Source organism: Allosphingosinicella sp., from assembly GCF_036403745.1.
Lineage (GTDB): Bacteria > Pseudomonadota > Alphaproteobacteria > Sphingomonadales > Sphingomonadaceae > Allosphingosinicella.
This window is the reverse complement of sequence record NZ_DASWQI010000088.1, coordinates 1-56,152: the sequence shown is the minus strand read 5'-3', so window position 1 is coordinate 56,152 and position 56,152 is coordinate 1. Positions and strand designations below refer to the sequence as shown.

Annotated in this window: 54 protein-coding genes and 1 pseudogene (1 of these 55 cut by a window edge); 14 read left to right on the top strand and 41 right to left on the bottom strand. The window is 68.1% G+C overall.

What is annotated here, in order from left to right:
- On the bottom strand, positions 1–1,753 hold the 5' portion of the coding sequence (locus VGC56_RS17165) for a ComEC/Rec2 family competence protein (protein ID WP_464126841.1). 344 nt of this gene lie to the left of the window's left edge; 1,753 of the gene's 2,097 nt are visible here — the first part of the coding sequence; the start codon lies at positions 1,751–1,753; the stop codon falls past the left edge of the window.
- Between the two features lie 128 nt (positions 1,754–1,881).
- On the opposite strand from VGC56_RS17165, the gene gltX reads away from it, so the two are divergent.
- The 5 genes from gltX to VGC56_RS17140 all read left to right on the top strand — a co-directional run bounded on the left by gltX (position 1,882) and on the right by VGC56_RS17140 (position 6,908).
- Positions 1,882–3,318, top strand: a complete 1,437-nt coding sequence (gene gltX, locus VGC56_RS17160; protein ID WP_464126840.1) for a glutamate--tRNA ligase — start codon at positions 1,882–1,884, stop codon at positions 3,316–3,318.
- Positions 3,319–3,322: 4 nt separating this feature from the next.
- Entirely contained in the window at positions 3,323–4,612 is a 1,290-nt protein-coding gene (locus VGC56_RS17155; protein WP_464126838.1) for a citrate synthase, read from the top strand.
- Between the two features lie 45 nt (positions 4,613–4,657).
- Entirely contained in the window at positions 4,658–5,344 is a 687-nt protein-coding gene (locus VGC56_RS17150; protein WP_464126836.1) for a hypothetical protein, read from the top strand.
- Positions 5,345–5,461: 117 nt separating this feature from the next.
- A complete protein-coding gene (locus VGC56_RS17145; RefSeq protein WP_464126834.1) occupies positions 5,462–5,815 on the top strand; it encodes a hypothetical protein in 354 nt (117 codons plus the stop codon).
- 52 nt (positions 5,816–5,867) lie between these two features.
- The gene (locus VGC56_RS17140) at positions 5,868–6,908 is read left to right on the top strand and encodes a S66 peptidase family protein (RefSeq protein WP_464126832.1); all 1,041 of its coding nucleotides are present in this window, start codon (positions 5,868–5,870) and stop codon (positions 6,906–6,908) included.
- Between the two features lie 15 nt (positions 6,909–6,923).
- Here VGC56_RS17140 and VGC56_RS17135 read toward each other — a convergent pair whose 3' ends face one another.
- The 4 genes from VGC56_RS17135 to VGC56_RS17120 form a co-directional block, all read right to left on the bottom strand.
- Positions 6,924–8,291 (bottom strand): sensor histidine kinase, encoded by a 1,368-nt coding sequence (locus VGC56_RS17135; protein WP_464126830.1) that lies wholly within the window; start codon positions 8,289–8,291, stop codon positions 6,924–6,926.
- Complete coding sequence (locus VGC56_RS17130; protein WP_464126829.1) at positions 8,288–9,328, bottom strand: DUF2336 domain-containing protein; 1,041 nt, start codon at positions 9,326–9,328, stop codon at positions 8,288–8,290. Before VGC56_RS17130 ends, VGC56_RS17135 begins: the two co-directional genes overlap by 4 nt.
- Positions 9,329–9,363: 35 nt before the next feature.
- Positions 9,364–10,515, bottom strand: a complete 1,152-nt coding sequence (locus tag VGC56_RS17125) for a hypothetical protein (RefSeq protein ID WP_464126827.1) — start codon at positions 10,513–10,515, stop codon at positions 9,364–9,366.
- Positions 10,516–10,623: 108 nt separating this feature from the next.
- Positions 10,624–10,926, bottom strand: a complete 303-nt coding sequence (locus VGC56_RS17120; protein ID WP_464126825.1) for an Hpt domain-containing protein — start codon at positions 10,924–10,926, stop codon at positions 10,624–10,626.
- An 84-nt stretch (positions 10,927–11,010) separates the two neighbouring features.
- Between VGC56_RS17120 and VGC56_RS17115 the strand changes: the two genes are divergently transcribed.
- On the top strand, positions 11,011–13,737 hold the full coding sequence (locus VGC56_RS17115) for a hypothetical protein (protein WP_464126824.1): 2,727 nt from the start codon (positions 11,011–11,013) through the stop codon (positions 13,735–13,737).
- A 33-nt stretch (positions 13,738–13,770) separates the two neighbouring features.
- Here the strand turns inward: VGC56_RS17115 and VGC56_RS17110 are convergent, their stop codons facing one another.
- From VGC56_RS17110 to VGC56_RS16980, 27 genes and pseudogenes are all read right to left on the bottom strand, one after another.
- Entirely contained in the window at positions 13,771–14,031 is a 261-nt protein-coding gene (locus tag VGC56_RS17110; protein ID WP_464126822.1) for a DUF1467 family protein, read from the bottom strand.
- Between the two features lie 3 nt (positions 14,032–14,034).
- On the bottom strand, positions 14,035–15,672 hold the full coding sequence (locus tag VGC56_RS17105; protein WP_464126821.1) for a ribonuclease J: 1,638 nt from the start codon (positions 15,670–15,672) through the stop codon (positions 14,035–14,037).
- A 131-nt stretch (positions 15,673–15,803) separates the two neighbouring features.
- On the bottom strand, positions 15,804–16,592 hold the full coding sequence (locus tag VGC56_RS17100; RefSeq protein ID WP_464126819.1) for a type III pantothenate kinase: 789 nt from the start codon (positions 16,590–16,592) through the stop codon (positions 15,804–15,806).
- Between the two features lie 50 nt (positions 16,593–16,642).
- On the bottom strand, positions 16,643–16,927 hold the full coding sequence (locus VGC56_RS17095; protein ID WP_464126817.1) for a YciI family protein: 285 nt from the start codon (positions 16,925–16,927) through the stop codon (positions 16,643–16,645).
- Between the two features lie 52 nt (positions 16,928–16,979).
- Entirely contained in the window at positions 16,980–17,684 is a 705-nt protein-coding gene (locus tag VGC56_RS17090; protein WP_464126860.1) for a biotin--[acetyl-CoA-carboxylase] ligase, read from the bottom strand.
- Positions 17,681–19,132, bottom strand: coding sequence for an NADH-quinone oxidoreductase subunit NuoN (gene nuoN / locus VGC56_RS17085; RefSeq protein WP_464126815.1), 1,452 nt, complete (start codon positions 19,130–19,132; stop codon positions 17,681–17,683). Before nuoN ends, VGC56_RS17090 begins: the two co-directional genes overlap by 4 nt.
- On the bottom strand, positions 19,132–20,670 hold the full coding sequence (locus VGC56_RS17080) for an NADH-quinone oxidoreductase subunit M (RefSeq protein WP_464126813.1): 1,539 nt from the start codon (positions 20,668–20,670) through the stop codon (positions 19,132–19,134). The genes nuoN and VGC56_RS17080 overlap by 1 nt, the downstream gene beginning before the upstream one ends.
- Positions 20,667–22,748 (bottom strand): NADH-quinone oxidoreductase subunit L, encoded by a 2,082-nt coding sequence (nuoL, locus tag VGC56_RS17075; RefSeq protein ID WP_464126811.1) that lies wholly within the window; start codon positions 22,746–22,748, stop codon positions 20,667–20,669. Before nuoL ends, VGC56_RS17080 begins: the two co-directional genes overlap by 4 nt.
- A 9-nt stretch (positions 22,749–22,757) precedes the next feature.
- A complete protein-coding gene (gene nuoK, locus VGC56_RS17070; protein WP_464126809.1) occupies positions 22,758–23,063 on the bottom strand; it encodes an NADH-quinone oxidoreductase subunit NuoK in 306 nt (101 codons plus the stop codon).
- 28 nt (positions 23,064–23,091) lie between these two features.
- Complete coding sequence (locus VGC56_RS17065; RefSeq protein ID WP_464126807.1) at positions 23,092–23,700, bottom strand: NADH-quinone oxidoreductase subunit J; 609 nt, start codon at positions 23,698–23,700, stop codon at positions 23,092–23,094.
- 33 nt (positions 23,701–23,733) lie between these two features.
- A complete protein-coding gene (nuoI, locus tag VGC56_RS17060) occupies positions 23,734–24,216 on the bottom strand; it encodes an NADH-quinone oxidoreductase subunit NuoI (protein ID WP_464126805.1) in 483 nt (160 codons plus the stop codon).
- Positions 24,217–24,221: 5 nt separating this feature from the next.
- Positions 24,222–24,683, bottom strand: coding sequence for a hypothetical protein (locus VGC56_RS17055; protein ID WP_464126804.1), 462 nt, complete (start codon positions 24,681–24,683; stop codon positions 24,222–24,224).
- The gene (gene nuoH, locus VGC56_RS17050) at positions 24,680–25,720 is read right to left on the bottom strand and encodes an NADH-quinone oxidoreductase subunit NuoH (protein WP_464126859.1); all 1,041 of its coding nucleotides are present in this window, start codon (positions 25,718–25,720) and stop codon (positions 24,680–24,682) included. The genes VGC56_RS17055 and nuoH overlap by 4 nt, the downstream gene beginning before the upstream one ends.
- A gap of 8 nt (positions 25,721–25,728) precedes the next feature.
- A complete protein-coding gene (gene nuoG, locus VGC56_RS17045) occupies positions 25,729–27,738 on the bottom strand; it encodes an NADH-quinone oxidoreductase subunit NuoG (protein WP_464126802.1) in 2,010 nt (669 codons plus the stop codon).
- On the bottom strand, positions 27,731–28,327 hold the full coding sequence (locus tag VGC56_RS17040; protein WP_464126800.1) for a hypothetical protein: 597 nt from the start codon (positions 28,325–28,327) through the stop codon (positions 27,731–27,733). Before VGC56_RS17040 ends, nuoG begins: the two co-directional genes overlap by 8 nt.
- A gap of 71 nt (positions 28,328–28,398) precedes the next feature.
- Positions 28,399–29,691, bottom strand: coding sequence for an NADH-quinone oxidoreductase subunit NuoF (nuoF, locus tag VGC56_RS17035; RefSeq protein WP_464126798.1), 1,293 nt, complete (start codon positions 29,689–29,691; stop codon positions 28,399–28,401).
- On the bottom strand, positions 29,684–29,860 hold the full coding sequence (locus VGC56_RS17030) for a hypothetical protein (protein WP_464126797.1): 177 nt from the start codon (positions 29,858–29,860) through the stop codon (positions 29,684–29,686). Before VGC56_RS17030 ends, nuoF begins: the two co-directional genes overlap by 8 nt.
- Positions 29,857–30,561 (bottom strand): complex I 24 kDa subunit family protein, encoded by a 705-nt coding sequence (locus tag VGC56_RS17025; RefSeq protein ID WP_464126795.1) that lies wholly within the window; start codon positions 30,559–30,561, stop codon positions 29,857–29,859. The genes VGC56_RS17030 and VGC56_RS17025 overlap by 4 nt, the downstream gene beginning before the upstream one ends.
- A complete protein-coding gene (locus tag VGC56_RS17020) occupies positions 30,554–30,775 on the bottom strand; it encodes a hypothetical protein (RefSeq protein WP_464126793.1) in 222 nt (73 codons plus the stop codon). The genes VGC56_RS17025 and VGC56_RS17020 overlap by 8 nt, the downstream gene beginning before the upstream one ends.
- Positions 30,772–31,986: an NADH-quinone oxidoreductase subunit D gene (locus VGC56_RS17015; RefSeq protein ID WP_464126858.1), complete on the bottom strand. Its 1,215-nt coding sequence runs from the start codon at positions 31,984–31,986 to the stop codon at positions 30,772–30,774. Before VGC56_RS17015 ends, VGC56_RS17020 begins: the two co-directional genes overlap by 4 nt.
- Positions 31,987–32,021: 35 nt before the next feature.
- Positions 32,022–32,669: pseudogene (locus tag VGC56_RS17010) on the bottom strand (NADH-quinone oxidoreductase subunit C); the annotation flags it as partial.
- A 2-nt stretch (positions 32,670–32,671) separates the two neighbouring features.
- On the bottom strand, positions 32,672–33,226 hold the full coding sequence (locus VGC56_RS17005) for a NuoB/complex I 20 kDa subunit family protein (protein WP_464126791.1): 555 nt from the start codon (positions 33,224–33,226) through the stop codon (positions 32,672–32,674).
- The gene (ndhC, locus tag VGC56_RS17000; protein ID WP_464126789.1) at positions 33,217–33,594 is read right to left on the bottom strand and encodes an NADH-quinone oxidoreductase subunit A; all 378 of its coding nucleotides are present in this window, start codon (positions 33,592–33,594) and stop codon (positions 33,217–33,219) included. The genes VGC56_RS17005 and ndhC overlap by 10 nt, the downstream gene beginning before the upstream one ends.
- 260 nt (positions 33,595–33,854) lie before the next feature.
- Positions 33,855–34,883, bottom strand: a complete 1,029-nt coding sequence (locus VGC56_RS16995) for an aspartate-semialdehyde dehydrogenase (protein ID WP_464126856.1) — start codon at positions 34,881–34,883, stop codon at positions 33,855–33,857.
- Between the two features lie 52 nt (positions 34,884–34,935).
- Complete coding sequence (locus tag VGC56_RS16990; protein ID WP_464126787.1) at positions 34,936–35,133, bottom strand: hypothetical protein; 198 nt, start codon at positions 35,131–35,133, stop codon at positions 34,936–34,938.
- A gap of 10 nt (positions 35,134–35,143) precedes the next feature.
- Positions 35,144–35,269, bottom strand: a complete 126-nt coding sequence (locus tag VGC56_RS16985) for a hypothetical protein (protein ID WP_464126785.1) — start codon at positions 35,267–35,269, stop codon at positions 35,144–35,146.
- Entirely contained in the window at positions 35,238–35,477 is a 240-nt protein-coding gene (locus tag VGC56_RS16980; protein ID WP_464126783.1) for a hypothetical protein, read from the bottom strand. The genes VGC56_RS16985 and VGC56_RS16980 overlap by 32 nt, the downstream gene beginning before the upstream one ends.
- 210 nt (positions 35,478–35,687) lie before the next feature.
- On the opposite strand from VGC56_RS16980, the gene VGC56_RS16975 reads away from it, so the two are divergent.
- Positions 35,688–37,334: a glycoside hydrolase family 43 protein gene (locus VGC56_RS16975; RefSeq protein ID WP_464126781.1), complete on the top strand. Its 1,647-nt coding sequence runs from the start codon at positions 35,688–35,690 to the stop codon at positions 37,332–37,334.
- 255 nt (positions 37,335–37,589) lie between these two features.
- Here VGC56_RS16975 and VGC56_RS16970 read toward each other — a convergent pair whose 3' ends face one another.
- The 3 genes from VGC56_RS16970 to VGC56_RS16960 form a co-directional block, all read right to left on the bottom strand.
- A complete protein-coding gene (locus VGC56_RS16970) occupies positions 37,590–39,200 on the bottom strand; it encodes a DUF5597 domain-containing protein (protein ID WP_464126779.1) in 1,611 nt (536 codons plus the stop codon).
- Entirely contained in the window at positions 39,197–41,482 is a 2,286-nt protein-coding gene (locus tag VGC56_RS16965) for a glycoside hydrolase family 31 protein (RefSeq protein ID WP_464126855.1), read from the bottom strand. The genes VGC56_RS16970 and VGC56_RS16965 overlap by 4 nt, the downstream gene beginning before the upstream one ends.
- Positions 41,483–41,697: 215 nt before the next feature.
- Entirely contained in the window at positions 41,698–42,633 is a 936-nt protein-coding gene (locus VGC56_RS16960; protein ID WP_464126777.1) for a hypothetical protein, read from the bottom strand.
- Between the two features lie 397 nt (positions 42,634–43,030).
- On the opposite strand from VGC56_RS16960, the gene VGC56_RS16955 reads away from it, so the two are divergent.
- Complete coding sequence (locus tag VGC56_RS16955) at positions 43,031–43,474, top strand: hypothetical protein (RefSeq protein ID WP_464126775.1); 444 nt, start codon at positions 43,031–43,033, stop codon at positions 43,472–43,474.
- On the opposite strand, the gene VGC56_RS16950 is transcribed toward VGC56_RS16955, so the two are convergent.
- The 3 genes from VGC56_RS16950 to VGC56_RS16940 all read right to left on the bottom strand — a co-directional run bounded on the left by VGC56_RS16950 (position 43,401) and on the right by VGC56_RS16940 (position 47,141).
- A complete protein-coding gene (locus VGC56_RS16950; protein WP_464126853.1) occupies positions 43,401–43,598 on the bottom strand; it encodes a helix-turn-helix domain-containing protein in 198 nt (65 codons plus the stop codon). The two genes, VGC56_RS16955 and VGC56_RS16950, sit on opposite strands and share 74 nt — an antisense overlap.
- Before the next feature lie 185 nt (positions 43,599–43,783).
- On the bottom strand, positions 43,784–44,110 hold the full coding sequence (locus VGC56_RS16945) for a hypothetical protein (protein WP_464126773.1): 327 nt from the start codon (positions 44,108–44,110) through the stop codon (positions 43,784–43,786).
- Positions 44,111–44,153: 43 nt separating this feature from the next.
- Positions 44,154–47,141: an N-6 DNA methylase gene (locus tag VGC56_RS16940; protein WP_464126771.1), complete on the bottom strand. Its 2,988-nt coding sequence runs from the start codon at positions 47,139–47,141 to the stop codon at positions 44,154–44,156.
- 303 nt (positions 47,142–47,444) lie between these two features.
- On the opposite strand from VGC56_RS16940, the gene VGC56_RS16935 reads away from it, so the two are divergent.
- From VGC56_RS16935 to VGC56_RS16915, 5 genes are all read left to right on the top strand, one after another.
- A complete protein-coding gene (locus VGC56_RS16935) occupies positions 47,445–48,323 on the top strand; it encodes a restriction endonuclease (RefSeq protein WP_464126769.1) in 879 nt (292 codons plus the stop codon).
- Between the two features lie 608 nt (positions 48,324–48,931).
- Positions 48,932–49,363 (top strand): 50S ribosomal protein L11, encoded by a 432-nt coding sequence (gene rplK / locus VGC56_RS16930; RefSeq protein WP_464126767.1) that lies wholly within the window; start codon positions 48,932–48,934, stop codon positions 49,361–49,363.
- A 4-nt stretch (positions 49,364–49,367) separates the two neighbouring features.
- The gene (rplA, locus tag VGC56_RS16925) at positions 49,368–50,066 is read left to right on the top strand and encodes a 50S ribosomal protein L1 (RefSeq protein WP_464126765.1); all 699 of its coding nucleotides are present in this window, start codon (positions 49,368–49,370) and stop codon (positions 50,064–50,066) included.
- Positions 50,067–50,153: 87 nt separating this feature from the next.
- Positions 50,154–51,080, top strand: coding sequence for a hypothetical protein (locus VGC56_RS16920; protein ID WP_464126763.1), 927 nt, complete (start codon positions 50,154–50,156; stop codon positions 51,078–51,080).
- Positions 51,081–51,218: 138 nt separating this feature from the next.
- Positions 51,219–51,437 carry a hypothetical protein gene (locus tag VGC56_RS16915; RefSeq protein WP_464126761.1) on the top strand — a complete coding sequence of 73 codons (219 nt, stop codon included), beginning with the start codon at positions 51,219–51,221 and terminating at the stop codon, positions 51,435–51,437.
- Positions 51,438–51,503: 66 nt separating this feature from the next.
- On the opposite strand, the gene VGC56_RS16910 is transcribed toward VGC56_RS16915, so the two are convergent.
- The 3 genes from VGC56_RS16910 to VGC56_RS16900 are packed head-to-tail and all read right to left on the bottom strand — an operon-like array spanning position 51,504 to position 55,298.
- Positions 51,504–51,899: a YdbL family probable chaperone protein gene (locus tag VGC56_RS16910; protein ID WP_464126759.1), complete on the bottom strand. Its 396-nt coding sequence runs from the start codon at positions 51,897–51,899 to the stop codon at positions 51,504–51,506.
- A gap of 1 nt (position 51,900) precedes the next feature.
- Positions 51,901–52,077: a YnbE family lipoprotein gene (locus tag VGC56_RS16905; protein ID WP_464126851.1), complete on the bottom strand. Its 177-nt coding sequence runs from the start codon at positions 52,075–52,077 to the stop codon at positions 51,901–51,903.
- 47 nt (positions 52,078–52,124) lie between these two features.
- Entirely contained in the window at positions 52,125–55,298 is a 3,174-nt protein-coding gene (locus VGC56_RS16900; RefSeq protein WP_464126758.1) for an intermembrane phospholipid transport protein YdbH family protein, read from the bottom strand.
- Between the two features lie 103 nt (positions 55,299–55,401).
- On the opposite strand from VGC56_RS16900, the gene radC reads away from it, so the two are divergent.
- Positions 55,402–56,085, top strand: coding sequence for a RadC family protein (radC, locus tag VGC56_RS16895; protein ID WP_464126756.1), 684 nt, complete (start codon positions 55,402–55,404; stop codon positions 56,083–56,085).
- Positions 56,086–56,152 lie beyond the last annotated feature (67 nt).

Sequence of the window (56,152 nt, the reverse complement as noted above, 5' to 3'; positions counted from 1 at the left end):
CGCCCTCGACGTCGTCGAGGTCCGGCACGAAGCCTTCGAGGCCCGAGGATTCGGCCATGGTGGAGCGCACGTAATCCCCGGCCCGCTCGCGCAGCACGCCGATGTCGCCGCCGGCGCTGATCACGGCCATGTGCCGGCCGTCGCCCGTGAACAGCAGGTCGGGTGCCGGCGTGACCAGCGCCCACAGCGCCCCCATGACGAACGGCACGGTGCCCCACCAGCGCCACCGCGTCCGCCACAGGCACACCCACAGCCCGCCGGCGAGCATCAGCGCATAGGCGCCGTCTGGGATGGTCGGCAGCATCGCGACCGCGCCGGGAGCGGCGGCGGTCTTGCGGGCGATGACGAGGAGGAGGTGAAGCCCCTGCCCCGCCACCCACCAGGCGGGGGCCCCGAGCCCGACCATGTCGAGGAGCAACGCCAGGGCCTCAGCGGGCATGATCACGAAGGTGGTAAGCGGGATGGCGACGATGTTGGCCGCCGCGCCGTAGAGGCCGGACTTGTGGAAATAATAGAGGCCGATGGGGGCGAGGGCGAGCTCGACCGCCAGTCCGGTGAGGACGAGGCCGGTGATCGCCCGGCCCACCTTGAGCGGCAGCGTCTCGTCGCGCGCCGCCAGGAAGGCGCGCACCTTCGGATGGTCGTGGAAGGCGACCAAGGCCGTGATGGCGGCGAAACTGAGCTGGAAGCTCGGCCCGACCAGCGAGTCCGGCCACAGCAGGAGGACGATCAGCGCCCCCGTCGCGACGATCCTCAGGGTCAGCGCCTCCCGCCCCAAGGCAATGCCGCCGAGGACGAGCAGCGAGGCAATGCACGAGCGCACTGTCGGCACCTCGGCGCCGGTCAGGATGGTATAGGCGATGCCCGCGAGCGCCCCCGCCCCGGCGGCGATGAGGATGAGGCGGAAGCGCAGCGCCAGCCATGGGCTCAGCGCGAGCAACTTCAACGTCAGCAACATCACGGCCCCGACCAGTGCCGTCAGATGCAGCCCGCTCACGGACAGCAGGTGGGCCAGCCCTGAGCGGCGCATGGCGTCATTGTCCGCCTGCGGAATCCCCGCCTGATCGCCGTTGGCCAGCGCCACGGCGATTGCCCCTTCGCTACCGCCCAGATGCGCGAGGATATGCTGGCCGAGACCCTGCCGCGCCCGCGCGACGAAGGCGCTCCAGCCGCCCTGCGCCTTGCCGGGCAGCACCGTGATCTCCAGCGCGCGCCCGGTCGCGCCAATCTGCTGGAAGTAAGCGGCGCGGGAGAAATCGTACGCGCCGGGAACGGCAGGCGGCGCCGGCGGCATCAGCCAGGCCCGCACCCGCACCCGCGCACCCGGCGCGAGCTTGGGCGCTTTCTCCACCGGGACGTTGACCCTGAGGCGCGGCGGCAGGTTCGGCGAATCGCTCGGCCGCAGCACCAGCCGCACCGCGTCGTTGGCGGCGATCGCCTGGACCGATTCGACGTCCGCGGAGAAGGTCGCCGCCTGCTCCTTCGCCAGCCGCGGCGCCGCAACCCGCTCCGCCTCCCACCAGATGTTCGCGCAGCCGAGCAGGGCCGCGAGCGCGAACAGCGCCCCCGCCCGCGCCCAGCGGGTGCCCGGCGCCAGCGCCAGGGGCAGCAATCCGAGCCCCGCAGCGGCCAGCAGGAACGCCGTCCAGTTCCGCCCGTCCGGCAGGATGAACCAGGCGGCGATGCCGATCCCGAGTCCCACCGGGATCCACAAGGGAAGCTGGTCCCGCTCCGCATCGAGCCGGGTTTCCACCCATGCATTCGCACCTGCACAAATTTGACGCAGCCAAGCCCCCGGCCGCGTTTGAAGCGGCTCATCCCCTATGCTAGGGGCGCTGGCGTCCAGGGCCGTCATGGCCGCTATCCTTGGAGAAAGCGCGCGTGAGCGCAACTGCCCAGCCGACCGGGCCCTTGAACGGGGTCGTGACCCGCTTCGCGCCCTCCCCGACCGGCTTCCTGCACATCGGCGGCGCCCGCACCGCCTTGTTCAACTGGCTGTTCGCGCGCCATCATGGCGGCAAGTTCCTGCTCCGCATCGAGGATACCGACCGCGCCCGCTCGACCAAACCGGCGATCGACGCCATCCTCGAAGGCATGCGCTGGCTCGACCTCGATTGGGACGGCCCGGAATATTACCAGTCGCACTTCGCCGCCCGCCATGCCGAAGTGGCGCACGAAATGCTGGCGCGCGGCCACGCCTATCGCTGCTACATGACCAGCGAGGAACTCGCCGCCGGCCGCGATAAGGCGCAGGCCGAGCGCCGGCCGTACCGGGTCGAGAGCCCGTGGCGCGACTGCGGCGATCCGGCGCCGGACAAGCCCTTCGTCGTCCGCCTGAAGGCGCCGCGCGAGGGCGAAACGGTGATCGACGACAAGGTCCAGGGCCGCGTCACCGTCCAGAATGCCGAGCTGGACGACATGGTCCTGCTCCGCTCCGACGGCACGCCGACCTACATGCTGGCGGTGGTGGTCGACGATCACGACATGGGGGTGACCCACGTCATCCGCGGCGACGACCATCTGAACAACGCCTTCCGGCAATTGGGCATCATCAAGGCGATGGGCTGGCCGGAGCCGGTCTACGCCCACGTGCCGCTGATCCACGGCCAGGACGGCGCCAAGATGTCGAAGCGCCACGGCGCCACCGGCGTCATGGACTATCATGAAATGGGCTTCCTGCCCGAGGCCGTCGCCAATTACCTGCTGCGCCTCGGCTGGGGCCATGGCGACGAGGAGATCATCTCGCGCGACGACGCCGTCCGCTGGTTCGACCTGGAGCATGTCGGCCGCTCCCCCTCGCGCTTCGACACGAAGAAGCTCGAGAATCTGAACGGCCATTATATCCGCGAGGCCGATGACGGCCGCCTTGCCGGGCTGGTGGCGCCGCGGGTGGAGCCGATTCTCGGCCGGGCGCTCACCAACGACGAGATCGCCCTCCTCGCCGGGGCGATGCCGGAGCTGAAGCCGCGTGCGAAACAACTCAATGAACTCGCTGAAAACGCTGTGTTTCTGTTCAAGGCGCGGCCGCTCGATTTCGACGAAAAGGCCGAGGCGCTCCTCGCCGGCGACGCGCCGCGGCTCCTCACCCGCATCTACGCCGTTCTGACGGCGCTTGACGAATGGAGCGCGGCGGCGACAGAGGCGGCGGTGCGCGGCGTCGCCGAGACCGTGGGCGTCAAGCTGGGCCAGGTCGCCCAGCCGCTCCGCGCGGCGCTGACCGGACGGGGGACCTCGCCCGGCATTTTCGACGTTCTGGTCCTGCTCGGGCGCGAGGAAAGCCTCGCCCGGATCGCGGACCGGATGGAAGCTGAAGGATAAGAATATGGCGGACGATCAAGCCACACTCGCAATGGGCGGAAAAGACACCGCTTTCCCCGTCCGCCACGGCTCGGTCGGCCCGGACGTCATCGACATCCGCAAGCTCTACGGCCAGACCGGCGCCTTCACCTACGATCCCGGCTTCACCTCGACCGCCGCATGCGAGAGCGCGATCACCTATATCGACGGCGACCAGGGCATCCTCCTCCACCGCGGCTATCCGATCGACCAGCTCGCCGAGCATTCGACCTTCATGGAGGTCGCCTATCTGCTGCTGAACGGCGAGCTTCCGCAGAAGGCGGAGCTCGAGGGCTTCACCCACACCATCACCCGCCACACCATGGTGCACGAGCAGCTCGCGACCTTCCTGCGCGGCTTCCGGCGTGATGCGCACCCGATGGCGGTGATGTGCGGCGTCGTCGGCGCCCTCTCGGCCTTCTACCACGATTCGACGGACATCACCGATCCGCAGCAGCGGATGATCGCATCGCACCGGCTGATCGCCAAGATGCCGACCATCGCCGCGATGGCGTACAAGTACACGATCGGGCAGCCGTTCCTCTATCCGCAGAACGACCTCTCCTACACGGGCAATTTCCTGCGCATGACCTTCGGCGTCCCGGCCGAGCCGTATCACGTCAATCCGATCGTCGAGCGGGCGATGCGGCGGATCTTCATCCTCCACGCCGACCATGAGCAGAACGCCTCGACCTCGACCGTGCGCCTCGCCGGCTCGTCGGGCGCCAACCCGTTCGCATGCATTGCGGCCGGCATCGCCTGCCTGTGGGGCCCGGCCCATGGCGGCGCCAACGAGGCGGCCCTGAACATGCTGCGCGAGATCGGGCGGCCCGAGCGGATCCCCGAGTACATCGCCCGCGCCAAGGACAAGGACGACCCGTTCCGGCTGATGGGCTTCGGCCACCGCGTCTACAAAAATTACGATCCCCGCGCGAAGGTGATGCAGGCCACTGCCGCCGAGGTCCTGAAGGAGATGGGCGTCACCGATCCCGTCTTCGACGTCGCCCGCGAGCTCGAGCAGATTGCGCTGCACGACGAATATTTCATCGAGAAGAAGCTCTATCCGAACGTCGATTTCTACTCCGGCGTCGTCCTTTCCGCGATCGGCTTCCCGACCTCGATGTTCACCGCCCTCTTCGCTTTGGCGCGGACGGTGGGCTGGGTCGCCCAGTGGAACGAGATGATCTCCGACCCCGAGCAGAAGATCGGCCGCCCCCGCCAGCTCTACACCGGCGCCACCCAGCGCGACTACGTCCCCGTCAGCGACCGCCGCTAGCGTTCCCGACTTTGCTCGGCACCGCCGGCATGATATAGTGTATCAATGTCGGTCGCCGTCCTGCCTTTGCTCGCCCTGCTCGCCGCGCCCGGACCTGGGCCGCGACCCGTGCAGGCGTGCGTGTCCGGCACACCGGAACCATCGGACAGCCCGTCGTTGCGACCGACGCCGACGGCCCTCTGCGCCTATGGAGCGGCCGATCTCAACCGCCGCATCCTCTCGCTGTTGCGGCAATCCGAGCGCACCCTTGAGATCGAGACGGTCGAGCGCATCTTTGGCCTGCCGAGGCTGTATACCGCGTACGACGCGCCCCGCAGCGCCGACTATTTCGTGATCCTGTCGCGGCAGCCGGGTGGCGAGCGCTGGCGGGCGATGCTGAGTTTCGACGAGAGCTTCTTCCCTACGGACCGGGCGCGCCAGCCGCGCTTTCGGGGCACGATGAGGCCGCGACGCATCGCTCCGGCGAGGCGCGGGTGGCTGCAGCTGCGCGTGACGTGGCTCGAACCGCGGGAGATCAGGCCCGGCACCGGCGCATGCCTGGCCCCCGACGCGCTGGCACGCGGGGCGCGGTTGCGGGGATGGCGGGTCGAGCCTGTAATGCCGCTGGTGATGGACGCAGCGCCGCGCCCGCGGCTGGAGATCACGCGCGGCCGCGGGACCATCTCCGTGCCCCTTGCCGACGAGAATCCCTGCGTCACCGATTTCGACTTGTCGATCGAAGAGGCGAGGTGATCCGGACCGGCTGGCGAGCCCCCGTCGCCAACTACCGGCCGAGGCCTGCTGGGGCCGCTCAAGCCCCTGCTCAGGCGGTGGGCCGCCGAGGCGGCGGGACCGGGCGCGGCGAGCGTCATGCGCTGCGAGCGGCGCTTCGAACCGGTGCTCGGCGGCAAGTGGGTGCAGCTGAGCGCGCTGTGGCAGACCGGCCCCGGCTCCGCCTACGAGGAGACGGCGCTGTTCGGACGGACCGCCGAGGGGACGCTCGGCTTCTCCTCGTTCACCTCGGACGGCAAGTGCTCGCTGGGCCGCCTCGCCGACGGCACCGATGTCGACCCGCTGGCGGTGGCGTTCGAGGCGCAGATGTCCGCCGGCCTGGCGCGGATGGTCTATTGGCCCGCCGAGGGAGAGGGCTTCTACTTCGCCGTCGAGAGCCGCACCGGCGCCGGCTGGAACCGCTTCATGCGCCACCATTACCGCCCGGCCTGAACGCGCGAACCCGGGTGTCGCCGTGCGCGGCACCGGCTGCTATCACCCGGCGATGCAAGACAGACGAACGCTTCTGAAAGGTGCCGCCGGCCTGACCGCGGCGCTCGCCCTTCCCGCCCGCACCGCCGCCGCGGCTCTGCCGGGCCCGCGCAAGCCGCCCCGCCTGCGCCCGGGCGACACGGTGGGCCTGATCGAGCCCGCCGGCTTCACCCACGACGCCTTCGACCTCGCCGCCGTCAAGGCGACGGTCGCCGGGATGGGCCTGGTTCCCAAGGTCGCGCCGCACGTGGCCGCGCGCTACGGCTATCTCGCCGGCTCGGACGCCGAGCGGGCGGCGGACGTCAACGCGATGTTCGCGGACGATTCGGTGCGAGCCATTTTCGCGATCCGCGGCGGCTGGGGCTGCGCGCGCATCCTGCCGCTGCTTGATTACGCGCTCATCCGCGCGCATCCCAAGCTGCTGGTGGGGTTCAGCGACATCACCGCGCTCCACATGGCGCTGGCCGCCCGCGCCGGCTTCACGACCATCCACGGGCCGGTCGCCGCCTCCTCATGGGGCAAGCTCTCCTGGGATTCCTTCCGAAGCCTCGCCTTCGAGGGCGCGATGCCCCTCTACCAGCCGCCGGAGACCGTCGAGGACCGGCTCGCCCCACGCGGGGGCCGGGTCCGTACCTTTCGCTCCGGCAAGGCGACGGGACGGCTGCTCGGCGGCAACCTCACCGTCCTCTCCGCCCTCGTCGGCACGCCCTACCTCCCGGACTTTGCGGGCGCGATCCTGTTTATCGAGGACACCAACGAGGCCGAATATAGGATCGACCGGATGCTGACCCAGCTCACCCTCGCCGGAATCCTCGGCAAGGTCGCCGGCGTCGTCTTCGGACAGTGCACCGATTGCGTTTCGGACGGCCCCTCCTACGGCGGCTTCACTTTGTCGGAAGTGCTCCAGCAGCACCTCGGTGCGCTCGGAGTCCCCGCGTTCCAGGGCGCGCTCTTCGGCCACGTGCCGAACCAGTACAGCCTGCCCGAAGGCTGCCGCGCGGAGATCGACGCCGACGCCGGGACGATCCGCATCCTCGAGCCGGCGGTTGCCTGACCGGCCGGACGCGGATCAGCGCACCGGCAGGGTGAAGGTGAAGCGCGCGCCTTGGCCCGGCGCGCTGTCGACGCTGATGTCGCCGCCCATCGCCCGCGCCAGCCGCCGTGCGATGTAGAGCCCCAGCCCGGTGCCGCCCGGCTCATTGGGGTCGACCCGCTCGAACTTCTCGAAGATCCGCGCCTGGTCTTCCTCGGCGATCCCCTTGCCCTGGTCGGCGATGATCAGAGCGACGAGATCGCCCTCGCGGTCGGTGCGGACCCAGACCATGCCGCCGTCGGGCGAATAGCGGATCGCGTTGGCGAGGAGGTTGACGACGATCTGCAGCGCGCGGCGGAACGCGCCCGCCGCCGGGAGAGCCTCGCCGCTGGCCGGGGCGTCGATGCGGACGCTTCGGTCCGCCGCCCGTACCGACAGCAGGCCGGCGGCGCGGCGGGCGACGTCGGCGAGGTCGATCTCCTCCTTCTCCGGCGCGAAGTCCGGCCGCTCGATCGCCTGCAGGTCGACGAGGTCGTCGACAAGCGCGAGGAGATGACGTCCGGCGGTAGCGATGTCGTCGGCATAGCCCGCATAATCCCGCCGCAGCGCGCCCTCGTCGCGGTTGCCGATCGCCTCCGCGCTGGAGACGATGCGGGCGAGCGGCGCGCGAAGCGCCTTGTCGAGACGCTCTCCGAACGCGGAGGTGTCGGGTACCGGCGCGGCGGCGGGAGCGGAGGGCGCGGTCGGTGCCTCGGCCATCGCCGTGGCCGAGCCGCGGAAGCCGGCGAAACGGCCGTCGGCGGCGACCAAGGGGATGCCCGCGAGCATGTAGCGCCCGCCGCGCCCGCCGCGCAGCTCCGCGGGCTGGCCGTCGAAGCGGCGCTGCTCGGCCAGCGCGCTCAGCAGAGGCAATTCCCCCTCGCCTGCTTCGGCGAGGCGAAACAGCTGGGTGAGCGGGTTGCCGAGGAGCGCCTGGGGCGCCTGGCCCGCGGCCGCGGCGGCGGCGGGCGACAGCGCGGTGATGCGCAGCGACCCGTCCGTCTCCCACATCCAGTCCGCCGACGCGCGGAGGAAGTCCGCCTCCCGCGCGGCTTCCGGAGCGGTGGCGGGACCGCGCGCCGGGCGGCGGCGCCAGCCGGAGACGGTGAGCGTCACGCCCGCCGGATCGGGCTCGGCGCGAACCCACAGGTCGAGGTCGGCGTCGCCCTCGGCGGCAACGGCGGGGCGGGAGATGGCGATGTTGAGCCGGGAGGCGAGCCGGGCCAGCGCCGCGACCTGCGGGATGGCGAGCGGACCGCCCTCCTCGCCCCCGGCGGCGCGCTGGAGAGCGGCGAGGCGCGGTTCGGCCTCGGCGAGACGGCCCTGCGCGTCGACGCGCCCGCGGACGGCGATCTCGGCGTTCACGCGGCGAGCTCCGCAATGGCGGCACGGTAAGCGGGGTCGGCCCGCCACGGCGCCACCAGGCGGGACACGTCGGCGTCCGAAAGGGTGTCGAAGCGGTCGGCCAGAGCGGCGGCGGCCGCATCGCTGGCGGCGACGCGGAACAGGATGGACGCTGCGGCGCCGCGGTCGAAGCCAGCCGCCCGCAGAAGCAGAGCGGCGCCCGCTCCGGAAGTGTCCGCCAACAGCTCCCAAGCCGGTTCGAACCCGAGGCCGGTCCGCACGGCGAGAGTCGCGAGCAGGAGCGGCAGATTGCCCTCCTCGGCCGCCTGCGCGACAACGGCGTCGCCGAGACACCCGCGCGCGGCCATCAGGCCCGCCAGCCGCATCGCCCGCGCCTCCACGCCGTCGGCCTCGTCATAGCGCGGCAAAGCGGCGTTGGTTGCGCCCGCGAGCGCGGCATCGGCCGCGGCGGCATCGACGCCGTGGCGCGAAACCATGTAGCGCCGCAGCGCCGCGGCGACCGTCCACAGCAAGCGGTGGCGCAGGTCGGCGGGGAGGTCCGAGCGGCCGAGCAGCGGTTCGTGAAACGCATCGAAGCGGCTGTTGAGGCCGATCAGCAACCCCATCGCCTCGGCGGCAATGGCGGTATCCTCGTCGCCGGCAAGGTTGGCGAGAAGGCCATGGTCGGCTCCGGCAGCGGCGAGGCGGTGCTCCTCCGCACGGCGTAGAAGCAGCGGCAGGAGCTGCGGAACGGAGACGAGCGGCCCCGCTTCGAGCAGCGGCAGGGCGATCGGCAGGCTGGCCGAGCCCAAAGCCGCGCGCAACGTCTCGGGCGCGTCGGCGGGCAGCCGCGCGAGCAGGGTCCCGCGCAACGCATCCTCGGCATCGCCGACGAGGGCGGCGAACAGCGAAGTGACGACCCCGCGCTGGCGATCGCTGAGGCGGAGTTCCGATGGCAGAGCGAGGTCCGCGGCGATGGCGGCAACGCGCGCACGCGCGGCCGCGAGCAGCCGCGCCGCGCCGTCCTCATTTCCCCCGCCTGACCGCATATCGGACATTGGATGCCCATAACGCGCGCGAGGTTAAGGCGGCGCTAATCGTCCCGCGGCGCCGGCGGCGGCGCATGGGCGTGATGCTGGGCCCAGAAGAAGCTCGCACCCGCATAAGCGGCAAGCAGTGTGAGGCCGGTTCCCCACAGCCCAAACAGGGCAAAGGGCAGGAGCAGCCACGCCATCCCCTTATGCTCCGCCAGCCAGCGGCGCCCCGGCGGGAGCCTGCGGGCCGTCTCGATCCGACGCGCAATGGCAAAGGCGATGGTCGTCGCGGCGAGGGCGACGCACCCCCAGCTGTGCACCGGCGAGAGCGCATAGCCGAGCGCCACCAGCGCGACGCCTGAGATGCTCGGCAGCACATAGCCCCACCAGCTCGCCTCGTCCTCGTCCTGCAGGCGCAGCGAGGCGAGGCGCTCCCCGACCCCCTCGCCGAAGCTGGCGAGCAGGATCAGCGCCATGCCGAGTCCGAGCGAATGTTCCGCAAACGAAAAGGCGCCAAGCAGGGCGACCAGCGCCGCACCGAGCCGAATGCCGCCGGGCGACACCGGCTGCGGCACCAGGGCCGCCGAGGCCGCGCCTTCCGCCGGGGCGAGGAGATAGGCGGAGACCCAGTCGCTGCGCCGGGCGGCGGCGGCCCGCATCAGCCTCTCCTCCGCCCCATCGAGATCGTCGGCGCGCTCCGCAACGGTGATCTGCTCGTCCACCTCTTCGCCGCGGACCGCGATCTGGCGTGCGCCGCCCTGCACCGCGCGGCGCAGCAGGGTCGATTGCAGGTCCCAGTCGCTCAGTTTCTCGGCCGTGCGATGGAGCAGCGCGCCGTCGATCAGGGCGAGGCCGGCCCAGCGGCTATGGGCGTCGATCCGCTCGAAGCGATCGTCGACCCGGACGTCGGGGACGGTGAGCAGCGACAGGCCGCCGAGATCGAGCAGCCTCTCGACATGGGCGGTGCTGGCGAGAAGGCCGTCCGCCACCAGCAGCAGCCGGTCCTCCGCCTTGATCGCCTCCGCCGCGTCGAGGGCGGAGCGGGCGACGATCACGGCATAGCCTTGCGCCTTCAGCCGGTCGATCGCGGCGAGCAGGTCCGAAGGCACGCGCTCGACGGCGAGGACGATCGGATCCGCGCCCGCCGCTGCCACCAGCCGCACCTGCCGCTCCACCAAAGTCCGCCCGCCGAGCGGCAGCGTCGCGCGCAAGCGCCCGCCCGGCTCGTCGGCTTCGTGATAGGCGGCGATGAGTGCGGCCAGGCCCAGGTCAAATCCTCCCTCCCCTCCCGTTAGGCGGAAGGAGAGAGGCGCGCAATTTCAGGTGGCGGCGAAATCGTCGATGGCGATGTGAAGCTTGCGCAGCACGACCGGATCGCCGGGCGCCCCGTCGAGCGCTTCGTCGGCCAGGGCGACAAGGCCGGCGACGCCGAAGCTCGCGGCAAGGCTCTTGAGGCGGGCGGAGGCGAACTGCCAATTGGCGTCGCATCGGGCGCGGCCCATCAGGTCCGCCTGCCGCACCGCGCTCTCAACGAAGGCGGCGCGCAATTCGGCCATCAGACCGGCGTCCGCGCCGACGGCAGCCGCGAGGGAAGCATTGAGGGCGCCGGGATCGTAAGCCATGCCCGGCGCAATACGCGACGGGTCGTTAACGCCCCGTATCCTTCCGATCTTCCTCCCCGTCCGAAAGATGGTAAACAGACGGTCATGAGCACGGGGGCAGAGCGAGCGGAGCCGCGCGAAAGCGCCGGCTGGATCGAAACCGAAGCGGGGGGCAGCGACTGGCTGGGCACCGCGCCGGCGGGGGTGGAGGCAGAGGGCGAATCGGGCACCGTTGAGGCCGGCACGGTCTCCTCGGCTGGAAGCCGCGTCCTGGCCGTGTTTCTCCTCTTGCTGGCTGTCGGCTGGACGGCCGCCGTTGTCTGGCAGGCGTGGCAGGGTGCGATGCCGCTGACCCCGGCGCGGCTCGTTCCCTTCATCGCCACCTCGAGCGCCCCGCTCGCGCTGCTCGGCCTCGTCTGGCTGCTGTTCGGCCGCAGCTCCCGCCGCGAGACGGAGCGCTTCACCCGCGCCGTGTCGGCAATGCGCGGCGAAAGCATCGCGCTCGAAAGCGTCCTCGGCATTGTCGCCGAGAAGCTGGAAGAGAATCACGCCAGGCTGCGGGGCGAAGCCGAGAAGCTGATGTCGCTCGGCGACGAAGCGGCGGACCGGCTCGGCCGCGTCACTTATTATCTGTCCAAGGAAACCGCCTCGCTCGACCGCACGGCCAGCGCCGTGGAAGGCGCCGCCGCCGCCGCCAAGGTCGATATCGGCGTCCTCATGCACGACCTGCCGCGCGCCGAAGAGCAGGCCCGCGCCGTCGCCGAGGCGATGAAGGAAGCCGGTCTCGCCGCCCACGGCCAGGCGGGCGCCCTCGAGGCGCAGCTGTCGGCGATCGCCGCCCGCGGCCGCGACGCCGACGAAGTGCTCGGCAGCGCCGCCCAAAAGATGGCCGCCCATATCGCGCGGATCGAAAGCAGCGCCGAGACGGCGGCCACCGCGATGGGCGAGGCCTCCGCCGGGATGACCGCGGCCGTCGACGGCGCCATGGCGCGTGCCGCCGAGGCCCTCGACGCCGCGCGCGCGGCGCTCGAGGCGCAGGCGGGGGCGACCTTGGCGTCGATCGACCAGAGCCGCGCGGCACTCGATCGCGCCGGTGAAGATGCGGCGGCGAGCCTCGCCGCGCGCCTCGACAGCGTCGGCGCCAAGATCGGCGAACTTGCCGGCCAGCTCGCGGCCCAGGACGCCGCTAGTCACCAACTCGTCACCGGCCTCGCCGGCGAGGTCGCGCGCCTCGACGAAGCCTTCGCGGAGCTCGGCCGGACCGGCGGCGCCACCAGCGACAGGCTCGTCGAGGCGGTGGCGGAGGCGCGGAGCGGAAGCACCGCGCTCATCGAGGCGCTCGGCGCCGGACGCGGCGAAGCTGACGCGCTGCTCGTCCGCGCGGGAGAATTGCGCGACACGCTCGATGGCGTCACCGGGGATCTGGAGCGGCGGGTGGCCCCTGCCCTGTCCGAGGCCGAGGCACAGGCAGGTCGGGCGCAGAATGCGCTGGCTGGCCTCAGCGAGACCGCGCAGGAAATCGACGGCTCCGCCCGCGGCATCGAGCGGCGCGTCGGCGACGTGGCGGCGCGGGTTTCCGAGATCGGCACGATGCTGGCGGCGCAGGACCAGTCGGGCAGGGCGCTCGTCGCCCAGCTGATGATCGACGTCGCCGCTCTCCAGGACAGCTTCACCGCGGCCGAGGCGAGCGGCAGCGCCCAGGCCGGCGCGCTCGGCGCCTCGGTCGCCCAGCTGCGCGAGGCGGCCGCGGCGCTGGCGCAGGAGCTCGAAGCCGGTGCCGACCGCGCCGGTGCTCTCGGCGCCCGCAGCGACGAAATTGCCGGCAATCTCCGCGAAACGGCGCTGCGGCTCGACGAGGAACTCGTCCCCGCCTTCGCCCGCGTCGAGGCGCAGGCCGGCCGCACCCGCGAGGCGGCCGACTCGCTGGCGCCGGCCATTGCAGGCGCGGAAGCGGCATCGGCGGCCACGTTCGCGCACGTCTCGGAGACGGAGGGCGCAATCGCCCGCCAGCGTGAGGCGCTGGACGCGTTGCTGGCGAGGATCGGCGAAGGGTCGGCCGGTGCGGAGGAAAGGCTTCACGCGCTCGGCGCCGCGGCGGCGGAGGCCCAGGAGGCGGCGGCGCGGATCGTCGCCGACACCGGGCCGGAGCTGATCGAAAGCCTGCTGCGCGTCCGCGAGGCCTCGAACCAGGCGGCGGTGCATGCCCGCGAGGCGATCGCCGCCGTCATTCCCGCGAGCGCCGCCTCGCTCGGAGAGGCGGCGCAGGCGGCGCTTGCCTCCGCGGTCGAACAGAGCGTCACGGCGCAGATGGCCGAGCTCGAAGCGCTGGCGGAGAAGTCGATCGACTCGGCGAAGCGCGCGTCGGAGCGGCTGACCCGGCAGATGCTGTCGCTCGGGCAGACGACGGCTGCGATCGAGGCGCGTATCGAGGAGGAGAGGCGCCGCCGCGACGCGCAGGATAGCGAGCAGATGTCGCGCCGCGTCGCTTTGCTCATCGAATCGCTCAATTCGACGGCGATCGACGTCACCAAGATCCTCTCGAACGAGGTGACGGACAGCGCCTGGGCGGCCTATCTGAAGGGCGACCGGGGCGTCTTCACCCGCCGCGCCGTGCGGCTGCTGGAGACGACGGACGCCCGCGAGATCGCCCGGCATTACGAGGAAGAGCCGGAATTTCGCGAGCAGGTGAACCGCTACATCCACGATTTCGAATCGATGCTCCGCCGCATCCTCGCCGACCGCGACGGCTCGCCGCTCGGCATCACCTTGCTGTCGAGCGACATGGGCAAGCTCTACGTCGCGCTCGCCCAGGCGATCGAGCGGCTCCGCTAAGCTGGCGCTCCATCCTCGATGGGGAGGCGGGCGTCAGCGCGTCCAGTCGAGCATGTCGATCGTCACCCAGCCGAAGCGGTAGTTCGCGTAGAACAGCACGAACACGATGGCCGAGACGATCGTCGCCCGCACCGCCGCTTTGCCGAAGCTGAAGCTGTGCGGCGCGCTCGGCGCGTGGCCGGGCGCCGCGGCGACGCCGTCTTCATGCGGCGAGCGCGCGCCGAACGGCAGCACGACGAACAGGCTCAGCGTCCAGAACAGGATGTAGATGGCCAGGATCGACTGGGGTTTCATCCCTCAGACATGGACGATGAGGACGTCGACCAGGGGCTTCTTGCCGGTCCAGTCGGTGGCGCAGCGGCGCACCGCGAGGCGCACTTCCTCGCGCAATTTCTCCGCCTTCCCGCCGGCCCGCTTCGCAGCCTCGGCGGCGGCGGCGCAGGCCTCCTCGACGAAGGCGTCGCGATCCTCCTCCACCGGCACGCCGTGCAGGCTGAGCTCGACGTCCCCCGCCAGGCGTTCGTCGCGCCCGAGCGGGAGGGCGACCGAGATGATGCCCTGGAAGGACAGCTTGCGGCGCTCGTTCATCGTCGTGCCGTCGGCGGCGAGGATGACGTCGCCGTCGAGGATCAGGCGACCGACCTTCTCCTCGCCGATCTTGCGCGGCCCGTCGGGCGCGAGGCGGACGAGATCGCCATTCTCCTGGACGATGCCTCTCGGCACGCCGTTCTCGCGGGCGAACCGCTCGTGCTCCGCCATGTGGCGCATCTCGCCGTGGACGGGGACGATGATCTCGGGGCGGATCCATTGGTACATCGCCGCGAGCTCGGGCCGACCGGGATGGCCGGAAACATGGACGTGGGCCTGGCGGTCGGTGATCATCTTGACGCCCTTCGACGCCAGCTCGTTCTGGATGCGACCGATGGCGATCTCGTTGCCGGGGATCTGCTTCGACGAGAAGACGACGAGGTCGCCCTCGTCGACCGAGAGCTTGTGCTGGCCGAAGGCGATACGGGCGAGGGCCGCGCGCGCCTCGCCCTGGCCGCCGGTGGCGATGATCATCACCTCCCGGCGGGGCAGCTTCATCGCCGCGTCGAAGTCGATCGTCGGCGGGAAGTCGGTCAGATAGCCGACGCTCTTCGCCACCCTCAGGATGCGGTCGAGCGAACGGCCGGCCACGCAGACCTGGCGGCCGGTGTCCTCGGCAACCTTGCCGAGCGTCTTGAGGCGCGCCGCGTTGGACGCGAAGGTGGTGACGAGCACCCGCCCCTCCGCCTCGCCGACGACCCGGTCGAGCCCTTCGCGCACGCCCGCTTCGGAGCCCGAAGCGGCGTCCTGGAACACGTTGGTCGAATCGCAGACCAAAGCGAGCACGCCCGCGTCGCCGATCGCGCCCAACTCCTTCGCCGTGCTCGGATCGCCGAGCTGCGGCGATTCGTCCAGCTTCCAGTCGCCAGTGTGGAAGACCCGGCCGTAGGGCGTGTCGATGACGAGCGCGTTACCCTCCGGGATCGAGTGGGCGAGCGGCACGTAGCGCAGGCCGAACGGGCCGAGCTGGAAATCGCCGCCGAGCTCGATGACGTTGACCTTGACCTCGTCCTGCAGCCCCTCTTCCTCGAGCTTGCCGGCGATGAGGCCCGCGGTGAACGGGGTCGCGTAGAGCGGCACGCCGAGATCCGTCGCGAGATAGGGGATGGCACCGATATGGTCCTCATGGCCGTGGGTAAGGACGATGCCGAGCAGGTCCTTGCGCCTTTTCTCGATGAACTCGAGGTCGGGGAGGATGAGGTCGATGCCGGGATAGGCCGGATCGGCGAAGGTCATGCCGAGATCGACCATGATCCACTTGCCCTCGCAGCCGTAGAGATTGACGTTCATGCCGATCTCGCCCGAGCCGCCGAGCGCGAGGAAGAGAAGTTCTTTGCCGGGTTTCATGTGGTTCCTAATGTTGCCTCCCTACCGCGCAGCGGTGGGGAGGGGGACCAGGCTCTGCCTGGTGGAGGGGTATTGTCGGGGCAGCACGGGTCGGCCACCCCTCCACCACCTTCGGTGGTTGCCCTCCCCATCTACGATGGAGAGGCAGATTTGCTCCGCTCATATAGGAGCGCAAGCCCCTGAATGGTAAGGTCCGGCTCGATCGCATCGAAAATGGGGCTGTACCGGTCGAAGAGCGTCGCAAGGCCGCCGGTCGAAATCACCGTCACCGGCCGGCCGATCTCTGCCTTCATCCGCGCCACCAGCCCCTCGATCATCGCCACATAGCCCCAGTAGATGCCAATCAGCATCTGGTCCTCGGTGGTCCGGCCGATGACGCTCGTATCGTCCGGCGCCTCGATCGCGATCCTCGGCAGCTTCGCCGCGGCGGTGACGAGGGCGTCGAGCGAGAGGTTGATGCCCGGCGCGATGATGCCGCCTTTGTAGGCGCCGGAATAATCGACCACGTCGAAGGTGGTGGCAGTGCCGAAATCGATGACGATGAGGTCGCCAGAATGCACTGCGTGAGCAGCAATGGCGTTCAGCACCCGGTCCGCGCCGACCGTCCGCGGCTCGGCGACGTCGAGGTCGATCCCCCATTCCGCTGAGCCCTGACCCGCGACGACCGGCGCCACGCCGAAATATTTGCGCGCCAGCACGTCGAGATTGTGGAGCGCGCGCGGCACGACGGTGCCGACGATCACCGCATCGACGGCGTCGCGCCCATAGCCTTCGAGCGCCAGCAGCTGGTGGAGCCACACGGCATATTCGTCGGCCGTCCGCCGCGGGTCGGTGGCGATCCGCCACCGGGCGCGGATGACGCCGTCCTCCAGCAGGGCGAAAACGACGTTGGTGTTCCCGGCATCGACGGCGAGCAGCATGGGCCGGGTTTTAGCCGGAGCCGCAACGATAAGCGAGAAGCTTGGCGACCCTAGCCGACGTGGCCGACCTCCAGAACATATTCCGCCACCTCGGTCCGCGCGTAGGCGCCGGCCTGGAACAGCGGGCTTTCGTGGAGATAGGCCTCGGCGTCGGCGAAGCTGTCCGCCTCCAGCAACACCATGAAGCCGGTGCGGTGCCCGTCCGGTCCCCGCGTCATTCCGGCGAGGCGGATGTGGCGATAGGGCTGGGCAAGATGCTCGTTGAACGCCTCCTGCAAAGCGGGAAGCAGCGCATCGCCCCCGGGCTTCAGCGTTCCGGTGATCGCGAACAACATGGGCACCTCCTTGGACCCCGCCTACACGTTCGCAGCGCCGGGCGGAATTGCTTCAGAGGAGGAAGACATCGCCGGCGTGGAGGATCTGCACGCGTCCATCCGGGAGGCGGAGACGGAGCGCGCCGGACGCGTCGAGGCCGTCGAACAGCCCCTCCACCGCGGCGCCGTCGGGGGCATGCGTCGAAAGGGCCGTGCCGATCGGGTGGGCCGCCGCTAGCCAGGCGGCCCGAACCGGGGCAAGCCCCTCTCCGCGCCACCGCCCCAGCCAGCGGGCGAAAGCGGCGGCAAGGGCATCGAGAAACACCGCCGGCTCCGGTGCCGTGCCGGTGAGGGCCGCGAGGCTCGCTGCCGGACGCGGCGTATCGGCCGGATGGTGCGCGAGGTTGACGCCGAAGCCGGCGATCACCGCCTCCCCTTCCCGCTCGAGCAGGATGCCCGACAGCTTCGCGCCCCCGGCTAGAAGGTCGTTCGGCCACTTGATCCGGATTTCGGCGCGCGGCGCGAAGACGGCCGCGACTTCGTGGAGAGCCACAGCCGCGACGAGCGCCAGCGTTGGTGCCGGCGGGTCGCCCGGCCGGAGGCGCACGAGCGTGCTGGCGTAGAGATTGCCCGGAGGAGACTGCCACCCCCGGCCCTGGCGCCCGCGGCCGCCGGTCTGGCGATCGGCGCGAAGCCAGCTTCCTTCCGGGGCGCCGCTGCGGGCGAGCGCGGCAAGGTCGTCGTTGGTGGACGCCGTCTCGGCGACGGTTCGGATCAGAAGAGCGCCCTCGCCGCGTTCCCGGATACCTGCGCCAGAGCACCGACGAGGATGTATCCGAGCGGCGATACGAACAGCGCAGTCGCGACCAGCAGCACGCTCTGCGGAATGTCCCGCGTCGGTGCGTAAGCGGGCGCGGCCTCGTCGAAGTACATCGTCTTGACGATCTTCAGATAGTAAAAGGCGCTGATCACCGACGTGGTGATGCCGATGGCCGCCAGCCAGGTGAGGTTCGCGTCCACCGCTGCCTGGAAGACGTAGAATTTCGGCCAGAAGCCCATCAGCGGCGGCACGCCGGCAAGGCTGAACATGAACATCGCCATGGCGAGCGCCAACCACGGCCGGCTGCGCGACAGGCCGGAGAGCGAGGCGATGCTCTCGACCGGACGCCCGTCGGCATCGCGCATCCTCAGCACCACGAGGAACGAGCCGATCGTCATCACCATGTAGACGAGCATGTAGAAGAGGACCGACGCCACGCCCGCCTGCGTGCCGGTCGCGAGACCGATGAGGGCGAAGCCGACATTGTTGATCGAGCTGTAGGCGAGCAGCCGCTTGATGTTCGGCTGGCCGATCGCCGCGACGCCGCCCAAAATGGTGGAGGCGAGCGCCATGAAGATGATTATCTGGCGCCATTCGAACGCCGCGCCGCCCAGCGCCTGGATGGACACGCGGGTCAGCATCGCCATCGCGGCGACCTTGGGCGCGGAGGCGAAGAAGGCGGTGACCGGCGTCGGCGCGCCTTCGTAGACGTCCGGCGTCCACATGTGGAACGGCACGGCCGAAACCTTGAAGGCGATGCCGGCAAGGACGAAGACGATGCCGAACAGCACGCCGTGCGAGAGGCCGTCGGCGCCGTGCTTCTGGCTGGAGATCGCACTCGCGATGTCGTGGAAGCCGGTCGCGCCGGTGAAGCCGTAGAGCAAAGAGATGCCGTAGAGCAGGATGCCTGAGGCGAGCGCGCCGAGGACAAAATATTTGAGGCCCGCCTCGGCCGAGCGGGTGTCGGTGCGCTGGAAGGAGGCGAGGACGTAGGCGGCCAGGCTCTGCAGCTCGAGGCCGACATAGAGGGTGAGCAGGTCCGAGGCGGACACCATCATCCCCATGCCCACGGAGGAGAGCAGGATGAGCAAAGGATATTCGGCGCGGTAATCGCCGTCGCGGCCGAACCAGCCGCTCGCCGCCACCAAAGCCGCCGCGGCGCCCGCGTAGATTACCGCCTTCGAAAAGGCGGCGAAGGCGTCGGCGACGACGAGGCCGCCGAAGCCGAAGGCGCGGCTGCCGTCATAGCCGGGAACGAAGATCGCCGCCGCCACCAGGCACAGGATCGCGAGCCAGGTGACGAGCTTCGCCGACCGGTCCTCGAACCAGGCGACGACCATCATCAGCAGCAAGGCCGCGGTCGACAGGATCAGCTCGGGGAGCGTCAGAAGGATCGAGGCGAGCATCAATGCGCCCCTTCGGCGGCTTCGTGGGGGGCGGCCGGGGCGGGATGCCCGGCGGTGACCGCGGAATCGCTCGGCGGCGCCGACGGCGTCACGCGGGCAAGGAGGACGCCCACGTCCTTGCGCATCGGCGCGAGGAAGCTTTCAGGATAGACGCCCATCCACAGCACCACGGCGGCGATCGCGCCCAGCGAGACCATCTCACGGCCGTTCAGGTCGGGCATAGCCGCGGCATCGGCGTTGCGGCCCGTGCCATAGGCGACGCGCCAGTAGAGGTAGAGCATGTAGGCGGCGCCGAGGATGATCCCGGTGGTGGCGACGGCGCCGAGCCAGCTCGAGGCGCGGTAGGCGCCGGTGAGGCTCAGGAACTCGCCGACGAAGCCGGCGGTGCCGGGCAGGCCGACGGAGGCCATGGTGAAGAGCAGGAACAGAACGGCGTAAGCCGGCATGTTGTTCGAGAGGCCGCCATAGCGGTCGATCTCGCGGGTGTGGAGGCGGTCGTAGATGACGCCGACGCACAGGAAGAGCGCGCCTGAGACGAGGCCGTGGCTGAGCATGACGATCAGCGCGCCGTCCAACCCTTGGCGGTTGAAGGCGAAGATGCCGATGGTAACGAACGCCATGTGGGCGACCGACGAGTAAGCGATCAGCTTCTTCATGTCGCGCTGCACCAAAGCGACGAGCGAGGTGTAGACGATCGCCACCATCGACAGGCCGTAGACCAGCCAGGCGAGCTGCGCCGACGCGTCGGGGAACATCGGCAGCGAGAAGCGGATGAAGCCGTAGCCGCCGAGCTTCAGCAGCACGCCGGCGAGGATCACCGAGCCCGCGGTCGGTGCCTGCACGTGCGCGTCCGGAAGCCAGGTATGGACAGGCCACATCGGCATCTTGACCGCGAACGAGGCGAAGAAGGCGAGCCACAGCCAGGTCTGCGCCTGCTTGGGGAAGTTGGTGGCGAGGAGGTGCGGGATGTAGGTGTCGCCGTGGGTGAAGCCGGTCATCCACAGCATCGCGACCAGCATCAGCACCGAGCCGAGCAGGGTGTAGAGGAAGAATTTGTAGCTGGCGTAGATCCGCTCGGCGCCGCCCCAGATGCCGATGATCAGGAACATCGGGATGAGGCCGGCCTCGAAGAAGATGTAGAAGAGGTAGAGATCCTGCGCCATGAAGACGCCGATCATCATCGTCTCCATCGCCAGGAACGCAGCCATATATTCCGGCACGCGCTTCTCGATCGCGGTCCAGCTGGCGAGAATGCAGATCGGCATCAGGAACAGCGAGAGCATGGTCAGCATCAAGGCGATGCCGTCGATTCCGAGGGCCCATGCGAAGGGGGAGAAGTCCGGCCGGACATATTCCTGGAACTGCCATTGCGGCCCGCCGATCTGGTAGTTCGCCCACAAAGCGACGCCGAGCGCGAGGTCTAGCAGCGTCGCGGCCAGCGCAATCCAGCGCGCGCCCTTGGCGGAGGCGAACAGGCACCCGATCGCGCCCAGCACGGGGATCGCGAGCAGGATCGTGAGAATCGGGAAACCCATCATCGCGCCATCGCCCAGGTGGCGGCGGCGGCGAGGCCGAGGAGCATCACCAGCGCATAGGTGTAGAGGTAGCCGGACTGGAGACGGGCGGTCAGCACGTTGCCCACCCGGACCACGCCGGCGGCGCCGTCCGGCCCGAAGCGGTCGATGGTCCCCTCGTCGCCCTTCTTCCAAAGGAAGCGGCCGAGGCGCAACGAGGGGCGGACGAAGACCGCGTCGTACAGCTCGTCGAAATACCATTTGTTGAGCAGGAAGGCATAGAGGAGCCGGTATTGGTCGACGAACCGCTTCGGCCAATCGGTACGGCGGATGTACGCCTGCCAGGCGACCAGGAAACCGAGGATCATGGCGATGCTCGGCGCGAACTTCACCAGGAAGGACAATCGCTCCATCCCCTCGGCGAGGTCCTCGCTGAACGCCACGCTGCCGGCCCAGAAATGCGGCGCGCCGTTGGGCTGGATGAACCAGCGCGCGAACACCATGCCGGCGAGCACCGCGCCCAAAGACAGGATCGCGAGCGGGATCAGCATCGCCCACGGGCTCTCGTGGGGATGGTAACCGCCGGTGCCGGCCGGCACCTGCTCGGCCCCCGCCTCGTGCGGCCTCGTGTCGTGGCCTGAATCCTCTTCGTCGGGATGGTCGTCATGGGCGTGGCCATCGCCGTGCGCGTCGTGGAGGGCGTGCTGGATATGCTCGGACGCCGCCCAGCGCGGCTTGCCCCAGAAGGTCAGGAACATCAGCCGCCACGAATAGAAGCTGGTGAGGAAGGCGGCGAAGATGCCGACGGCGAAGGCGAAGCCGCCCAAAGTCGTGCCCTTCGCATAGGCCGCCTCGATGATCGCGTCCTTCGAATAGAAGCCCGCGAAGCCGAAGCCGAAACCCTCACTCTCCCAGCCCACGCCGGTGATCGCCAGCGTGCCTGCCATCATCGCCCAGAAGGTGAAGGGGATCTTCTTCCTCAGGCCGCCGTAGAAGCGCATGTCCTGCTCGTGGTGCATGGCGTGGATCACCGAGCCGGCGCCGAGGAACAGCAAAGCCTTGAAGAAGGCGTGGGTGAAGAGGTGGAACATCGCCGCGCCGTAGGCGCCGACGCCGGCGGCGAAGAACATGTAGCCCAGCTGCGAGCAGGTCGAATAGGCGATGACGCGCTTGATGTCGTTCTGGACCGTGCCGACGGTGGCGGCGAACAGGGCCGTGGCCGCGCCGACGAAGGTCACCACGGCCGTCGCGGTGGCGCTCGTCTCGAACATCGGCGACAGGCGGCAGACCATGAACACGCCGGCCGTCACCATCGTCGCGGCGTGGATGAGGGCGGAGACCGGCGTCGGGCCCTCCATCGCGTCCGGCAGCCAGGTGTGCAGGCCGAGCTGCGCCGACTTGCCCATCGCGCCGACGAAGAGAAGGATGCAGATGAGCGTCATCGTATCGAGGCGATGGCCGAGGAAGCCGATCGTCGAGCCCGCCATGCCCGGCGCAGCGTGGAGAATCGCCGGGATCGAGACGGTGCCGAACACCAGGAAGGTCGCGAAGATGCCGAGGCTGAAGCCGAAATCGCCAACGCGGTTGACGATGAACGCCTTCATCGCCGCGGCATTGGCCGACGGCTTGTAATACCAGAAGCCGATGAGGAGGTAGGAAGCGAGGCCGACGCCCTCCCAGCCGAAGAACATCTGGACGAGGTTGTCGGCGGTCACCAGCATCAGCATCGCGAAGGTGAAGAGCGAGAGGTAGGCGAAGAAGCGCGGCTGGCTGTCGTCCTCCGCCATATAGCCCCAGGAGTAGAGGTGGACGAGCGCCGAGACGGTCGTCACCACCACGAGCATCACCGAGGTGAGCGAATCCACCCGCAGCGCCCAGTCGACGTTGAGGTCGCCCGAATGGATCCAGTGGAGCACCGGATAGAGCTGGCTCTGCTGGGTGCCGGCGAGGAAGCCGAGGAAGATCGGCCAGCTCAGCGCCAGCGATCCGAACAGCGCGCCTGTGGTCACCAGTTTCGCGGCGGTGTTGCCGATGAAGCGGTTGCCGAGGCCGGCGACGATCGCGGCCAGCAGCGGCAGGAAGACGATGAGGACGACGTTCATCTGCCCCGCTCAGCCCTTCATCTGGTGGACGTCGTCGACCGCGATCGTGCCGCGGCCGCGGAAGTAGATGACGAGGATCGCAAGGCCGATCGCCGCCTCGCCCGCCGCGACGGTCAGCACGAACATCGCGAACACCTGGCCGACGAGGTCGCCGAGGTAAGCGGAGAAAGCGACGAGGTTGATGTTCACCGCGAGCAGGATCAGCTCGATCGCCATCAGGATGACGATAATGTTCTTGCGGTTCAAAAAGATGCCTAGCACGCCAAGCACGAACAGCACCGCACCGACCGCGAGGTAATGGCCCAGGCCGATCATGATCGGCGTCCTTTCACGCAGCGCCCGATCACAGCGACACCCCCTGCCCGACGCCCGGATCCATGTTCACCACCGCATCCTGCGGGCGCCGCCGGTTTTGGGAGGAGACGTTCTGCGGGCGAACGTCGCTGCGCTTCCTGTGGGTGAGCACGATGGCGCCGATCATCGCCACGAGGAGGACGAGGCCCGCCCCTTCGAAGATGAACAGATATTTCGTGTACAGCACCGTGCCGAGCGCCTCGATATTGGCGACGTGCCGCGGCGCGGGCGAGCCGCGAACGGGAACGAGTCCGCCGGCCTTCCAGGCGACGACGGTGAAGAACAATTCGGCCAGGAGGCCGAGCGCGAGCACCATGGCGCCGGGCCAGTAGCGCGCGAAGCCGGCGCGCAGCTCGGCGAAATCGATGTCGAGCATCATCACCACGAACAGGAACAGCACGGCAACCGCGCCGACGTAAACGATGACGAGGAGCATCGCGATGAACTCCGCCCCCAACGTCACGAACAGCCCCGCCGCGTTGAAGAAGGCGAGGATCAGCCAGAGCACCGAATGGACCGGGTTGCGCGACGCGATCGTCATCACGCCCGAGGCGATGACGATGGTTGCGAACAGGTAGAAGGCGAAGGCCTGGATCACGTGGTCGGGGGGTCCTGAGATTCGGCGGGCGGATTAGCGGTAGGGGGCATCGGCGGCAAGGTTCGCGGCGAGCGCGCGCTCCCATTTGTCGCCGTTCTCGAGCAGCTTCGCCTTGTCGTAGAGGAGCTCCTCGCGGGTTTCGGTGGCGAACTCGAAATTGGGCCCCTCGACGATGGCATCCACAGGGCACGCCTCCTGGCAGAGGCCGCAGTAAATGCACTTGGTCATGTCGATGTCGTAGCGCGTCGTGCGGCGGCTGCCGTCCTCGCGCGGCTCGGACTCGATGGTGATGCACACTGCCGGGCACACCGCCTCGCACAATTTGCACGCGATGCAGCGCTCCTCGCCGTTCGGGTAGCGCCTGAGCGCGTGCTCGCCGCGAAAACGGGGCGACAGCGGGTTCTTCTCGAACGGGTAGTTGATCGTCGCCTTTGGCTTGAAGAAATATTTCAGGGTCAGCCAGTGCGCCTTCACGAACTCCCAGAGGGTGAAGGACTTGATGAAGTGCGAGAGCATGTGACCTACGACCTCTGCTTGGCTGGCGCGCGCACGCACATGCCGATCGCCTTCAGGCGGGAAACTGACATGGCTACGCCCGAGCCGGTGGCGGTGACCGGCCCGCTTTGCGTCAGCACGGTAAGGCGATTGGCCTCGTAATCCGTCCCTTGCACCTCCACGAATTGGAAAGACGTCTCCGTGCCGCCGTTGAAGCCTTTGAATTCGCTCTGCCGAACACGAACCCCCATCATCCCGGTCTCGCCGGCCTTGTTCGTCATGCGTGTGCCATTTCGCACGAACGGCTCGCCGTTGGCGACCGTGACGGCGTCGGCCGCGTAGTCGAACGTGAAGGTCGAGACGTTCGCGTGGTCATCGACCAGGCGACATTCGACCGCGCCGGAGACGAAGCCGGCGGCGGCGCGCGCCGGCGTTGCCGTCGCGGCGGCGATGCAAATGAGGAGAGCGGGGGTGAAAGCGGATTTCATCCCAGCGCCCCGTAGCGGAATATCTCGAGGTAGCCGGACACCAGGAACACCCAGATCAGCGAGAAGGGGAGGAAGATCTTCCAGCCGAGCCGCATCAGCTGGTCGTAGCGGAAGCGGGGGACCGTCGCCTTCACCCAGCTGAACACGAAGAAGAAGAACAGGATCTTGCCGAAGAACCAGAAGATGCCGGGGATGTAGTAGAGCGGCGCCCACTCGAACGGCGGCAGCCACCCGCCCCAGAACAGCACCGCCGTCATGCCGCACATCAGGAGGACGTTGCCGTACTCGCCGAGCCAGAACAGGGCGAAGCTCATCGAGCTGTACTCCGTCTGGTAGCCGGCGACGAGCTCGCTCTCCGCCTCGGTAAGGTCGAACGGGGCGCGGGCGGTCTCGGCCATGGCGGAGATGAGGAAGATGACCGACATCGGAAACAGCAAGGGGTTGAAGCCGAAGCCGTTCAGGAACCCGAGCACGTGGCCCCTCTGGGCGGCGATGATGTCCGAAAGGTTGAAGCTGTCCGCCCACAGGATCACGGTGATGAGGACGAAGCCGACCGAGACTTCGTAGCTCACCATCTGCGCCGCCGCGCGGAGCGCCGAGTAGAAGGGGTATTTGGAGTTGGACGCCCAGCCCGCAATGATCACGCCGTAGACGCCGAGGGAGCTGATCGCGAGCAGGTACAGCATGCCGACGTTGATGTCGGCGAGCACCATGCCCGGCCCGAACGGCACGACCGCCCATCCAACGAGCGCCACGGTGAAGGTGAGGATCGGCGCGATCAGGAACAGGCCCCGGTTCGCGCTCGACGGGATGATGGTCTCCTTGAGGTAGACCTTGAGCCCATCCGCGAAGCTTTGGAGGAGCCCGAACGGCCCCACCACGTTGGGCCCGCGCCGCAGCGCCATCGCCGCCCAGATCTTGCGGTCGGCATAGATGATCATCGCCACCGCCAGCATCAGCGGCAGGGCGATCATCAGCACGAGGATCAGGGTCGCGAGAATCCAGCCGGCGCCGTAGCCGAGCCAGCTCCCCTGCAGATAAGCGGTCACTCCGCGGCCTCCTGGAAAGTGCGGCCGTGGAGGATCTCGGCCGAACAGCGCTGCAGCGTCGGCGACGCGCGCGCGATGGGGTTCGTGAGGTAGAAGTCCTCGATCGGATAGGCGATCGTTCCTGCGACCGCAGGCGCGCCGCCGAGATGCTCGGGCAGCGGATCGAACAGGGCGAGACCCGGTGTGCCGAGGTGCGGATAGTCCGCGGCCATCGCCGCGCGGAGCTGCACCAGATCGTCGAACGGCAGCGTCTTGCCGAGCACATCGGAGAGGGCGCGGAAGATGGTCCAGTCCTCGCGCGCCTCGCCGGGCGGGAAGACCGCGAATTCGGAAGTCTGCACCCGGCCTTCCAAGTTGACGTAGGTGCCGTGCTTCTCGGTATAGGCAGCGGAGGGCAGGATGACGTCGGCGTGGCGCACGCCGCGGTCCCCGTGTGTGCCGATATAGATTGTGAAGGTGTCGGCGAAGGCGCCCGTATCGACCTCGTCCGCCCCCAGCAGGAACAGCGCCTTGAGGCTGCCGGCGCGGGCGCGGATCGCATCGACGCCCCCCTCGGTCGCGAAATCCATGTCGAGCGCTGCGACGCGGCTGGCGGCCGTATGGAGCATGTTGAAGGTCGCTCCCAGCGCCTGCGCGGCCGCGCGGGCGGCCTCATAGGCTCCGGCGACCTGGAGCGCACCCATGCCGACGATGATTGCGGCATTGTCCTTGCCGTCGAAGGCGTCGCGCACGTCCTGCGGCAGGTCGCCAAGCAGCTGCAGGTCGGCGCCGAGCTCAGTCACCGGGTAGGTGAGATCGACCGGAGGCCCGATGCGGAAGATGCGCCCGCCCGCCTTCACGGCCTTGCGCAGCCGGGTGTTGACCAGCGGCGCCTCCCAGCGCGGATTGGTGCCGATGAGCAGCACCGCCGGCGCCGTCTCGATGCCCGCGATGGTCGAGTTGAAACGGTAGTTGCGCGGGTGCGACACGTCGAAGCGCGCGCCGTCCTGGCGGCTCTCGTGCAGCGTCGACCCGTAGGACTGGAGCAACGCCTTCAGCGCGTAGACCGACTCGGCGTCCTGGAGGTCGCCGGCAATCGCCGCCACCTCGTCGCCCGAAGCGCCGCTCAGCCGCTCGGCAATCGCCGCAAACGCCTCTTCCCAGCTCGCCGGCTGGAGCTTGCCTTCACGCCGCACCCAAGGCCGGTCGAGCCGGTTGCGCACCAGCCCGTCCACCGCGTGGCGGGTCTTGTCGTGGGCCCACTCCTCGTTGACGTCGTCGTTGATGCGCGGCAGCGCCCGCATCACTTCGCGGAAGCGGTGATCGATGCGGATGTTGGTGCCGACCGCGTCCATCACGTCGATGCCGGGAACCTTGCGCAGCTCCCACGGCCGCGCCTCGAAGCTGTAGGGCTTGGAAACCAAAGCGCCGACCGGGCAAAGATCGACGACGTTGCCCGAAAGCTCCGACGTCACCGCGCCTTCGAGATAGGAGGTGATCTCCGCATTCTCGCCGCGGTTGATCATCCCGATCTCCTCGACGCCGGCGACTTCCTCGGCGAAGCGCACGCAGCGCGTGCACTGGATGCACCGCGTCATGATCGTCTTGACCACCGGACCCATATATTTCTCGGTGACCGCCCGCTTGTTCTCCTGGAAGCGGCTATGGCCGCGGCCATAGGCCATGGCCTGGTCCTGGAGGTCGCACTCGCCGCCCTGGTCGCAGATCGGGCAGTCGAGCGGGTGGTTGATGAGCAGGAACTCCATCACCCCCTCGCGCGCCTTCTTGACCAGCGGCGTCTGGGTGAAAATCTCCTGATTGTCCGCGGCCGGCAGCGCGCACGAAGCCTGCGGCTTGGGCGGTCCCGGCTTCACCTCGACGAGGCACATGCGGCAATTGCCGGCGATGGTCAGCCGCTCGTGATAGCAGAAGCGCGGAATCTCCTTCCCCGCCAGCTCGCACGCTTGGAGCACGGTGGCGCCCTGCGGCACCTCAATCTCGACGCCGTCGACTTTGACCTTAGGCATCTTCGTAACTTCCATCCGCCTTCACGGCCTGGCACCGCTGGGCGGCGGCTTCGTAATCGATCGCATAGGGCTGCCTGGACGCCTTCCCCACTGCAAGGCTCGAGACGCGAACCGGCTTGGCTGCCTCCGCTCTCTCGAGAAGGCCCTCCGGGCTCTTTTTGGGCGACAGCAGCGCCGCGACCTCCGCAGGTGTCGGCGTGAAGCCGAGCATCTGCTCGCTGCGGCTGAGCTCCGTCGACACGCCGGCGACGTCGGAGCGCCAGATGATAGCAGCAGGTGCCTCCATCGCTCCGTCGACGAAGCGAAACTCGCAGCGGCGGACAATGCCCGCGTACCGGTCCGCTCCGACCGCAGCGGGCCTGGTCCCCGCGAGAATCTTGAGGAACTTCCTGTTGTCGAATTTCGATATGGGGGCGCCCGCCGCCTGCGCGACAGCTTTCGCCTGCTCGCGGCACGCCGCGCGGATGCGCATGAGCAGTCCGACGGTCGGGCTGCCGTCGGCGTCATAGACATATTGCCTGTCGAATTTCACCCGCGCAACGAGCGTCGCCGCCGTCGCGGGCGCCTCGGACCAGGCGCAGTTGGCCATTTGCGCTTCTCTATCCTCTCTCTTCGAGGAGGGTCCTGCGGCAGCCAAGGCAAGGATCAGCGGCAGCGCAATCATTCCGCCGCCTCCAGCGTCCGACCCTGGCGTTCTGCGATGCGCCGCTCGAGCTCGGGGCGGAAGTGGCGGATGAGGCCCTGGATCGGCCAGGCCGCAGCATCCCCCAGCGCGCAGATGGTGTGGCCCTCGACCTGCTTGGTGACGTCCCAGAGGAGGTCGATCTCGGACAGGTCGGCATTGCCTTCGACGAGGCGCTCCATGACGCGCCACATCCAGCCGGTGCCCTCGCGGCACGGCGTGCACTGGCCGCAGCTCTCATGCTTGTAGAAATAGGAGATGCGGGCGATCGCCTTCACGACGTCCGTCGACTTGTCCATGACGATGACCGCGGCGGTGCCGAGGCCGGACTGGAGGTCGCGCAGGCCGTCGAAGTCCATCGGCGCGTCGCTGATCTCGTGCGCCGGCACCAAAGGCACCGACGCGCCGCCCGGAATGACGGCGAGGAGATTGTCCCAGCCGCCGCGTATGCCGCCGGCATGGCGGTCGATCAGCTCGCGGAACGGGATCGACATCGCTTCCTCGACCACGCACGGCTTGTTCACGTGGCCGGAGATCTGGAAGAGCTTGGTGCCCTCGTTCTTCTCGCGCCCGAAGCCCTTGAACCAGGCGGCGCCGCGGCGAAGGATCGTCGGCACGACCGCGATCGACTCGACGTTGTTGACCGTCGTCGGGCAGCCATAGAGGCCCGCGCCCGCCGGGAATGGCGGCTTCAGGCGCGGGAAGCCCTTCTTGCCCTCGAGGCTGTTCAGCATCGCCGTCTCTTCGCCGCAAATGTAGGCGCCGGCGCCGCGATGGACGAACAGGTCGAAATCGTAGCCGGACTTCGCCGCGTTCTTGCCGAGCAGGCCGGCGTCGTAGGCCTGGCGCACCGCCGCTTCGAGCGTCTCGGCCTCGCGGATGAACTCGCCGCGTATGTAGATGTAGCCCGCCCGCGCCCGCATCGCGAAGCCGGCGATCAGCGCGCCTTCGATCAGCTTGTGCGGATCGTGGCGGATGATCTCGCGATCCTTGCACGATCCGGGCTCGGATTCGTCGGCGTTGATGACGAGGAAGTTCGGCTTACCGGGCTTGGGCTCCTTGGGCATGAAGCTCCACTTCATGCCGGTCGGGAAGCCGGCGCCGCCGCGGCCGCGCAGGCCCGACGCCTTGATCTCGTCGATGATCGTGTCCTGGCCACGCGCCATCAGCGCCGCGGTGCCGTCCCAGTCGCCGCGTGCCTGCGCGCCCTTCAGGCCCCAATCCTGGAAGCCGTAGAGGTTGGTGAAGATGCGGTCCTTGTCGTCAAGCATCGCGCGGACCCTCGATCATCTTGCGCACCCCGAAGAACACGGCAGCGACCACGGCGACGGCAATGGCGAGGCCGATCAGCTTGAAGGTCAGGAACACGAGCTTCACCAGCACCCACAGGACGAGGATGCCGACGAGGATTGCGACGGCGAGCGAGCCGAGCGACTTCATGCCGACGCCCCCCCTGCCCCAGCATTGTTCCACAGCGGGCGGTAATCGTGGTTCTCGGAGACCATTTCCTGGAGCGTGGTTGGACCGCCCTCGGGATCGCTGGTGCGGCGGTTGACGCCCTGCGGGCCCGGCTTCGGCGTCTCGCCGCGCGCCAGCGCCTCAATGAGGGCGGTCGTCGTCTCGAACGTCAGATCCTCGTAATTGTCGTCGTTGATCTGGACCATCGGCGCGTTGGCGCAGGCGCCGAGGCATTCGACCTCCGAAAGGGTGAACAGCCCGTCCGGCGTCGTCTGGCCCTTCTTCAGCCCCTTGGCCTTGCACGCGGCGAACACATCGTCCGAACCCTGCAGCATGCATGGCGTCGTCCCGCAGACCTGGACGTGGTAGCGACCAACCGGCCGCAGGTTGAACATCGTGTAGAAGGTCGCGACCTCGTAGGCGCGGATGTACGGCATCGACAGCTGGGCCGCGACATATTCGATCACCGGAATGGGCAGCCAGCCCTGCGTCTGCGTCTCCGCGCCCACCTGGCGCTGCGCAAGATCGAGCAGAGGCAGGATCGCGCTGTGCTGCCGCCCCGGCGGATAGCGGTCGATGAACATCTGCGCCTGCGCCGCATTCTCCTTCGTCCAGGCGAAAGAGCCCCAGCGGGCGCGGACCTCGTCGATGTCGGGGATGGAATTGGGGAGGATGTCAGCCATTTTGATCAGCCTTGGCCGCCTTCGCCGCCCTGCGAGCCCGAAAGAAAGGAATCAACGACGCCAGGAGGAACAGCAAAAGGCCGAGGTGCATCATCTCCATTCCCGGCAGCCCGGCGGCATAGAGAAGGATCACCGCCACGGCCAGGAGCGGCAGCGCCACGGCCTCGATGAGAAATGCTACTCCCAGGCGTCTCCAGGTGAATGAACTGCTCACCGGTCGATCTCCCCGAACACGATGTCGAGCGAGCCGAGGATGGCCGTCACGTCGGCCAGCATGTGGCCCTTGGTCATGAAGTCCATTGCCTGCAAATGCGAGAAGCCGGTCGGCCGCAGCTTCACGCGGTACGGCTTGTTCGTGCCGTCGGCGACGAGGTAGACGCCGAATTCGCCCTTGGGGCTCTCGGTCGCGACATAGACTTCGCCGGCCGGCACGTGGAAGCCTTCGGTGTAGAGCTTGAAGTGGTGGATCAGCGCTTCCATCGACTGCTTCATCTCGGCGCGCTTGGGCGGCACCACCTTGCGGTCGTCCGACGCGATCGGCCCCGGCCGCATCCTGTCCAAACACTGCTTCATGATCCGCACCGACTGGCGGACTTCCTCGACCCGGACCATCATGCGGTCGTAGCAATCGCCCCGCGTCCCCACCGGCACGTCGAACGCGACTTCGTGGTACATGTCGTAGGGCTGCGACTTGCGGATGTCCCAGGGGATGCCGGCGGCGCGGATCATCGGGCCGGAGAAGCCCCAGGCCAGCGCGTCCTCCTTCGAGACGATCGAGATGTCGACGTTGCGCTGCTTGAAGATGCGGTTGTCGGCGACGAGGCTGATCGCATCTTCGAAGATCGGCAGCAGCTTCTTGTCCATCCACACGCTGATGTCGTCGAGCAGCGCCTGCGGCACGTCCTGGTGGACGCCGCCGGGGCGAAAATAATTCGCGTGCATCCGCGCTCCGGACGCCCGCTCGTAGAAGTTCATGATGTCTTCGCGCGGCTCGAACAGCCACAGGTTCGGCGTCATCGCGCCGACATCCATGATGTGGCTGCCGATGTTCAGGAGGTGGTTCGAGATCCGCGTCAGCTCGGCGAAGAAGGTCCGCAGCCACCGCGCCCGCTCCGGAACCTCGAGATCCAACAGCTTCTCGATGGCGAGCACATAGCTATGCTCCATCGACATGGGCGAGACGTAATCGAGCCGGTCCATATAGGGCACCGACTGGATGTAGGTCTTGTATTCGCACAATTTCTCGGTGCCGCGGTGGAGCAGGCCGACATGCGGATCGACCCGCTCGACGATCTCGCCGTCGAGCTCGAGCACGAGCCGGAGCACGCCGTGCGCCGCCGGGTGCTGGGGTCCGAAGTTGATCGTGTAATTGGCGATCTTCGATTGCGTGGCGCCCCTCCGCGCCACATGGTCGGCGGTGCCCACCGTCGGCGTGTCGAGGCTCACTTCTTGATCTCCTCGGCCTTCAAGGGCGTCGGCGCGCCCGGGGCTTCGGGCGAGGCCTTCTCGTCGCCGGGGAGGATGTACTGGGCGCCTTCCCAGGGGCTAAGGAAATCGAAGGCGCGGAAATCCTGCGGCAGGCGCACCGGCTCGTACACCACCCTTTTCTGCTCCTCGGAGTAACGCAGCTCGACATAGCCTGAGAGCGGAAAGTCCTTGCGGAACGGATGGCCGCGAAAGCCATAATCTGTGAGGATGCGGCGCAAATCCTCATTGCCCTCGAACAGCACGCCGTACATGTCGAACACCTCGCGCTCGAGCCAGCCGGCGACCGGCCAGAGGCCGGTGACGGAGGGCACTGCCGTGTCCTCGTCGGTCGAGAGCTTGATGCGGATGCGGTGATTCTTGGTCACCGAGAGGAGGTGGTAATCGACCTCGAACCGCTCCCGCCGCTGCGGATAGTCGACGCCGGCGATCTCCATCAGCTGCTGATATTCGAAACCGTCGCGCATCGTGCGGCACACCTCGACGATGGTCTCGCGGCGGACGGTGATCGTGTCCTCGCCGACCGCGTGCCGCGCATCGAGCACGGCCTCGCCGAGCGCGGCCTTCACTTCGTCGAGCAGCCCCTCGCGCGGGGCAATCCTGGGTGCCGAATTGTTGGCCATGTCTAACGTTCGATCGTGCCGGAGCGGCGGATCTTCCGCTGCAGCTGCATGATCCCGTAGAGCAAAGCCTCGGCGGTCGGCGGGCAGCCGGGCACATAGATATCGACCGGCACGATGCGGTCGCAGCCGCGCACCACCGAATAGCTGTAATGATAATAGCCGCCGCCATTGGCGCAGCTGCCCATCGAGATGACGTAGCGCGGCTCCGACATCTGGTCGTAGACCCGGCGCAGCGCCGGCGCCATCTTGTTGCACAGAGTGCCGGCGACGATCATCACGTCCGACTGGCGCGGCGACGCCCGAGGCGCGACGCCGAACCGCTCGAGATCGTAGCGCGGCATGTTGGCGTGGATCATCTCGACCGCGCAGCAGGCGAGGCCAAAGGTCATCCACCACAAGGAGCCGGTGCGGGCCCACTGGAACAGGTCCTCGGCGGAGGTGACGAGGAAGCCCTTGTCGGACACCTCGCTCTGCAGGTCCTGGAAGAATTTGGGGTCCGGCTGCTGGAGGTCCGACGGGCGGACGTTCTCGTGCCGGGGATCGAGGATCACTCCCATTCGAGCGCTCCCTTCTTCCAGGCGTAAACGAAGCCCAGCGCCAGCTCGACGAGGAACAGCATCATCGAGGCCCAGCCGGCGATGCCGGTATGCTTCAGCGACACCGCCCACGGGAACAGGAACGCGGCCTCCAAATCGAAAACGATGAACAGGATGGCGACGAGGTAGAAGCGCACGTCGAACTGGGCGCGGCTGTCCTCGAAGGCGGGGAAGCCGCACTCATATTCCGCGAGCTTGTCCGCATAGGGGTTGCTGGCGCCGGTGAACTTGGCCGTGATCATCGGCAGCACGACGAAGGCCGACGAAAGGCCCAGCGCGACGACCAGGAACAGCAGGATGGGCAGGTAACCGGCGGCGACGGACGCCATCGAGATTCTCCGGTGGAAGCGTGACTTGGCGCGGCTCTTAGGCCGTCCCGCGCGAGCCCGCAACCGGGTAGGCGGGTGGGAAGGGGTTCTCCTTGCCTCCCTGCGAGCAAAGCTCGTGGGGAGGGGGACCAGCGAAGCTGGTGGAGGGGTATTCACAGCCACCCGGAACCCTGGCGCGAATGACTCCGGGACGCTCGAATACCCCTCCACCACCCTGCGGGTGGTCCCCCTCCCCATCCTCGCGGATGGGGAGGCAGAAGCTATGCCGCCTTCTGGAGATGCTTTCTTCCGAGCAGCTCGGCGATCTGGACCGCGTTCAACGCCGCGCCCTTCCTCAGATTGTCGGACACGCACCACAAATTGAGCCCGTTCTCGACGGTCGAATCGTCGCGGACGCGGCTGACATAGGTGGCATATTCGCCCACCGCCTCGACGGGCGTCACGTATCCGCCGTCCTCGCGCTTGTCGACGAGCATGACGCCCGGCGCCTCGCGGAGGATGGCCTGCGCCTCCTGCGCCGAAATCTCCCGCTCGAACTCGATGTTGATCGACTCGGAATGGCCGACGAACACCGGCACCCGCACGCACGTCGCCGTCACCTTGATCTTCGGGTCGAGGATCTTCTTCGTTTCGACCACCATCTTCCACTCCTCCTTGGTCGAGCCGTCGTCGAGGAAGTCGTCGATGTGGGGGATGACGTTGAAGGCGATCTGCTTGGTGAAGAAAGCCGGCTCGTTGGCGTCGCCGACGAAGATGTTGCGGCTCTGCTCGAACAGTTCGTCCATCCCCTTTTTGCCCGCGCCGGAGACCGACTGGTAGGTCGAGACGACGACGCGGCGGATGCCCGCGGCGTCGTGCAGCGGCTTCAGCGCCACCACCATCTGCGCGGTCGAGCAATTGGGGTTGGCGATGATATTCTTGCGCCGGTAGCCGTCGATGGCTTGCGGGTTCACCTCCGGCACGATCAGCGGCACGTCCGGGTCCATCCGGTAGAGCGAGCTGTTGTCGATGACGGTGCAGCCCGCCGCCGCCGCCCGCGGCGCATGCGCCCTGGAGGCTTCGGAGCCGGCGGCGAACAAAGCCATATCCCAGCCCGTGAAATCGAAATGCTCGATGTTCTGGACCTTGAGCTCGCGCCCCGAATCCCCGAAGTCGATGACGTTGCCGGTCGAGCGCGGCGAGGCGACGGCGGCGATATCGTCCAGGGGGAATTCGCGCTCGGCGAGGATGTTGAGCATCTCGCGCCCGACATTGCCGGTCGCGCCGACGACGACCATCCGGTAGCCCATGAAAGCATCTTTCTCGCTGGTGAGGCTGTCCATCTAGGAGAAAATGCGAACTTTACAACGCGGCGACTGCACCTTCCTCCTCCAGCGCCGCCAGCCTGGCGCAGGCATGGTCGAGAAGGACGAGCGTGTCGCGCTCCATCCCGCCGCGCCATTCGTCCTCCAGCAGCTCGATCTGCGCCTTGAGCGCCTCGCGCTGGCGGCTGCGTTCTTCGGCGGTACGCGTAGCCGCACCGGACAGGATCAGGGACATGGTCGAATCCTCAGTGAATGAAGAGCGCGAAGATGAGCACGATCAGCGCCATCGCCGTCGCCGTCGCCAGCACCGGCCTCGGCTCGCGGAAAGCGTCGCAGAGCTCAGGCGCGCCCGCGGCCGGGTCCTGCGGCATCTTCCCTGCCCTCCCGCGGTGCATCCTTGCCGGACATTTGCTCCTTGAGCTTGTCGTGCCACTCCTCGTCGCGGCCCTCGGCAGGACCGCCGCGCGCGGCCTGCTCACCCTTCTCGCCGGAATTCTGGGACTGCTGGAAGCTGCCCTTCCCGGCATCGCCCATCGCGCTTTCGGCCGGATCGCTCGGCTTCACCGCCTGATCGCCCATCGCACCCTCCTTCTCGGATTGCCCCCAACCTAGAAACCTCACAGCCCAGTACCTCCAGAACCTGATGCAGATTAATTCGTTCCCCGGCTGCGGGAGCGCTGCGTGGAATCGCCCGCCTTGTCCGCCGAACCGACGCTGGCTAGGCCCCAGACGACCCAGGTCAGGATCTGGAGGAGGTGGCGAATGCGCGGCGGGCTTGGACCTCTCACGATGGCGGCCGCTCTCGCGGTGCCCCTCCCCGCCTGTGCCGCCCCGGCGGTGTTCGGCTGGTTCGACTATAAGGGAAGCGACCCGTCCGACCGGGTGCCCGCCAAGCCCGGCGACTATCGCAACCCCATCCTCCACGGCTTCTACCCGGACCCGAGCGTCACCCGCGCCGGCCGCGACTTCTACCTCGTCAACTCGACCTTCGCCTGGTTCCCGGGCATCCCGGTGTGGAAGAGCCGCGACCTCGTCCACTGGACCCAGATCGGCAACGCCATCGACCGGCCCGGCCAGCTCGATTTCAAGCGCCTCGGCCTCTCGCGCGGCGTCTTCGCCCCGGCCATCTCCTGGCATGCCGGCACCTTCTATATCGTCAATACCTGCGTCGATTGCGGCGGCAACTTCCTGGTGACGGCGAAGAACCCCGCCGGCCCGTGGTCGGACCCGGTCTGGCTGCCGGCGCTCGAGGGCGGCATCGACCCCTCGCTCTTCTTCGACGACGACGGCAGCGCCTGGATGGTCAATAACGGCCCGCCGCCCGGCCAGCCGCTCTACGAAGGCCACCGCGCCATCTGGGTCCAGCGCTTCGACCCCAAATCCAACAAGACCTTCGGGCCGCGCACGATGCTGGTGAACGGCGGCGTCGACCTCTCGAAGAAGCCGGTGTGGATCGAGGGCCCGCACATCCTGAGGAAAGGCGACTATTACTATTTGACATGCGCCGAGGGGGGCACCGCCGAGGGCCACTCGCAGGTCGTCTTCCGCAGCCGCCGGCCGGACGGGCCGTTCGTTCCCTTCGCCGGCAACCCGATCCTCACCCAGCGCGACCTCTCGCGCGGCCGGCCGATCCCGATCACCTCCGCCGGCCACGCCCAGCTGGTCGACACGCCCGACGGCCGCTGGTGGGCGACCTTCCTCGCGACGCGCCCCTATAGCGGCGATTTCTACAATACCGGCCGGGAGACCTTCCTGCTGCCCGTGACATGGCAGGACGGCTGGCCCCGCATCACCGGGCCGGAAGAACCTATCCCCTACGCCCGCCCTGCGCCGCACCTTCCCCCCGGCCCCGCCCCCGTGCCGACGAGCGGGGGGTTCGCCGTGCGCGACGATTTCCGCGGCCCCGCGCTTCCGGTCTACTGGATGCAGATGCGCAACCCGCGCACGCGCTGGTGGCGGCTCACCGGCGGCACCTTGAGCATCCAGGGCCGCCCCGTCCGCCTCGGCGACAACGCCAACCCCTCGTTCCTCGCCCGCCGCCAGCAGCATATGGACGCCACCGCGACGACCGAGCTGCGCACCTGCCCCGCCGCCGACGGCGAGGAAGCAGGGCTGGCGGCGCTCCAGAACGACGATTTCTGGTATTTGCTCGCCGTCGCCCGCAGCGGCGGCTCGACGAAGCTGGTGCTGAAGCGGCGCGCCGGTCCTGGGGAGCCCGCCGGCGGGGCATTGGTCGCGGAGACGCCTTTCCGCTGCGGCGGTCCGGTGCGGCTGCGGGTGGAGGCCAAGGGTCCAGCCTACAGCTTCTCCTACGCCGGCGCGGACGGAGTTTGGCGCACGCTTGGGGCCCCACAAGACGGGACGATGCTCAGCACCAAAACCGCCGGCGGCTTCGTCGGCGCCGTCTTCGGCCTCTACGACTACGCGCCGCGCTGACGAAGAAGGCCCGCCGTGCGACCAGGAGCGCGGCGGGCCTTCCGGAGCCAGAGGCGCTCGTGGGGGGAACGCCGACCAGCGTAATAGCCAAGTCACGGTTTCCGCTGGTTTAACCTGGATACCGTGCAACTACCGTATCGGCGCGCCGCGGTGGCGACCGCCGCCCGCTCGTGGGGGATCCAGACGACGGCCGCCGAAGGCCCCTAAGCAGATAAAACCGTTTTGGTCATTACGGTATCAACACGGTATCGCCGTTCATCGTCGCCACACGCCCATCTTTACGCGCAGCAGTACGGGCTGGCGGGTGAAGTTCAGGCCATAATCGGTCTGGTCGCCGTTCCAGACGCGCGCCGTGACCCAGTGGCCGCTCTCATCGAACGTCCCCTCCTCCACGCGCACGATCGCCCCATTCTCCCCGCCCGCCGGCGAGGCGAGCGAGAAGCGGACGCGCGCGTCGGAGCCGGCGACGAGGAATTCGTCCGGGCCGAGCTGCGCCACGACGGCGCCGCCGACCGGCTGCCCCTTGGTCGGATGCGGCTCGGATTTGATCCAGGTCCAGTCGCGGTCGCCAAACTCCCATTGCTCGAAAGAGACATTGGCCCGCCAGCGCCCGAAGGCAGTGGAGCGGTCGGCGGCATCGGTCCCCTTGGCGACGCCCCAGGTCGGGCTGGCGGCGGCGATCCGCGCCCACTGCCGCGCGATGTCGGCGAACACAGCATATTTCGACGCAAACGCCTCGACCGTCGCCGCATCCAGCGCCTTCGCGCCCAGCGGATAATTGGAATAGCCGGTCGCGTCGGTACCGAACGGCGCGACCCCAATCCCGCCGCGGCCGAGTATCTCCCACAGATAGCGCGCCTGGTCGGGCGCGTTGCCGAGCTCGGGCACGAACAGCGCGTTGTCCGGGCGGTCGTAATAAGAGAGGATCTGCGCCACCTCGCGTTCATCATGATTGTAGATGTCGGGCGCGACGAGATCGATGTGCGGGGCGGCCGCCTTCCAGACGTCGATCATGTTCCACTGCGGGCCGCCGCTCGGCGTCGTCGAGGCGGACTTGGCGTCGAACGGATTGCCCATCGCCGAATTGCAATACATGGGGAGCGGCTTCACCGCCTTGCCCGCCGCCGCGATCTCATCGGCGTAGCGGGCCATGTGCCAGCTCGCGAAGGCCTGCTCGGCAAAGTCGCCATAGACTTCGGTCCAGGTGCCGGCCCTCCCCTTGAGCTTCGCCAGCGCGGCCGGCACTGGGCCGCGGAACAGCCGCTCCGCCTCCGGCGAATGGTCGCGGGCGAGGCCGTAGCTGCCGATCTCGTTCTCGACCTGCACCATGATGACCTGGTTGTCCGGGTCCGCGTCGCGAAGGTGGGTCATCAGCGCAGCGAAGGCCCTTTTGTCCGCCTCCAGCGTCGACCGGCTGTGGGGCGACAGAACGCCGTGCGCCCTCCCGTCCGCAGTCCGCATGCGGGGGAAGCGGGCATTGTCCATCTTCACCCATGCGGGCGCGTAATTGGGCGAGGTGTTCTTCCAGGTGCCGAACCACAGCAGCACGAGCCGCACCCGGTTCTCCCTCGCCTCGCGGATGAGGGTGTCGACGAAGGAGAAATCAAACCGCCCCTCGACCGGCTCGACCTGCTCCCAGGCGACCGGCATCTCGAGCGTGTTGGCGTGGAGCGCGTGGATGACCGGCCACACCTTGGGCAACATCGCCGGATAATTGCTCGAATTGTTCGCCTGCCCGCCGAGCATCACGAACGGCGCGCCGTCGATGAGGAAGACGTGGCGGCCGTTCGGCTGCGCTACGATCTTGGGTAGAGGTGCGGCCGCGATGAGGGCGCTGGCCGCGAGGAGGAGCGCGAGCCGCTTCACGGCCGCGCCTCGATCACCCGTACCAGGAGCTGCGGATCCTGCCCGGTCGGCAACCGCCCCGAGGCGGTGAGCCGGCGGCCCGCCTCGCTCCAGCGCAGCGTCGCGCTTGTCCCCTGCCCCTTGCGATAGGCGTTGGTCGTCCCGTCGTCGTCGTAGAGGGTCAAGGCCGTGTCCCGCCCCGGATAGACCCGGATTTCCGCCAGCTTCTGCTGGGTGGCGGTGCTGGGCACGTCCGTGCCCATCGGCACGATCGAGCCGGCGCGGACGAAGACCGGAATGCGGTCGATCGGCGCGTCGGCGGTGACGGTCTGGCCGCCGTGCAGGCGCCGGTTCGTCCAGAAATCGTACCAGTCGCTCCCCGCGGGAAGGTAAACGCTGCGGCGCGTCGCCCCCTGCTCCGTCACCGGCGCGACGAGGAAGGCCGCGCCGAGCATATATTCATCGCCCAGCGTGGCGGCGTTCGGGTCGTCCGGGAAGTCCATGAACAAAGCCCGCATGAACGGCGCCCCGCCCTCATAGGTGTGGCGGCCGAGCGCGTAGAGATAGGGGACGAGCTGGTAGCGCAGCTTCAGCCAGCTGGCGAGGATCGGCTCCGCGGCGGGGCCATAGTCCCAGATCGACGTCGCCGGCCGAAGCCCGTGGATGCGCAGCGTCGGCGTCAGCGCATTATATTCGAACCAGCGGACGAACAGCTCCGGATAGTCCGGATAATTACCGCCCATCGCCTTGGCGCCGGCCGGGTCGACCAGCGGCGGGTGCTCGGCCTTGGGCCCGTTCGGCCACTGCCAGCCGCCCGTGTCGCTGCCCCAGTAAGCGAGGCCCGTGGCCGTGAAGCCCAGTCCCGCCGGAACCTGCCGCCTCAGCGCCTCCCAACTGGCATGCACGTCCGACGACCAGAACAGCGATCCGGTGCGCTGCGAGCCCAGATACGCGGCCCGCGACAGGATCAAATTCCGCAGCTCCGGCCGGTCGCGCGCCGAGCCTTCCGCCACGCCCTCCGTATGCACCAGCGGGAAGAGGTTGTGGTACCGGTCGCCCGAGCCGATCGAATAGAAGCCGCCGTCCGGCACCAGGTCCGGCTCGGTCTCGTCGAGCCAGAACCAGTCGAAGCCCTGGCTCGCGATATTGTCCCGGATCTTGCCCCAGAACCACGCCCGCGCCTCCGGGTTCGTGCTGTCGATCAACGCCCCCGCCCGGTCCGACCGCACCGCCAGCCCGTCGACGACATGCCCGTCCTTGTCCTTCAGGAACCAGCCCTTGGCGGCGAGCATCTCGTAATAGCGACTCTCCCGCTCGAATCGCGGCCAGACGCTGACGATCGAGCGCATCCCCATCCGGTGCAGCGCGTCGTTCATGCCCTTGGGATCGGGGAAGAAATTCCGGTCGATGTCGAGCTGGCCCATCCGCGTCCAGTAGAACCAGTCGAGCACCATCACGTCGAGCGGGTACCCTCTCTTCCGATACCCCTCCGCCACCCCGAGCAGCTCCGCCTGGCTCTCGTACCGCGCCTTCGACTGGATCAGCCCGAACGCGGCCTTGGGCGGCAGCGGCGTCTCGCCCGTCAGCCTTTTATACCCGGCATAGATTTCGTCCGCCGTCGCCCCGGCGATGACGAAGAACGACACCCGCTCCCCCACCTCCGACTGCCAGTGGGTGGCGCTGAACAGCCCCGGCGACACAGTGGTCGCCGAAGGATTGTCCCAGACCACGCCATAGCCCTTGTTCGTCACCATGAACGGCACGCAGACCGTCTCCCCCGCCGGCGCGTCGTAATTGTGCCGGCAGTCGATCGTCCGGCCCTTGAGGTCGAGCGCCCCCTCCTGGTTCTGCCCGAGCCCGTAATAATGTTCGTCGGCCGGCGCCGCGAAGCTCGCCCCCACCCGGAACGTCTTCTCGCCATTCACGACGTGCGGCGCCATCTCCCAGCCGGTCATCTCGGCGAGCGGCCGCCCGTCGGCCCGCGCCACGACAAGCGACACCGGCGGCAGCGACGGCGCGAAATAGCGCTCCATCTGCCCCGGCGCCTTCGGCCAGGGCTGCGCCGCGACCCGGACCGTGACGGCCGGCGAAGCGAACACGTCCGCGCCATTCTCGACCCGGTGCGTCCACCCCGCCGCATCCGCCCTGCCGCTGATGCCATAGCCCGCCGGCGCATCGGCCAGCGCCGCATCGGTGGCGAGCGTCACCCGCACGATGTTCGGCCCGTAGGGCTCGACCGCGACATAGCTGCCGTGCCGCTCGACCGTCGCCAGCGGCGCCGCGCCGGCCGCGGCGGGCACCATCGCAGCCGCCGCCCCGGCGAGAAGCGCACCCAAAACGAACCAGCGACTTCGCACCCGACCCTCCTCGCAGCCACAGCCCCTCCTATTGCGGGACCCGGGCGATTGTCGAGCGGGCCCTTGCGGGGGAAGATTCGCCATCGCCTGGGGACAGCCTATCTGGCTGTCCCCGCTCAGCGCGGGAACGGGGACAATCAGATAGACTGTCCCTGTTCGGACTACTTTCGTTGAATATCGCCAATCCGCCACCCGCCGAACAGAGCCACCTCCGGATGGTACGGCGCCTTCCCCGAAGCCCGGCTCCACCCTTCCACCCCCTCGAGCGGCGGCACCGGCGGCAGCGGCGGCAGCTCCCGCGGCGGCGCCCGCTCGTCGGCCCGGAGCGCCCACCGCACCGCCTGGTCCTCCGCCTCCCGCGCCTCCTCGACGGCCGCGATCGCCCGCAGCCGCGCGAGATAGATCTCGTCGCTTTCGCCGCGCCGCCGCGCCCGATGCGGTTCCTCCCAGCCCAAACGCACCTTCTTCTGGTGGAGGAAGAGCAATTGCAGCGCCTGCGCGACGCTCATCTGCGGCATCGGCGGCGGCTCGGCATCGAACCAGGCATCGTCCTCGTGGCTGGCCGGCGTCGCCGCCACCCAGGCCGCGCATTCGAGCCGCACATAGCCGATGTCGAGCGCCCGCCGCATCTCCCGCGCAAAGGCCGGCTTCTGCTTCTGCCGCCGGTAGAAAGCGGCGAAGGAGGCCCCCGCCGCCGCCGCCGAGAGCCGGACGTTCGCCGTCGCCGACAGCGCCTGGAGGAAGAGCTGCTCGGCCGCCCTGGTCAGCTTCCCCCGGCACGCCGGCCGCACCTGCAGCCGGCCGCTCTTCGTGCGCACCACCATCAGCTCGCCGCCTTCGGTCCGAAGCGCCGACCGAGCTCCGCGCGGCATCGCCGGCCCCGTCTTCCCGCCGGCGGCGTGGAACCGCGCATGCGCGTCGACCAGCGCAATGTCCCACCGGCTCGCGAAATCGGGATGCCCGGAGCGCCGATGCTGGATCGTCCCATACTGAACCCCCACCTCCCGCGCCGACATCCGCACGTTGCCGGTGCGGTGGAGCGCCGCGAGGAAGGCGGCGTTCTCGCGGCGTTGACGAGGCGAAAATGGCTTCGCCATTACGCCGCGCTTGAGCAGCGAAGCCGACGCGAAGCGACGCCTGAGCAGCGAACGCAGGGTTCCCATCGAAGTAGTACTTCGATGGGGTCCCAGACGGCGCGCCCCGGACGGCGAGGCGCGGGGGTCAAAACCCCGCGAGCTCGTCCGACGTCACGGGTGCGGCTTTGCCGCGCCCGCTCTTGTTGCCGAGCCGCCGCGGCAGATGCCCCACCAGCCGGCTCCGGAAATGACCCGACACCACTGAACAACCAAACCACACACGATCCCCCACGAATCATATTCCCTATATGTTCTCAAGAACACACCGATTTGTCAAGCCCCCTCGCACCCTAGGACACTTGCGCTTTCCGCACACTATAGTCATCATACCACGCGGGAACCGAGGAGCCCCGCCGCCATGCCCCCCACACTCACGCCCGACTCGGCACCCGCCCCCACGACCGCCCAAGCCAACGCCCTCGCGCTCCAGGCGGCGCGCGCGCTTCTGGCCGAGGAGCGCGACCGCGCCGCCCGAGCCCTTCCCTCGCTCGACCCCGACTGGCGCTTCCTCCTCGCGCTCTACGAAGCGGAGCTAGACGGCCGCGCCCTCAATCCGGCCCAAGCCGCCGAAGCCGCCGCCATCCCGCCCGAAGCCGTCGAGCCCGCCGCCGACCATTTCCAATCCCAGGATTTCCTCGTCCGCGCGCCCAACGGCGCCCTCCGCCTCACCGAGGAGGCCTGCGAACACATGGCCGTCTGGGTCGCCGCGCTGAACCCGATCCCGGGCTTCAATCCCTATCGAGCAGCCGCCGGGGCTCCACCCCCAGAGCCCCCGCCAGAGCCTCCAGGGTCGCGATGGTGATGTTGCGCTCGCCGCGCTCGATCATCCCCACATAGGTGCGATGATAGCCGCATTGCTCGGCGAGCTTCTCCTGCGACAGACCCTTGCGCGCCTTGCGGTGCCGCCGGACATTGTCCGCGATCACCTGATGCAACCCCCCAAGTTTGCGCGCCTTCCCCATCCGCCTGTTGGACGGGAATGCAGACTATGCGTCTACCGACTGTGGGTGGCGGGATCCGTGCGACCCGCTTTCGTGATGCCTCGCCACCGACCTTCTTGCTTTCGATAACGCTCTATTCCGATCGATGAGGGCGGCGGCGCACACTGCAGCTAGGCAGCGAGTCCCCACATGTCACGCCAGTTGGCCGCAACTTGCTCCACCGGCGCCTGTAGCCGGTCCAGCTCCGCCTTGAAGTCTAGCAGGAGCTGCTTGCCCTCCCGCTCTTCCAGCCATTCGGCCATGTAGGGAAACATTGCGGTGTGCGAACGGATCACCCGCGGCGTCCACGGCATCGTCTCAGCCGCGCGCGCCTCGCCTATGATTTCGAGCATGCGGGCGCGGATCGTCTCCGGCGTATGCTGCACCGGAGCGGTGAGCCGCATCGGCTCGCGGAACAGGTCCCCGCTCTGCGGGACGTGGCCGAACAGATCATCCATACAGCCTTGAATCACAGGCGCGCCAGCCAATCAACCGCAGCCTTCAACCATCCAGAAGCTTCTCCACAAGTTTCTCAATTTCATCCCCAACCCCCTCCTCGGCGAGCGCGTCGCGCACCCGCTTGCGAGCCCGCTGGAACCTCTCGCCCTCGACGAGCTCGACCAAACCCGCGACCGCTTCGGCATGGGCGCCAGCCTCGGCGAGTTCCCGGTGGAGCGGGTCGTCAGCGTCGAACAGTGGGATCGGCAGGTTGAACATGACTTTGTCGAAGTCTCGAGCGCCCCATTGGCCTCTGGACTGATAGCGCTCCGCACGAGACCTCGCACATTCGCTGTTCAGGATCGAGGTCAGGAACCCTGCCTCTTCTTCGCCAGCTGGAACCGTCCAGTAGAGCTTGTGATCAATAACCGTACGTTCCTCCCGAACGATGCAGGAGGCCGGAAGGCTGCCCGCCTTCGAGTAGACCACGCGCAGCTTCTGAACAGGAAATTGAGCCGTGAGCTTGCCATTGTAATCCTGCTGCTCACTCCAACTGAGCTTCGTTGCCTCTGCCTTGTTTTCCTCCCACGTTGCTTCGGCAGAGCGTAGCCACGCGGCTAGATTGTCGTACCCGCGTTGAGGATTCGCCGCAGCCTCAGAATCGAGGACGGTTGAACCCTCGACGGGGATCACGCCTTCGAAAACCCGAAAGATGCGGTGCGGAAGGATACTTTCACCGAGCATCACGGGCCTCAAGAAGTCCGCCTCCACCGCGTGCTCGATGGCGGCCTGGCTCTTCCAAGGCTCTTTCTCAGCCGCGATTCGACGGCTCACTACGAGCGGGGCAGCTGGATCAGGCCCGAGTCGGCCCAATTCCTTCCGCTCAACCAGCACCAATAGCCGTGGGTAGAGGGTCGCACCGTTTCTGAAGCGCTCCCGGTATGGAGAACCCCCTCCAGCTTCCGCTATGGTGGGGGCTTCGGCATGATCGTCGACCTGAAGCCGCGCGTCGGCGATTGCTTCCGACGAATCGCGCATCGGCAATGATCCCGCGAAGGCTCGCACCTTCCTCGGCATCGAACGGGCGATGGCGCGCTTTCGTCCAAAGACAACGCAGGAGGGCACCGGGAAGAGCGGAACGACTTTATCGTCCATCGTCCAAGCTTCGTCCCAAGCGATGTTATACGATCCAAACTGCCCAGCCCGGAATTTTGCGAACTGACCGCGAGTTAACGCTGCGAGCGGAAGCACAAAGGCAATCCGGCCAGCGGGGCGTAAATAAAGGTGTGATGCCCGCACCGTGAAGAGAGCAGCAAGATCGTTTTGAGTAGCAAATTTGCCGCCGACATAGACCTTTTCGCCCTTCGCCAGCTCCTTGAAGCGCTTCTGAAGGTCAGCACTCATGTGGCGGTAGGCGACCCAAGGTGGATTGCCGACGACGACGTTCGCCCAACCGCCGCCGCTCGCCAGCGCCAGCGGCCGCGACAGGTTGCGTGCGACATAGGACCAAATCGTGTCCCGTCCCTCGATACGGAGCTTATGAAACGTTTTGTAGGTCACGCCGAGGTCGCCAATCGCAGTGCGCTCCTCGTCTGTCAGGTCGCGTTTGTAGTGCTGCTCGGTGCGACGTCCGATGTCCGCCTCCACCTGCTCGCGGCTGCGGTGACCTTCCGAGCCGCGCCGCATCGCTTCCACCGCTTTGTCGAATAGAGCCGGATCCCGGCAGAAGGTTTCCGGAAAGCTCAATTTCTCCCGCGTTCCGCCGCCCGCAGGCGGCGGCGGCACCTGGATGACGAGCTCGCGTCCCGCGAGGTCCTTGCTAATCGACAATTGCATCGCATCGCCAAGCCAGACCGGCACCGACAACGCGCCCGAACGGCCGGATAGCGCCGGTGCCAGCCCAAGCAAATATGTGACACGCGCGATGATCACCGCAACCGGGTGTATGTCGACGCCGACTACCTGCGCGCATGCCTCCACGGCGCGGTCTGCCTTCGGCATCCCTGCCTCCTCCGCCTCCCCGAGGAAGCGTCGGATCGAGTGAAACAGGAAGGTGCCCGATCCGCAGGCAGGATCGAGCACGCGCTGTTCGAGCGGCCGCTCAACAGCATTTCGAACGATTTTCACCGCCAGCCAGTCGGGCGTATAATATTCGCCCAGGCCGTGGCGCTCGTCGCGGTCGATCAGGCTTTCGTACAGGATCTTGAGAACATCGCTCTCGACCTCGCGCAAGCGGAACCGCCGGACATGCGCCATGACCCGGCGGACCAGCGCCGCGCCGTCCGGATCAGCTATGACCCAATCAAAAAAATCGCTCTCGACGGCCCCGTGGATGCCAGCTGCGGTAAAGGCATCGCCAGAAAGCATTCGCGCCGGATCATCCTCTGCGAGGTCCATGACGGCGAGCGCGATGCACTTGGCGACGATCACGAGATAGGTGTGCTGAAACCAGAGGCTGTCCCCCTGGACCTCGCGGCCGTACACCAACTTCAGCAGATTCGCCCATAGCTCGCGCTTCAGTGCCTGCGCCGGATCGTCCCTGAGCCTGTTCCAAGCCGCGCGCAGCTCGCGGTCGACACGCTGGAACGCGACGCTCTCCTGACCAAGCTCAGCGCGGATGGTCAGAGGGTCGGGCGGCAGACTGCCCTTGAGCGCTATCACTCCGTCGAGCCACGCGAGGAACGCCTCGGGCTTCTCAGGATCGAGCGTCGTCTCCGTCAGCTTAACCAGCGCGCCGTCGCGAAGCTCTAGCGCGATCCAGCGCAGCCCGTCCGAAGCTATGCCAACGAATGGCTCGCCATATTCACGCTCGCGGTCCGCCAAATAGTCGGGCATCCGCCGCTCGACGTCCGGCCATTCCGCCGCCACATCGCGCTTCGCTTCGAAGACGGTCCGCCCAACCAGCGCATCGATCCGTCCCGCGATGACGGGTGCCCGCACCTCAAAATCAAGCGCGCTACGCTCCATTCCGAATTCGCGGACAAGCAGTTCCTTGAAACTGGCCTTGACGTTGTCGTGATTGGCCGGACGCCTCGCCAGATCGCGAAGCAAGTTTTCGGTTTCCGTTGAAAGGGGCATACCAGCACAAGAGCTTCTGCGGCTTCAATTGTCTACCCCGTCCGGCGCTGTATGGGGCACGCAGCGATGCCTGTCCGGCCATCATGTGCCCTGAGGAATTCGCGTGAGCGGCAGCTTCGGCAGAGAAGCAGCGCATTCGAGCGCCCCGCGCCTTCGGATATGCGCGTGCGAGTGGGCTCGCCGTCGATCAGGGCGATCAGCAAAACGTTCAGCATGAATTGCCACCGAACGTGCTACCCCTAAGTAATTGAGCAGCTCAATAGGCGGACGAGAAGAATGACCAACTCCCTCCCCAAGTACGACGACTTCATGCAGCCGACGCTGCGCGCTATTCGGGACCTCGGAGGCTCAGCTTCCATCGAGGAAATCCAGGACAAGCTGACCGAGACCATGGGGCTCAGCCAGGCGCAGCTTGATCTCGCCTATGCGAAAAGCGGAGCGCTCGTCGCGCCGGATCGCATGTCGTGGGCCCGCAGTCACTTGAAGATCGCCGGCCTCCTCGCGAGCGGGGGCAAGGGCATTTGGCTGCTGACCGACCTTGGTCGAGACGCCGCCGACCTCACGCCAGCACAGGTCAAGGCGCAAGTGAAGAAGCTTAGCGCCGACCATCACGCCAAGGTTCTTGCGAGACGCAATCAGGCCCGTTCAGCCGGAGACAGCGACGACGCCAGCGACGCAGTTGAGGACGAAGCGGATTGGAATGAAAAGCTTCTCGAGAAGCTAAAGGCCATTTCGCCGGCGGCTTTCGAACGTTTGGCCCAGCGCCTTTTGCGCGAAAGCGGCTTCGTGCGCGTGGAGGTCACTGGTAAGTCGGGTGACGGCGGGATCGACGGAACCGGCGTGCTCCGTCTGAACCTGCTGTCCTTCCAGGTGCTGTTCCAGTGTAAGCGCTACCAAGGGTCATGCGGCCCGGGCGTAGTGCGCGACTTCCGTGGCGCGATGCAGGGACGCGCAGACAAGGGGCTAATTATCACTACTGGCACCTTCACGGCCGAGGCGCGAAAGGAGGCGACCCGCGACGGCGCCCCCGCAATAGACCTGATCGACGGAGAGGGCCTCTGCCTGCTCCTGAAGGACCGCGGCCTCGGCGTGATCGTGCGCCCTGTCATCAGCGAAGAGATCCAAATCGACGAAGGGTTTTTCGAGGGGATCTAATCCCCCAAGTTCAGACACCCTCCGGTGCCGCGCCGCAGATACGGCCTTCAGCTAAGGCAGCTGCGGGCCATAGCTGATGCAGCTCTGCAGGCTGACGTTTGCACCCACAACGCTTTGAGCTAAAGGCCACCCCATCCAAAGCAACAGCAATGGAAAGTGCGGGAGGCAGGGCTCGGCTCCGCCGTCTGGACCGCTAAACTTGCAACCGGCCGCGGGCTTGCCCGCTGCCGCCCCCCCCCAGAGCCTTGCCTCCGCCTGGTTATCCGCGCCTCGTTCTCCGCGCCTGGTTCTCCGCGCCTGCTTCTCCGCGCCTGCAAGCCCTGCGCCACACGCACCCCAGCGGAGCCGCTCTTGATGTCGCCGCCGCTCGGGTCGGTTGATGTCTCTTCGTGGTCACTTTCAAGGACCGGAAGTCCGCTCCGGGTGTCGGGCAGGCGAGTTGCGCTCGCGCGCCGCTTGCGCTAGGGGGCGGCCCTTCCAAAGCAGCAGCAATGGAAATTGCGCGGGAGGCCTCCTGCGCCCCTTGCGGGGCATGGCGGCCGCTTGGACCGCTAAACTTGACCCTCGGCCGAAAGTACCGCTTTCGGCCGAAACATAGAGTGAGACACATGGCGAAGAAGATAACGGGCTATATCAAGCTCCAGGTGCCTGCGGGCGCCGCCAATCCGTCGCCGCCGATCGGCCCGGCTCTGGGCCAGCGCGGCGTCAACATCATGGAATTCTGCAAGGCGTTCAACGCCTCGACGACGGAGATGGAAAAGGGGATGCCGATCCCCACCGTCATCACCGTCTATGCGGACCGCAGCTTTTCGTTCGAGACCAAGACGCCGCCGGCGTCGTTCCTGATCAAGAAGGCGGCGGGGCTGAAGGCGGGCTCGAAGGAGCCGGGCAAGATTTCGGCGGGCCGCATCAAGCGCTCGGCGCTGCGCGACATCGCCGAGACGAAGATGAAGGATCTGAACGCCAACGATCTCGACGCGGCGACGAAGATCATCGAAGGCTCCGCCCGCGCGATGGGCCTCCAAGTGGTGGAGGGCTGATCCGATGGCCAAGCTCAGCAAGAAGCAGAAGGCGATTGTGGCGAACATCGACCGCGAGAAGCTCTATCCCGTCGCCGAGGCGATCGAGGCCCTCAAGGCCAACGCCACCGCCAAGTTCGACGAGACGATCGAAGTGGCGCTCAACCTCGGCGTCGATCCCCGCCACGCCGATCAAATGGTCCGCGGCGTAGTGACCCTCCCAGCCGGCACCGGCAAAGACGTCCGCGTCGCGGTGTTCGCGCGGGGGGCCAAGGCCGAGGAAGCGACGGCGGCGGGCGCCGACGTGGTCGGGGCCGAGGATCTGATGGAGACCATCCAGGGCGGCACGATCGACTTCGACCGCGTCATCGCGACGCCCGACATGATGGGCATCGTCGGGCGGCTGGGCAAGGTGCTGGGCCCCAAGGGCCTGATGCCGAACCCGAAGCTCGGCACCGTCACCCCGAACGTCACCGAAGCCGTCAAGGCGGCCAAGGGCGGCCAGGTGGAGTTCCGCGTCGAAAAGGCGGGCATCATCCATTCCGGCATCGGCAAGGCGAGCTTCTCCAACGAGGATCTGCGCCGCAATTTCGACGCCTTCGTCGACGCCATCGTCCGTGCGAAGCCCGCGGGCGCCAAGGGCAAGTACGTCCAGAAGATCGCCCTCTCCTCGACCATGGGGCCCGGCCTCAAGGTCGACGCGGCGGAAGTCGCGGGCGCCTAAGCGGCCCGACGACGATGTTACGGGAAGGGCCGGAGCGGCGACGCTCCGGCCCTTTCTCTTTGGGCGGTGCCGGGCTAGGATGCGGCCATGGGCCGCATCCTGCTCACCGCCGCTATTGCGCTCGCCGCAACCACACAAGCAGGGGCCGTGAATTGCGCTCTCAAGCCGGGCGTGACCGCGGAGGCGGCGGCTGCCGGCTTGTGCGGCTACGACGTCGCGGCGCGCGTCTTTCGCGGCGCCCCGGCGGACCAGGCGGCCTGCCTCACCCGATGGGTCGCGAAAGGCGGCGTCATCGGCCGGCCGACGATCACGCACTTCCTGCAGCAACACGCCGGAACACCTGCCACGCTGCCGCCCGGGCGGCTGGCCGCCTATGTCTCGACGCTCGGCATCGATCCGGCGCGCGAGCTGGGCGGCGACGTGGGCGTGCCCGTGACGGCGGACTATTTCATCATCCACGACACCAGCGAGCCCAATTGTTCCCACGCCCGCTGGAGCGCCACCCTCTGCCCCGAGCCCGACAAGCTGCCGAAGGCGCGCGACACGGCTGCCTGGGCGGCGGAGCTCGGCTATCTCGGGCACCCGAAGCCTGCACCCGACCGGCTCGCCCATGCCTGGACCAACCGCGTGGGCGGCTCGATCACCGAAGTGACGTTCGATCAGCCGCTGCGGTCCACCAAGTTCGAAAGCTGCCTCGACACGCCTGCCAAGGCTGGGCTGTTTCTCGCCGTCGAGAACACGCAGCCGCGCGTCCCCGATCCCAAGGGGCCTCCGGGAAACGACTTCCTGGCCCCCCGGCCGGGTTTCACGGCCGCCCAATATGACCGCCTCGCCCTTCTCTACGTGATGGGGAGCGTGCGCCGCGGGCGCTGGCTCATCCCGGCCTTTCACGCCGTGCTCGACGCGCGTTTCCTCGAAGGCCACGATGATCCGCAGCATTTCGACATGCGCGCCTTTTCACGGGCGGTGGAGCGTCACCTCGCTCGCCTCACCGCCGCCCGGACCGCCGGGTAGAGGCACAGCACGGCGTCACGCTGCGGGGGGGGGGGGGCATGCACGCTCCACCGACTTTCGCCCACCCTCATCGGACCCATTTCCCCGCCGCCACGTTCACAGCGCCACAGGGGAAATCGAGAAGCTGGAGTAAAGCGTATGAAGATCACCACCCTTGCCGCCGCGGCGGCCGCGATTCTGTTCACCGGCGCCGCGCCCGCAGCCGCGGACGCCCAGCCGATGCGCGAACGCACCGTCGTGCGCACCACCGTCGTCCAGCGCGGCCATCATGCCGGCATGCGCAACCATCAGCGCCGCAAGGTCTGCCGCGTGACGGTCCGCCGCCACACGCGCCACCGCGTCTGCACGTGGCGCTGATATGAAAAAGCCCCTCCCGCCACACGGCGCGGAGGGGCTCTTCGCCTCCGACGCTGGAGCCGTCGCTCAGCCGCAATAATGCGGCAGCGGTACCGGCGCGCTGTCGCGCTTGCGCCAGATGCCGTCGGTGAGGCGATAGAACTGCCCTGGCGCCACCCTGTCCCGGAAAATCTCGCAGGCGACCGTCGCGGCCGCCTCCTCGATCTTGACGCCGCGCTTGGCGGCGAGGTCGGTGTAATGGGCGCGGCGGCGGATGTTCACCGCCTCGACCTTCGCGCGGGTGTCCGACGCGGGGCTGCCGACCACACCCATATAGCCGTCCGCCTGCTCGCCGGCGACTCCCGAGGCGCGTAGCTCCGCCGCCTCGCCCGGCTGGAGCATCGCCGAGGCGGCGGTGGCGCCCGCCAGCGCAATTGCGAGGCCGAGGCCAGCCGCGAAGATCAGCTTGGTCGAGCGCTTCATGTCAGAACACTCCCGGGTCCTTCTTGAGCAAGTCCTTCGCGTCCTGCTGGAGTCGGACCACGACCTCCTGCCGGATATTGATGTTGAGGTTGATCTCGATCGGCTTGTCGGGCGCACTGACCTGCACGCACGCTGCCGGGCCGAGAAGAACCGGCGCGAGAAGCCATCCCCACTTCATCGCGCCGAGCGTCGCATCGGGCCGCTCTTCCGTCAATACACGCTCTCTCATCGCACAGGTTCGCTTTCCTTGGGCTGAACGTTCGTAGTGGTGGGCTGGTCCTGAAGGCGCTGCGGCAGCACCGACTGGATGAGGTTGGTCGGGTCCTCGAGCGAGCGGGCGGTGCCGATCACCGCCCGGAAGGGCCCGCGGATGGTGATGTTGAACTTGAACGGGATCTTGGCGAGCTGCCCCAGCGCGCGATTGGCCAGCATGCCGCGCAGACCCCCACCCGGCACCGTCGCCACCGAAGGATCCCGCGCGATGCCGTCGAGATGGATTCCGGCAAGGAACTCGCCGTCCAGAGAGCCGCCGAGATCGACGATGAGCCGGCTGTAGGTCAGCGCCTTCAGCGCATCGAAGGCGAGCTTGCCATAGACGCCGAGCTGCTTGTCGGTCAGCTCGCCGACATAGGACAGGGTGCCGCCCGGCGCGCGCGCCTCGAGGTGGCCGCCGACGATATGGCCGCCGCGCTCGTCGAAGATCATCGGCACGACGCCGTCGAACGTGCCGGTCGCGGCGATGTTCGAGAATTCCATCTGCTGGATGAAGCGCGCGCCGTCCATCCCGGCGACCCGGAAGGTCAGGTGCTTCGCGGAAGGCTGGGAAAAATCGAGGATCGTGTCGTCGAGACTCAGTTCGCCGCCCGCGAACGGCCACCGCGCCGCTTCGACCCTTACCCGCAATCCGGGAAGGATCTGATAGCGGATGCGGCCGTCGAACACGTCGATGCCAGTGCGCACCGCGGCGACCGTCCCTTCCTGCCCCGGCGCACTGACGAGGCCGAGCAGGTCCGTGAACTGGATCGTCGTCGTGAGCTTCTCGACCGGCCCGAACGAGGCGGCGAGGTTAGTGTTGGTGGTGGAGAAGGTGCCGGTGCTGGTGGTGCCGCCGGGGCCCCAGCCGATCTCGCCGCGGCCTGTCAGGGTGCCGTCGACCAAAGCCACGACGCCCACCGTCAGGCGTGTCAGCTGCTCGGGCTGGAATTTGGGATCGAAGCGGATGCCGGGAACGTCGATCGCCGCGTGGCCGGCGCCGGAGCCGAGCTGGTGCGCAATGGCGACATTGGCGACGAAGGTGCGGGTCTTGGGCTCGACGAGCCTCCCCGCCGCCCGGATATCGTCGCCCGCCAGGGTGAAGTGAAAGTCCGGGCTCGTCAGCGGGTAGAAGCGCGACGGCGTCTTTTCGTCCGCCACAGTGATACGGCCCGTCATGGCGAGTGCGCCGTGCGAGAGCCGCCACGGCCCCTCGCCGCCGCTGAGCAGGAGCGGCACGTTGGCGAGCTTGCCGGCGAGGCCTGCATAAGCCCCGGCCGCCCCTCCCGGCTCGAAGCGGCCCGAAAAGGCAGCGATCCGCAGGTCGCTCGGATTCTCCGCCCGGCCGAACCGTATCGCCACGTCGCTGGCGGCGAAGGTGGGACCGGAAAGGCCGACACGCAGCCGGCTGGCGGCGATCGAGACGGGCGTGCGCCCCAGCACTCCATGCAGGCGCGGCGCGGCGATCGAGGCGGCGCCCTCGACACGTCCCCCAGCCCGCTTTGAAACCAAGGCAGGCCCAATGGGGCAGAGCGGCAGCCGCGCCGCGTCCAACCGGAGGGTCCCGATCTGGAGCGCGCGGAAGCTGACCGGCGTGCAGCGCTCGCCGAACGACAGCGCGCCGCCCGGGCGGATGCGCCCACGGATCGGCAGGACGAGCCCGGCGACCCGGCCATTGTCGATCGGCCCGTCGATGGTGGCGACGGTGTCGACACTGGTGCTCCCGTCGGCGGCGGCGGAGAACTGGATGGCGGTCAGCGACAGCCGTGCCGTGCCGGCGGCATAAGGCTGGATCTGCGCGAGGCCGGTGACGGGAGCGCTGGGTCTCGCCTGACGCAAGGTCACCAGAGTCGTCGGCAGCCCGCCGCCGGAGAGGGATGCCTGGCCATCGAAGCGCATCGCGGCGCCGGGCCAGCCGTAGGAGAAGCCGTCGCCATCGAAGGCGAGGCGGGCGCCGCTCGCCGACGTCGCGCGAAGGCCGGAGACGCGCAACACGCCGCGTTTGCCGTCGATTGCCAACCGCACGGCGCCCTTTGCGTCGAGGCTCCTCGTCGCCCGCGTCAGCGCCTCGGCCCATGCCGTCCCGATCGGCGCGATGGGCGTTTCTCGTGTCGAGGCGAGCGCGGAGGCGAATCCCGATGCGATCCCGGACGGCGGCGCAAACTGCCGCACGTCTGCATCGCCCGCGAAAGTGAAGCGGCCCCCGCGCGGCTCGGCATCGTAGCTCCCGGCAACCCGCGCCGGCCCTGCTCCGACGCCGTCACCGGCATAGCGCGCGACAGCAAGGTTGGCGCGCCCCTGCGTGTGCCGCACGTCTCCAGTGAAGGAGACGCGGCCGACGGGCGCCGTCAGGCGGCGCGCACCGATGCGCGCATCGCCGCCGCGCACCCCGCTCGCCCCGCGCCAGCCGTCGAGAGCAGGCGTGAGCGTTGCGTCGAGGTCCAGCTGTGCGTTCCGGACCGCGCCAGCGGCGCCGCAGTCGAGGCTGTCGAACCACAACGGTCCGGCGAAATGGGGCCGCAGCACCTCCGTGCTCACCGCCCAATGTGCCACCGGCCGCACGGCGCGGCAATTGCCGACGGTCAGCGCGCGAGACGCGATGCTGGCACGCCCTTCGAAGCCGCTGGCGAGGTTGCCGCGCCCCTCGATGGCGATCCCCGCATCGCCATAAGGCGTGCGCAGCCGCAGGACCGCATCGGCGATGTCGACGCGCTGGTCGGGCAGGCGGAACGGGCCGCCCTTGGCCTTGAGGGGGAACAGCCGGTCGACCTCCCCGAAATGGAGCGCTCCGCCGGTCAGCTCCCCCCGCAGCCGGACGCCGCGCCCGACGATCAGCACCACCCGCGGCTTGCGGAAGCCCCAGCTGAGCTGGATCTCCACCGTTCGGGCGGTGAGGTCCGGATCCATCGGATCCCCGAGCACCAGGTCGTCGATCCGTTCCCAGCCGAAGCCGACATGCTTGACCCGGTAGGTGGCGTGCACCCCGCGCCGCTCCAGTTCGCGGTCGATATAATCGGAGGCGATCTGCTTGCGCATCAGCCACAGGATGAGCAGCGCGAGGCACAGCAAGGCGATGAGGGCGAGCGCGATGCGGCGCCACCGCAGCCGCCGCCATACCGACACTCTCGCTTCCCGCACCTCGTCCACTACGCTCCTCAACCCTCCGTTCCGGCAATCCGTTCCGCCAGCGCAACCGTCCGCTTCGGTGTCCAATTTGCTTTGAAGCCGCGCCTCAGCTTAACCTCAGCTTATGGCGGACGACTACCCCGACGCTAGCGGCCACCGCGCCCGGCTTCGCAAGCGCCTGTTCGAAGGCGGGGGCGACGCTTTGCTCGACCATGAGCTGGTCGAATATCTCCTCGCCCTCGCCATTCCGCGGCGGGACACCAAGCCGCTCGCGCGCAAGCTCATCCAGGATTTCGGTGGGCTCGGACCGCTGCTCTCGGCCGACGGCGAGACCATCGTCCGCGTCGGCGGCGTGACGGAGAATGTCGCGGCCGCCCTCAAGATCGCCCAGGCTTCGGCGTTGCGGCTGCTGGAATCGAGGTTCACGGGTAACCCCGTGCTCGGCAGCTGGCAGGCTGTGATCGATTATCTGCGGGCCGACATGGCCTACCTTTCGGTGGAGCGGGTGCGGGTCCTCTACCTCAATGCCCGCAACATGCTGATCCGCAACGAGCCTTTGTCGGAAGGCTCGGTCGACGAAGCAGCGGTCTACGTCCGCGAGGTGATCCGCCGCGCGCTCGACCACGGTGCCACGGCGATGATCCTCGTCCACAACCATCCGAGCGGCGACCCGCAGCCGAGCCAGGCCGACATCCGCCTCACCCGCGAGATCATCGAAGCCGCCCGCCCGCTGGGAATTCAGGTGCACGACCATGTCATCGTCGGCGCCGGCAAGCATTACAGCATGCGCGAGAAGGGGCTGATTTGAACGACGCGGACCGAGCGGAATTGAGTCATGTGTCCCCCGAATTGCCATATGTCACCGGAATTGCTGC

Bases quoted from the DNA above. Each gene is read 5' to 3' on its own strand.
- VGC56_RS17055 (WP_464126804.1), bottom strand. From the start codon at position 24,683: ATGAAATCCGCTTTCACCCCCGCTCTCCTCATTTGCATCGCCGCCGCG.
- nuoF (WP_464126798.1), bottom strand. From the start codon at position 29,691: ATGCTTGACGACAAGGACCGCATCTTCACCAACCTCTACGGCTTCCAG.
- VGC56_RS17110 (WP_464126822.1), bottom strand. From the start codon at position 14,031: ATGAAACCCCAGTCGATCCTGGCCATCTACATCCTGTTCTGGACGCTG.
- VGC56_RS16960 (WP_464126777.1), bottom strand. From the start codon at position 42,633: ATGGCGAAGCCATTTTCGCCTCGTCAACGCCGCGAGAACGCCGCCTTC.
- VGC56_RS16920 (WP_464126763.1), top strand. From the start codon at position 50,154: ATGGGCCGCATCCTGCTCACCGCCGCTATTGCGCTCGCCGCAACCACA.
- VGC56_RS16965 (WP_464126855.1), bottom strand. From the start codon at position 41,482: ATGGTGCCCGCCGCGGCCGGCGCGGCGCCGCTGGCGACGGTCGAGCGG.
- nuoG (WP_464126802.1), bottom strand. From the start codon at position 27,738: ATGCCTAAGGTCAAAGTCGACGGCGTCGAGATTGAGGTGCCGCAGGGC.
- VGC56_RS17155 (WP_464126838.1), top strand. From the start codon at position 3,323: ATGGCGGACGATCAAGCCACACTCGCAATGGGCGGAAAAGACACCGCT.
- VGC56_RS17145 (WP_464126834.1), top strand. From the start codon at position 5,462: ATGCGCTGCGAGCGGCGCTTCGAACCGGTGCTCGGCGGCAAGTGGGTG.
- VGC56_RS17130 (WP_464126829.1), bottom strand. From the start codon at position 9,328: ATGTCCGATATGCGGTCAGGCGGGGGAAATGAGGACGGCGCGGCGCGG.
- nuoK (WP_464126809.1), bottom strand. From the start codon at position 23,063: ATGATCGGCCTGGGCCATTACCTCGCGGTCGGTGCGGTGCTGTTCGTG.
- VGC56_RS17150 (WP_464126836.1), top strand. From the start codon at position 4,658: ATGTCGGTCGCCGTCCTGCCTTTGCTCGCCCTGCTCGCCGCGCCCGGA.
- VGC56_RS16915 (WP_464126761.1), top strand. From the start codon at position 51,219: ATGAAGATCACCACCCTTGCCGCCGCGGCGGCCGCGATTCTGTTCACC.
- rplK (WP_464126767.1), top strand. From the start codon at position 48,932: ATGGCGAAGAAGATAACGGGCTATATCAAGCTCCAGGTGCCTGCGGGC.
- VGC56_RS17140 (WP_464126832.1), top strand. From the start codon at position 5,868: ATGCAAGACAGACGAACGCTTCTGAAAGGTGCCGCCGGCCTGACCGCG.
- nuoL (WP_464126811.1), bottom strand. From the start codon at position 22,748: ATGAACGTCGTCCTCATCGTCTTCCTGCCGCTGCTGGCCGCGATCGTC.
- VGC56_RS17025 (WP_464126795.1), bottom strand. From the start codon at position 30,561: ATGGCTGACATCCTCCCCAATTCCATCCCCGACATCGACGAGGTCCGC.
- VGC56_RS17080 (WP_464126813.1), bottom strand. From the start codon at position 20,670: ATGATGGGTTTCCCGATTCTCACGATCCTGCTCGCGATCCCCGTGCTG.
- VGC56_RS17030 (WP_464126797.1), bottom strand. From the start codon at position 29,860: ATGAAGTCGCTCGGCTCGCTCGCCGTCGCAATCCTCGTCGGCATCCTC.
- VGC56_RS16910 (WP_464126759.1), bottom strand. From the start codon at position 51,899: ATGAAGCGCTCGACCAAGCTGATCTTCGCGGCTGGCCTCGGCCTCGCA.
- VGC56_RS16975 (WP_464126781.1), top strand. From the start codon at position 35,688: ATGGCGGCCGCTCTCGCGGTGCCCCTCCCCGCCTGTGCCGCCCCGGCG.
- VGC56_RS16980 (WP_464126783.1), bottom strand. From the start codon at position 35,477: ATGGGCGATCAGGCGGTGAAGCCGAGCGATCCGGCCGAAAGCGCGATG.
- VGC56_RS16955 (WP_464126775.1), top strand. From the start codon at position 43,031: ATGCCCCCCACACTCACGCCCGACTCGGCACCCGCCCCCACGACCGCC.
- VGC56_RS16990 (WP_464126787.1), bottom strand. From the start codon at position 35,133: ATGTCCCTGATCCTGTCCGGTGCGGCTACGCGTACCGCCGAAGAACGC.
- VGC56_RS16905 (WP_464126851.1), bottom strand. From the start codon at position 52,077: ATGAAGTGGGGATGGCTTCTCGCGCCGGTTCTTCTCGGCCCGGCAGCG.
- nuoI (WP_464126805.1), bottom strand. From the start codon at position 24,216: ATGCTCTCGCACTTCATCAAGTCCTTCACCCTCTGGGAGTTCGTGAAG.
- VGC56_RS17005 (WP_464126791.1), bottom strand. From the start codon at position 33,226: ATGGGAGTGATCCTCGATCCCCGGCACGAGAACGTCCGCCCGTCGGAC.
- VGC56_RS17040 (WP_464126800.1), bottom strand. From the start codon at position 28,327: ATGGCCAACTGCGCCTGGTCCGAGGCGCCCGCGACGGCGGCGACGCTC.
- nuoN (WP_464126815.1), bottom strand. From the start codon at position 19,132: ATGCTCGCCTCGATCCTTCTGACGCTCCCCGAGCTGATCCTGTCGACC.
- rplA (WP_464126765.1), top strand. From the start codon at position 49,368: ATGGCCAAGCTCAGCAAGAAGCAGAAGGCGATTGTGGCGAACATCGAC.
- VGC56_RS17120 (WP_464126825.1), bottom strand. From the start codon at position 10,926: ATGGCTTACGATCCCGGCGCCCTCAATGCTTCCCTCGCGGCTGCCGTC.
- VGC56_RS17105 (WP_464126821.1), bottom strand. From the start codon at position 15,672: ATGAAACCCGGCAAAGAACTTCTCTTCCTCGCGCTCGGCGGCTCGGGC.
- VGC56_RS16935 (WP_464126769.1), top strand. From the start codon at position 47,445: ATGACCAACTCCCTCCCCAAGTACGACGACTTCATGCAGCCGACGCTG.
- ndhC (WP_464126789.1), bottom strand. From the start codon at position 33,594: ATGGCGTCCGTCGCCGCCGGTTACCTGCCCATCCTGCTGTTCCTGGTC.
- VGC56_RS17100 (WP_464126819.1), bottom strand. From the start codon at position 16,592: ATGCTGCTCGCCGTCGATGCCGGGAACACCAACGTCGTTTTCGCCCTG.
- VGC56_RS16995 (WP_464126856.1), bottom strand. From the start codon at position 34,883: ATGGGCTACCGGATGGTCGTCGTCGGCGCGACCGGCAATGTCGGGCGC.
- VGC56_RS16945 (WP_464126773.1), bottom strand. From the start codon at position 44,110: ATGGATGATCTGTTCGGCCACGTCCCGCAGAGCGGGGACCTGTTCCGC.
- VGC56_RS17115 (WP_464126824.1), top strand. From the start codon at position 11,011: ATGAGCACGGGGGCAGAGCGAGCGGAGCCGCGCGAAAGCGCCGGCTGG.
- VGC56_RS16985 (WP_464126785.1), bottom strand. From the start codon at position 35,269: ATGCCGCAGGACCCGGCCGCGGGCGCGCCTGAGCTCTGCGACGCTTTC.
- VGC56_RS17095 (WP_464126817.1), bottom strand. From the start codon at position 16,927: ATGTTGTTCGCGATCACCGGAACGCTGAAGCCCGGGGGCGATGCGCTG.
- radC (WP_464126756.1), top strand. From the start codon at position 55,402: ATGGCGGACGACTACCCCGACGCTAGCGGCCACCGCGCCCGGCTTCGC.